We start from the raw sequence: 53,502 nt of genomic DNA, 5'->3' as shown, positions 1-53,502 counted from the left end.
GACGGACACCACCCTTCCTCAATCCAGCCGCGATGCCCATGACATCGCCCATCTCGAACTCGTCCCGCGCAGGCATGTGGGGCGAATGATCTTCGCCGCCATCGTGCTCCTCATGGTGGCGCTGCTGGTCCGCGCCTTCGTCGTCGGGCAGATCGAATGGCCGGTCGTCGGCCAGTTCCTGTTCGCCCCCGTCATCATCCAGGGTATCTGGAACACACTGCTGATGACGGTCGCGGCCATGTCGCTCGGCATCGCGCTCGGTGTGCTCATCGCGATCATGCGCATTTCCGGCAATCCGGTGCTCGAATATATCGCCCTGGTCTATGTCTGGATCTTCCGCGGTGCGCCGGCGCTGCTGCAATTGCTGCTCTGGTTCAACCTTGCCCTGATCTTCCCGACCATGGGCATTCCCGGCCTCTTCGAGTTCAACACCGTTGAGGTGATGACGCCCTTCGTCGCCGCCATGCTCGGCCTCGGCATCCAGCAGGGGGCCTATACGTCGGAAGTCGTGCGAAGCGGCTTGCTGTCGGTCGATGCCGGCCAGTACGAGGCCGCCCGGACGATCGGCATGACAGGCATGCAGACGCTGCGCCGCATCGTGCTGCCGCAGGCCATGCGCGTCATGGTGCCGCCGGTCGGCAACGAGGTGATCAGCATGGTCAAGCTCACCTCGCTCGCCTCGGTGATCCAGTATTCGGAGATCCTGCACAATGCGCAAGTCATCTACTACGCCAACACCCGCGTGCTGGAGCTCCTGATGGTCGCCAGCTTCTGGTACCTCGCCATCGTCACGGTGCTCTCGCTGATCCAGTCCCGGATCGAACGCTATTACGCCCGCGGCACCCGCGGCCGCACGACGATCTGAGGGGAGGCCGTGACATGACAAGCGAGATTCTGGTCAAGGCGGTCGATGTCTGCAAGAGCTTCGGCACCTTCAAGGCGCTGCAGGACGTGAGCCTTGAGGTGCGGAAGGGCGAGGTGAGCTGCATCATCGGCCCCTCCGGCTCGGGCAAGAGCACGTTCCTGCGCTGCATCAACCTCTTGGAACGCATCGATTCCGGCGCGATCTGGGCCAATGGCGAGCTGATCGGCTACCGCCGCGACGGCAACAAGCTCTACGAGATGAGCGACGCGGAGATCGCCCGCCAGCGGCGCGGCATCGGCATGGTCTTCCAGCGCTTCAACCTCTTTCCGCACAAGACCGCGCTGGAAAACGTGGTGGAAGGGCCGGTGCAGGTGCTCGGTGAAAGCCCGAAGGCCGCGCGCGACCATGCGCTGGAACTGCTCAAACGCGTCGGCCTTGCCGACAAGGCCGGCAGCTATCCGGCGGAGCTATCCGGCGGGCAGCAGCAGCGCGTTGCCATTGCCCGCGCGATGGGCATGCGTCCCTCGCTCATCCTGTTCGATGAGCCGACATCCGCACTCGACCCCGAGCTGGTGGCCGAGGTGCTCGACGTGATGAACGACCTCGCCGCCTCCGGCATGACGGAAGATATCGCCCTCGGATGCGCGTCCAACTCTAAATCAATCAGGACGACCTTGTGCGTTCCGTCGAGCGAAGTGCCTCCAAAAGCAGGTCCTGCATCAGGCGCTGGAGCGCATCTGTCGCGTTGCGCACGTCGGTCATCGCCTTCGTCACATCCGCCTCGTTGAGCGGGGACGAACCGGCGACCGACGCCAATTCGCGACGCGCCTCTCTCAGCTTGCCGAGCGCCGCGACAGTCCGCGGTCTGTTCTCGCGGAGCAATCGTCGGAATTCGGAGCGGACCTCGTCAGGGTAAGCTGAGAACGCACTCTCGGCGAGGATAGACATCGCCGGCGCGTCACGCTGGCTTTTCACTACGTACCCGAGCGAGAAGAAGTTTCCGACCAGCGACGCTGCGAAGACGGCGAACAGAAGCGCTCGCAGCCATGAAAATCGTTTCACAGGCGGCCTCCGTTGCTTCTTGTGAACGTAATGGTCTCCGCAAGCTCTGACGGCGGAACACCGACAGCAAACGCCAAGAGAGCATTGTCCGATATCTGCGTTTCCACACCGGCGGCCACGTAGCCACCGACCGCCGATACTGTAAGAACAAGTGCCGCCGGCATCGACCACGATCCGAGACCGATCGGCAGACTGAAGGGTCGGCGCTTCGGCAGCGCGATTTTGGCCAGCACATTGCGCGCAAGCACACGCTCGTCAGTCGGCTCGATCGTTGCTTCAAGCACGAGGCGGTCGAGTTGATCTCCTTCGCTGATCGTATCGCGTCGATCAGTTGCTAGAAACAGCAACGCCTCGCGGCGAAACGGTGCCGGCCATGATGCGACATCGGCTCCAAATCGTACTTTCAAACCTTCAAATTCGCCCCTATTCATCTTGTTTTCCTTTCATTTTGTGGTTCAGCCGTCCCGACCTCCGAAAGCTGGGCGCGTAACGTTCGCCTCGCTCGGACAAGCAGTTGCTCTACTGATCCGGCGCTTGCATCCATCACTTCGGCAATCGCGGGAACGTCGAGGTCGGCGACTGCTCGAAGGAGCAGCGCCATTCGCTGTCGTTCCGGCAGTTTTTCGAGGCCGGCGCGAACGATGGCCAACTCCTGCCGAGCGCCCATCCACGAGTCGAGATCGGGGTCTTCCGAAGGAAATCGTTCGTGCGCCTCTTCAAAGCCGATGAATATGCGGAACTTGCGCCAGCGCCTCACGTCGATGCATCGATTTGCAGCGATCCGGTAGATCCACGTCGTCGCGCGTCCTTTCGAACGATCGAAGCGCTTTGCATTCTTCCAGACCGCAATGAAGACGTCCTGCACGACATCCTCGGCTTCATCGGAATTACCAAGATAGCGCCCGGCGAAGAGGCGTAGACCGCGTCCGTGCCTGTCTATCAGCTGCCGAAGGGCAAGCTGCTCGCCCGCAGCCACGCGGGCGAGCAGCACCTCGTCGTCGAGGCGCTCCGGCAGTCTTGCGATTTCCTGGGCACGCGCTTGGCTCACGCGGACTTACCTCCAGTGGCGGCGAAAGCCGATGCCGACATTTCCGCGCGGGCCGGTGTGAACACCGATGGACCGCACGCCATGGGGGCCTCGCGCCGTCACGGTGTTCCCGGAGTAGGTCCGCCCGTTCGGGCCGGTCGCAGAATAGCTGCGCCGGCACCGGTCGACGAACCCGTTGCGGCAGGTCGAATTTGACGTGTAGGTCGCACCATTCGGCCCGACACGTGTCGTCTGGCCGGAATAGATGTTGCCGTCTCTCGTCACGCTACGGGTGATCTGGCCGCCATTCCGCGTATCGCGCGTCCATTCGGCCGACATGGCCGGGGCCGCGCCAAGCAACATGGCAACACCAAGCGCGGCGAAGGTTCTCTTCCAGGAAATAAACATCTTGAACTCCTCAGTACTGATTCAATTCTTGCTCAGAGCTGCGGTCAACCTCAGCGGTCGAACATGATGCCGCGGATGACGAGAAACTCGGCGGCCGACAGCTTCCCGTCGCCATCCCGGTCGGCAAGGTCGAAGAAGAGCGTGCGAGCACGAAATTCGTCCCTCGACACCTTTCCGTCGCCGCTCGTGTCGAGCCGCCGCATCTGATTTCCGAGACGCGCCTGCATGGCCGTCGCGCGATCCATGATCGCATCGCGGAGCATTTCAGTTTCGTCTTGATCGATAACGCCGTCGCTATTCACGTCGAGGCGAGCGAAGAGTTTCGCCCGCGCGGCGACTATCTCGTCGCGCGAGACAGCGCCGTCGTTATTCGCATCGAGCCGCTGAAGAATCGGCGATACCGTTTGCGCGTGAGCCGAGATCCCCGGCAGGGAGAGAGCGGCGACCAGCGCTGAGACCAGCGCGTATGAAGCCTTTTTCATCGAGTGTCTTCCTTCGGTTCTTTGGTTTCGTCTGCCGATGGGCAGCTACGTGAACCAATACGAACTGCTGGCTCATCTCCTACGCGCTCAATCAAGGATTCCTGACGTCTTGGCGGTGGCCGTCGACGGACGCCCGTTGCAAAGAAAAATGCCCGGCGGCGCGTAGGAGCTGCCGTTCCCATGCGTAGAAGCTCGCGTTGATGCCAATCCCACCCGAGGAAGGGGAGAGAATAATGAAGTTGAAATTGCTGGCCTGCGTGATGGTTGTCCTCGCGACTGGCAGCGCTTGCGCGGCGGACGGGCAAAGAGCCCGGCAGGCTTTCCGCCAAATGGACCAAAACGATGATCGAGCGCTTCAGTTTACCGAGATACAGGCGGCGCGTGCGTCCTTGTTCGACCGGCTGGACGCAAATCGAAATGGCGTTCTCGACAATGGAGAGGCGCAGGCCGCCCTTAAGCGCGTGAGCGAGGGCGGTAGGCTCCAGATGGCAACGGCGGAAGGTCTGGAAACGCAGGCTCGCCGGATGGATGCGAACGGCGACGGCCGAATTAAGAGAGCGGAATTCGCTCAATTCATTCCCGATCGGCTTCAGCGCGCCGATGCAAACGGCGACCGTTCGCTTTCGCTCTCCGAACTCAGGTCGCTTCGTCAACGCTAATCGTCACCTCGGCTTTCAAAGAACAGGACACACAACGCGATGAGAAAGACAATTGCCTCCATGGGCGCCGCAGCGCTCCTCCTTTTTTCCTATGCCGCTCCTGCATCGGCGAATCCTCTCGTTCAATCGTCGGTAACGATCGAGAGTGAGGGCCCCGTGCAAGAAGTCGCCCACCGGCACGGCTTCTACGTGGTCCGCGGCGTCCACTACTATAATGGATATCGCGGTGTTGTCGTCGCGCGTCCTGGCTACCGCTTCTATCGAGGATACTGGTTTCCGCCCGCGGCCTTCGCTGCCGGCGTGATCGTCGGCCGAACGCTGGCCCATCCCGTGCCACCGGCGCGCCGTCTGACCGCCGCCCATATCGAGTGGTGCTTCGATCACTATCGGTCATATCGTGCGTACGATAACACCTATCAGCCGTACGACGGTCCGCGCGAACAGTGCTGGTCGCCCTACAACTGACGTAGGAAATGTCGAACGCGTGTGACGAACCGATCGGCAGAGGCACCGCCGGTCGGTTCTTCGTCCATGGGAGAAAGTCGCTGGCGGCAGGTTAGCAGCAAACCTCAAATTGTCGGGCCGAATTCGAAACAGCTCTACGATCTCTTGGCCGAAACTGATGCCGGTTTGTCATTCGACACGACTCCGGGGTCGCTAAACTACCGGCGAAACCGGAGGCATCTATGGATCGAGACCTGAACTTCACCCGCCGCGAAGTCTTTTCTGCGCTAACGTTTGCTACAACCAGTGCACTACTAACCAGCGATTCGGCCGCGCAAACCGCGGCGAAGGATCAATTGCAGCTGGTCGCCCGCGACTCCGAAAAGCCCTTGACCTGTGGGCTTCTGCTCTTCCCGAACATGACCGCCTTGGACCTTGTTGCGCCCCAGCTGGTGATGTCGAAACTTCCGAATTCAGTCGTTCATCTGATCGCCGAGAGCCAAAGCCCGGTGATGTCGGACAGCGACCTGGCAATCGTCCCGACGATGACTTTTGAACAGTGTCCTGACGAACTGGATGTCTTCTTTGTTCCCGGCGGGCCGAAGGGTACATTCACCGCGCTCCAGAATGATCGGCTTCTCGATTTCGTGTCTCATCGGGGATCACGTGCGCGATACATCACCAGCGTTTGCACCGGCTCCGTCCTTCTCGGAGCTGCCGGTCTCCTCAAAGGCTACAAGGCGGCGTCATACTGGGGCACGCTCGACATGCTTCCAGTGTTCGGGGCGACGCCCGTTAGTGATCGCGTCGTCAAGGACCGAAACCGAATTACGGGCGGCGGGATTACCGCAGGACTCGACTTTGGGCTTGAACTCGCAGCAGAGCTACGTGGCGAGCAGCGCGCGCGCCTGCAGCAATTGATCATGGAATACGATCCCAAGCCTCCTTTGACAGCGGCTCGCTAAACACGGCATCCGCCGAAACGGTCGCTCATGCGCGTGAGCTTCTTGGTCCTTCGCTGCTTGCTATTCGCGCGGAGGCGGAGCGGGCGGCGAGACGACGCGGATAAACGCTTGGCCAAAAAGCCACCAACGGCGACGGTCCTCCACCTCGGTCAAGCAGCGAGAGGTAGAGTGATATCTCGATAGGTATAGTGTTTTGCAGTTTAGAGGAGATATCGCGATGCATACGCGGAAGGCAATAACGGAGGCAATTCGAAAACTCGGAGTCCAAACCGGTGACCTGTTGATGGTGCATGCCTCACTTAAAGCGATTGGTCCGGTCGAAGGAGGAGCGGAGACGGTCGTTGCCGCGTTACGCTCCGCGGTTGGGCCGACTGGCACTGTGATGGGATACGCGTCGTGGGACCGATCACCCTACGAGGAGACTCTGAATGGCGCTCGGTTGGATGACAAAGCCCGCCGTACCTGGCCGCCGTTCGATCCCGCAACGGCCGGGACTTACCGTGGGTTCGGCCTGCTGAATCAATTTCTGGTTCAAGCCCCCGGCGCGCGGCGCAGCGCGCACCCCGATGCATCGATGGTCGCGGTTGGTCCGCTAGCTGAAACGCTGACGGAGCCTCACGAACTCGGTCACGCCTTGGGGGAAGGGTCGCCCGTCGAGCGGTTCGTCCGCCTTGGCGGGAAGGCCCTGCTGTTGGGTGCGCCGCTAAACTCCGTTACCGCATTGCACTACGCCGAGGCGGTTGCGGATATCCCCAACAAACGATGGGTGACGTATGAGATGCCGATGCTTGGAAGAAACGGTGAAGTCGCCTGGAAAACGGCATCAGAATACGATTCAAACGGCATTCTCGATTGCTTTGCTATCGAAGGAAAGCCGGATGCGGTCGAAACTATAGCAAATGCTTACGTGAAGCTCGGTCGCCATCGAGAAGGTGTCGTGGGCTTTGCTCAGTGCTACCTGTTCGACGCGCAGGACATCGTGACGTTCGGCGTCACCTATCTTGAGAAGCACTTCGGAGCCACTCCGATCGTGCCAGCACACGAAGCCGCCCAGCGCTCTTGCGAGCCTTCCGGTTAGAGGCCGTCGACAATGATAATCTGGATCAACGGACCTTTCGGCGCCGGAAAGACGACTCTCGCTGAGCGGCTGCGCGATCGGCGTCCGAAATCGCTGATCTTTGACCCTGAGGAAATCGGGTTCGTGGTGAAAGAAACGGTCCCCATACCAGCGAGCGGAGACTATCAGGATCTCCCCTTGTGGAGGGGACTTACGATCGCTGCGGTCAGCGAGATTCGCAGGAATTACTCGCAGGACATCATCATCCCAATGACGCTCGTGCACCCGGACTATCTGACTGAGATACTCGACGGGTTAAGGCAGATCGACGATCAGCTGCTGCACATCTTTCTGATGCTTAACGAGGACCTATTGCGTCACCGGATCTCGAACCAGACCATGCATCCTGACCCGAATCGGAATGCGGAGATTCGAGAGTGGCGATTAGCGAATGTCGCCCGATGCTTGGCCGCAAGGGAACGGCTTCCGTCCACAACCCGTGTTCTCGATAGTGGTGCACACACCAGCGATGAACTTGCAGCGATGGTGCTCGACAGACTCGATCAGCGCACCTGATCGCCTTCGACGCCTGCGCAAAGGGTAGCGCGAGGGTGGTGGTCTCAGTCTGCTTTGCGATTATTCTCCTAAGCCGTACCGCCTGACGGTCGGTTTACGTGACGCGAATGGGCGACTTCCGTTTCGGAAAAGCACCACCGCGGCATAGAGACGCCAGCTGCCGAAGCCTCCGCCTTGAAGGGACACGAACCGTCGACCCGCAAGTTGGTCTACTAAGTGATTGAAATCCAAACGCTCAGGCAAGCGGGGTGTCGGCTGTAGCGTAACGTTAAATTATAGAACCTAAAGCTCCAAATGCTAAATGGTATCAAGGGGCCAAATAGCGGCGGCTACAGTCGCCGCCTTTAACGGATAACAACCCGCAACGACTTTCGAGCCTGATTGGCTTCGCACGGCCTAGACACCAGGGTTGCACATATTTCCAGCATACAATTACACTATAGCTGGATCAAGCCCAAGGTGCACGCCGTACTACGACGCACTTGATCTAAAGTTGGCCCTTATCTCATTGAGACGGATAAAGAAACTCCTCGCAAAGCTCGATTTGTGGCTTCAGCATCGCGGTTCGGCGGTGGACCGCCGTGGTCATCGGCTTCATCGGAGTGCTTCTCGTGGTCAAGCCGGGCTATCTGCCGTTCCAATTGGGTCATTTGGCTGCCATCGGCACCGGGCTGGCCACGGACGCGGCAATCATCATCCTCAGGCGCGTCGGCGGAAAGGTGAAGACCACCAGCATGCTGGGCATCAGTGCCCGGCGCTTGCAGCGCGGCTGAGGCACGACATATGAAGACGTAGCTGGAAACCCCCGTCAGGCCAAAATTGGCGACAGGGTCTAGATCCCTTATTCTAAAGCGCGGACCGACCCATAGTCGCTATTGGAGTGTCTCAAGCCGCAGGTCGTAGAAACGGCCGAGGCTCCTCAAATGATAGACGATGTCAGCAACAGATGGTCACGCTTTCCTTATCGCTGGCAGATTTTATCGACCACCTCACCAACACGGTCGAAGTCTTCTGCCAGCAGATCGCTCTCTGCAAAACATAGCAATCTTGTCCTACTGCGGTGTGTCCGGTTACGGTTCTCCCGCTCAAGAGCCTTTATCTTCTCGGCCGTGTCCGTCGGCAAGCCGGCCCTCCTGCCGGCATCGATCTCGGCCCTCTTTACCCAATCCAGTAGAGTGTGCGCCGAACAGCCGATCTTGGCGGAGATCGACTGGCAGGCAGTCCAGCGGGAGGAATGATCAGCTTCGTGATCCAACACCATCCGCACGGCACGCTCGCGCACCTCAGGGGAAAACTTGTTCGTCGTTTTGCTCGTCATGGCTCCATCCTATTTGGAAGTTGGAGCCTCCGGCAAACCCGGTGCGGTTCACCAGCGTACTTAGTGACGGTCGCATATTGCTCGGCCGCCACCGTCAGGCGCGATGCCTCGTTGACCTCGACCATCGACTCGAGCTTAGGCTTCATCCGCAACAGTCGATGCCAGCCTACTTCCTGATCGAGAACCTCCAATGCATTCCGGCCATACTCGTTCGCCGATTGTAGGGCAGTGATCGTGTCAAGGAACATGCGCAGAGCCTTGGCGGCGTCCGGCCGGGAGTCCATGTGCCGCTGCTTCTTCCGGTTGTTGGCCTGCGAGAACAGCCTACCCATCAGCTTGATGAACATCGTCACCGCATCGTCGGTCAGCTTCTGGCCTAGCTTGATGACTTGAGCCACGATCAAGGCGCGACGGCGGTTGGCGTTGAAGTCATTAGCCAACCACGCCGGCGTTGCGTTGCCTTCACGGATCATCTGGTCCCAACGACCCGAAGAAACGCGCTGCTGAAGTCTGGGATCGATATCTAACGCTCGCAGAAAGGCAATCCTCTCAGTCAGCCCAACCAGGTTCGAAGCACTTGGAGCTTCCGGCGCAGATCGCATCCAGTGAAAGCGCGTCTGGCCGATCGACGGGTCAACCTCCAGCAGCCCATCCAATGCCTCGAGCGTGGCAAGCGGCATTGCTTCGATCAATGCCCTTTCGGCCCGTCGACGAGCTATTGCACGGCCTCCGAGCCCAATCTTCTCGATTGAATGTAGAGACGGGAGAAGCGCGCTCCGATTCCGAAATGTACTGACGATCGTTGCCGCGATGGGCAGCCCTTTATCGCCATTGGCTGCGGCTTCTATTGCGGCTACAAGAGCGGCACGGCGATCTTCTCTGGTAGCAGCGTGAAGGCCGAGATATCGCATCAACGCTCGGCTGTGATCGAACCGTGTTTGTACACGGCTTGCGTAGAGGGTGTGGAGCCGCGCATCGACGCCGAGCTGGTCCGCCAGATAGTTGATCGCCGGCCCGGGCGGCTGCTCATTGTCCCACAAGAGCCGACTCGTTTGGCGCATCGTGCAGAGTTGAACCGCGAAGCCCAACTTGTTCTGTGGCCGACGGCGAAGTTCGCATTCCAGACGATCCGCCGGGTCCAGTGTAAAGTGCCGGAGAAGGCTTTCCTCGTCGGACGCTATTCCGAGCAGTGTCGTTGCTTCGTTATAACTGATAAGCCTTCGTCTCCCCACCTACATTCTCCCTTCGTGATCTCCGAGGGGAAGTTGGTCGGCAACAGCCGAGGCTTTTCAACCGGTCGGTCCAGTTCATCTACAGATCAATCCCGCGCGTTCGTGGTTCGTTCGGCCTTAGCGTGTCTGCGGGAACAGTTCTTGTTCCGACCCCTCTTCCAGAGCCCAACGCACCCGCAGGTCGCGCACAAGGCCGCGCGGCATTTCAGGAACCCAGTCGTAGGTCGTAAGGATTATCTCGCTCATTCGGAGTCTCCAAGAAACACGGGAAGCTTGTCGAGAAGGCCACTCCAGCCCTGCTCGTGACTTGTGCGGGTCTCTTCGTCGGGCAGGTGCTCGTGGGTCAGGGTCAGCACGGTTCCCCCTTCGAACGGCTCAAGCCGGAACGTCACCAGCGATGCCGGTCCCGCATCGGGACCCCACCACTGCATCATCAGCTCCGGCTTCGTAATAGCCGCCCAGACCTTGGCGGGCGCGGCCTTGATCCGGCGCACAATCGTTACACTCGGGAGGTGGCCAGTCATTGCTCTTCATCTTCTTCAACGAGCGCAGCAAGTCGATCTAGGCTTACCGTCCAGAAGCGTTCATACTGATTGAGCCACGCTATTGCGTCTCGCATCGGCGCGACCGAGAGGTTCACCGCCACGGTGCGGCCGGACTTGGTTCGCGTGATCAATCCGGCATCGGACAGAACGTCCAAATGCTTCGTCATACCGGGAAGCTTTAGCGAAAAGGGCCGTGCGAGTTCGCTGACCGAAAGCCCAGGTTCTGCCATTAGACGCTGTAGGACGCCCCGGCGTGTCGAATCTGCCAGCGCCCAAAATGTCCGGTCCATGTTAGATATATGATGCTTCGCCATGTAGCGAAGTATCTAAGCTTACGCGGGATAAGTCAATCCGCTATGCCTTGTCGCTCAAATCCTTGAACCCACATGACGCAGGTTTCGGGATTTGTGCGACAACACGTTTTGAATCCTTCGATCAGCGATGGAGGATCACCGCCGCCGGCTATCGGGAACAATCAAGTCTCAGTTGTCGATACCCACCAGATGTTGCCAGAACTGTCCTGGAGGCCGGCTCGCCTATCACCATCACCGCTGGATGACGGTGCTTGGATAACAGCGGCGCCTGCCGCTTTGGCTTGCTCGAAGGTCGCATCAACGTCTTTCACATAGACATGCAGCCATACGGGAAATCCCGGATACTGTTCATTCGCCTGCGAGATCATGACGACGCTGTCGCCGATCTGGATTTCGCCATGGCTTAGCGTTCCATCGGCGCGTTCTTCGGCGCGCAATACCTGCCCTCCAAGAAAACGCTTGGCAAAATCAATGACGGCCTCTGCTTCGTTTGCCATGAGATAGACGGATACATCCGGATGGCCTTTGGGTTTGTAGTTTTTCATGTCGTTCCCCATGTGTAAGAGAAGGAATTGCAGATGGGTGGCATCTCACCTCCTTCCGGCGATGGCATCTCAGTCGGTTGTTGCGCCAATTTTTATTGGCCTTTCCCTTCGTCTCCTCCTGCCAGCAAGGGCAGACTGCGACTGGTCGTGCCTTGCGCCAGGCGTTCAGAATGAGCGCGATGAGAAGCGTCTTACCAATGCCGCAGGGAGTCGACTCTGGCCGACTGCCTTTCGCGAAATTCCTAAAGCCTGCTCGCATGTTTCGGGAGTTGCGCGACAGCTACGGCATGTGGAGCTTGGTCAGAGTTCGCAGCCTATTCGCACGAGGTTTTCGTCGGGGTCGGATACGGCGAATTCATACATTCCCCATGGTTGTTTTTTGGGTTGATGCGCCAATCGCTCGCCTAGTTTAGAAGCGATGTTGTCTACATCCTGCGTGTAAATGTAGATTCCAAATGGGTTTCTTCCCGGAACGAGCCAATCCTTGGGAGCTATACTGAGATGAATAAATCCGCCCATGCCGTCAGAAAGAATGGCATAGTCATCTGTAGATGATTTCTCGTCTCGATTGAACCCAAGTAGCCCATAGAAATTCAATGATGCTTCAATGTTGTTACAAGGAACAACAGCGACTACCCTGCTAGTAGAAACCACTTTCTGTCCTCCCGTCAATGAAACGGACGCACTTCGACAGGTGCCCGGCAAGCGACGGCGGCCTTGCGCCCCCACGCCAGCGCTTCGTTCAGGTCGGCGGCTTCCAGTACCCAAAAACCGCCGACATGCTCCTTGGTCTGAAGATACAGCCCATCGGATGCGACGACTTGGCCATCGGGCTGCGCGCGCAACGACCTTGCGGTGCTCGGCGGTTGCAGTCCGCCAACGAAAATCCTGACACCAGCAGCCACCATCTCGTCGTTGAGCACGTCGATGTCGTGGGTCATCTCCTTGTCCTCGACGGCCGGATCGTAATCGTCGGGGTGGTGGATAGCAATCAAGTACTGCATCGTTCCTCTTTCTATAGTTGTCACCAAGTGCGATTGGTTTGACGGGTAGCCGGGACACTTTGCTAATCCTGACTAGGAAAGACCCAGAAAACTTGACATAAAGGTTGATGTCAACATACTTTCATACATGAACGGAATTTCCCTGACTTTCGCCACGACGCTTGACGTGCGCGACCGCTGCTTATGCCTGGCAGCGCAACGCGCCGCGCGGGCACTGGCACGTCGCTTCGATGAGGCGCTACGGCCTATGGGTCTGACCAACGGTCAGTTCTCTTTGCTAATGTCGCTCAACCGCCCAACGGCTCCGACGCTCAGCTCGGTTGCAACATTGCTCGCGATGGATCGCACGACGCTGACAGCGAATCTCAAGCCATTGGAACGACGGGGGCTTTTGACCGTATCGCAGGATACAAAGGACCGGCGCAGTCGGCTTTTGCACCTGACCGAAGCTGGCCGTCTACTGCTTGAAACGGCCCTGCCCGTTTGGATCGAAACCCACGATCTGATTGATCGGCAGCTAGCAGCTTACGACGGCGCGGAGCTTCGTGCCGCGCTGAACGCTCTGACTTAGCAAGATGCACATAGATGACGGACAACAGCCCCTCGCCCTGCGCCCCGACTATCATTTTCGATTATCGCACCGCTGCGTTTCCGCTGATACTATCGGCGGCTCGGCAACGCGCGACGGCTGTATCTGCTCTCCGGCCTTTTATCATTGCAGTGGACGGCCATAGCGGTGTCGGCAAATCCACCTTCGCACGACGCTTGGCTCGTGATCTTGATGGTGCCGTTATCGAAGGCGACGACTTCTACGATGGCGGGCTGGATGTAGGGTTGGACCCGCCGGAATCACGGGCGGCGCGTTGCATATCGGACGAGCAGCGCCGGGCGATCGAGCATATCACCGGCCCGGAGCGGATCGCGGCCGTTGTCGGTTATGCCGGCGCGGGCAAATCCACCATGCTCGCGGCGGCGCGCGAGGCGTGGGAGGCGCAGGGTTATCATGTCCACGGTGCGGCCCTGTCGGGCAAGGCGGCGGAGGGCCTGGAGGAATCTTCCGGCATCCAGAGCCGGACCCTCGCGTCATGGTCCCGCAGTTGGGAAAACCCACATAGTGGGGACCGCTATGCACTCGGCCGCGGTGACGTGTTCGTCATCGACGAGGCGGGCATGGTCGGGAGCCGCCAGCTCGCCCACTTTGTTGGCGAGGCCGAGGCGCGTGGGGCGAAGATCGTCCTTGTGGGCGATCACGAGCAGCTACAGGCTATCGGGGCGGGCGCACCGTTCCGGGCGATCACGGAAGAAATCGGCCATGCCGAGCTTTCCGAAATCCGCCGGCAGAGGGTGGACTGGTAGCGGGAGGCTTCCGTTGACTTCGCCACGCATCGCACGGCCGAGCCTGTTTCTCCGGGGCGGCTTTCGAGGGGGAATGATGAAAGACCTGAAACGATCCGGGCTAACCCGTGAACAATGGTCGGCGATGACGCTCTACGAGAAGTTCGAACAGGTCGTCATTTTCGTCCTCAGCGCCATCATTGCGGTTATCGTCGTGGCGTCGGTTTGGGCGCTGATGCGCGAGGTCGTGAACCGGTTGGTCTTGGGAGCGTTCGACACGCTCGATTACGCCACCTTCCAGGTGGTGTTCGGAATGATCTTCACCGTTGTAATTGCGCTCGAGTTCAAGCGCTCCCTTCTTGTGGCGACAGAACGCAGCTTCGGCATTCTCCAGGTCCGCACGATCGTGCTGATCGCGCTCCTCGCGATCGCGCGCAAATTTATCATCCTCGACCTTGGCGAGACGGAGCCAGCCAAGATTGCCGCCCTTGCGGGCGCGGCTCTTGCGCTCGGAGCAGTCCACTGGCTGGTGCGCGATCAGGACCGGCGCGAAGAGCCCGGTGCTAAAAATGCCGAAGGCGATCAATGAGCCGAAGCGTTTTCGTTCGACTTGTTTCATCAACCTCTGCCGCACTCATCATCATAATTGTTTAGCAGAAATTTTTTATCATGCCGAGCCACGCGCCGTCGCTTCCCGCGGAGACTTGGCGGCGTTCGAACAAAGCACCATCACAGTTTTCAACGCCACTCGAGACAGTGCGTCTCCATCGCGACAACCGAGCGTATAGTCGATCCCTAAACCCGGAGTGCCTATGACGGTCCGCGTGGGAACGGCTCGCGGTTCATTTGGGGCGAACTCTAATCAATTTTTCGGCCCACTCATATGCTCTCTAATTGAAACCAACACGCTCTCTGGAGTGAACCCCTCGGGCTGCGACCTTTTTCATGGAACAAGGTTGGACTCCGCTCGTTCATTGCTGGTCACAAACGATCTGGAACCCGCATGGCCGAGCCTGACAAGAAACTATCGCTGATCGAAGAACAGCTTGTCATCGACAAGCGCGCCGTGAGCGACGGCCGCGTTCGCGTGAGCACCAAAACCGAGTTTGTCACAGAAGCAGCGGAAGCACGCCTCGACAGCGAGAATGTCGAGGTGACGCGTGTGGCAATCGGACGTGAAGTGTCAGAAGCGCCGGGTGTTCGCACGGACGGTGACGTGACCATTGTACCCGTGATGGAGGAGGTTCTCGTTGTCGAGAAGCGTCTGATGCTGGTCGAAGAGATCCATATCCGCCGCGTCGCCACCACCGAGGACGTTTCCATTCCGGTCGAACTGCGCAAGCAACGTGCCAGCATCGAGCGCGACGACCCCTGAGCTAATTATCAATCCGAGAAAAGGAGAAACTCATGACCTACAGCGAAACCACATCGTCATACGGCGCCTCGTCATCGAACACGGTGACGGCCTTCTTCGAAAACCGCAGCGATGCGGATGCCGCCGTCGAACGCCTTGTCGAAGCCGGGATTGCCCGCGACGGCATTCGCGTCGTCGCCGGCAAGGAGTCTACAACCTCGACTGAAGTTGCCTCCGAGCACAAGGGCTTCTGGGAGAAGCTGGAAGACTTTTTCTTTCCCGACGAGGACCGCGCCGTCTATTCCGAAGGTCTTCGCCGCGGTGGCTATCTTGTGACGGTCAGCAACGTCACCGCCGCCTCTTATGACAAGGTTATCGATATTCTCGATGACGAGGGCAGCATCGATCTCGATCAGCGCGCCGAGAGCTGGCGCTCGGAAGGCTGGAACCAGCAGGAGACCGTGAGTTCGTATGGCGCCTCCGCCAATCGTGCCAGCGCAACCGGAACGGCAGCTCTGGACGCCGGCCGTGAAGAGGTTATCCCGGTGGTCGAGGAAAAGCTTCGCGTCGGCAAGCGTGACCTCAACCATGGCCGCGTGCGTGTCCGTTCTTACGTGGTCGAAAATCCTGTCAGTGAACAGGTATCGCTGCGCGACGAGAACGTCAGCATCGAGCGCCGCACGGTCGACCGTCCGGTAACCGAAACGGAGAACGCCTTCGTCGACCGTACGATCGAGGCCGAGGAGCATCATGAGGAGGCGATCGTCTCGAAGGATGCGCGCGTTGTCGAAGAGATTGCTCTGCGCAAAACGGCCGAACAGCGCGAGGAGACCATCAGCGACAGCGTCCGCCGCACGGAGGTGGAAGTCGAAGATGAACGATCCGACCGTATTGTCCGCAAGGGCGTTGACTGAGGCCGGACGAAGCGCTTTCAGTTAAACTCAGGCAGTTGCGCCGGTCACGGCCTTCCAGTGCGCCATGGCGCGGATCCGATGAATGTGGGTGGCGAAGCCAGACGGAATGGGCGATGATATGCGGTGGGAAACGGTGGTTCTTGTAGCTGATGGTCGGCGTGCTCATCACGTCCGGATATCCGTCAACCGTTAAGCCACGAACAACGTGACAACGTCTCCGCAAGGACTAATGGAAGGCTCTTCGTTTGATGAAGCTGCAGTTCGAGGCCGGCGATCCCATCGCCGGTCTTTTTTTGTCTCTTGTGACACGGGAACCGATCTTCACTTGCGGCGTTAGTGTGGCACTCACGTTCCCGTGATGAAGAGGATGCACCATGACCGAACCTGTCTCCGTCCACGTGTCGCGCGAAGCGGCTTATGTCGACCCCTCCCTTACAGCCACATTGCACAAGGTGTCTTGGGGCGCGATCTTCGCCGGGGTCGTCCTGGCGCTTGCCGTCCAGTTCCTCCTCAATCTTCTGGGAGTGGGCATCGGCGCCGCCGTGATCGATCCCGCAACCTATGATAACCCGAATGCAAGCACCTTTTCCATAGCCGGTGGCGCGTGGTTCGTTGTGGCCGGCATTATTGCTTCCTTCGTCGGCGGTTATGCCGCCAGCCGCCTGTCCGGCCGTCCGAGCCGCTCGACCGGCGGCTATCAAGGTGTAACCACCTGGGCTGTCACCACTCTTGTCATCCTCTACCTGCTGACCACGTCGGTCGGTGCTCTCATGGGCGGAGCGTTCAGTGGTCTGTCCAGCATTGTCGGTGGCGTTGGCCAGACGGCCGCGACCGCTGCCACGGCGGCAGCCCCTGCCCTCGCCAACTCGGCCAACCCGATGGCGGGGATCGAGCAACAGATCCGCAATGCGTCCGGCGGCAACGATCCGGCAGCCCTGCGTGACGCTGCGGTGTCGGCGGTCCAGGCTGCCGTGACCGGTGACCAGGCAAAGGCCGCAGATGCCCGCAATCGTGCCGCTGATGCGATCGCCAAGGCACAGAACATCCCGATCGATCAGGCCCGCACCCAGGTCGAGCAGTACGAGAAGACCTATCGCGACAATGTTGCTGCGGCCAAGCAGCAGGCGCTCGAGGCGGCGCAGACGGCCACCAAGGCAGTGTCGGCCGGCGCGATCCTGGGCTTCTTCGCCCTCCTGCTCGGGGCTGTGGCGGCCTGGTTCGGCGGTTCCTACGGCACGAAGAAGGCGTTGCTTCTGGCGGAAACCACCACTCGCCGCACGATTTGACAAGATGAAGGCCGCCGGAAACGGCGGCCTTCTTCCTTGCTTGACCTTTCTCCAATGAAGCCTCTCCATCCACCGGGTGGAGAGTCTCTCCCTAATTTATCGGTAGCCTCCATGCAGAATGCCTTTCGGTACTTTTCACTGACCGCCGCTCTAACGCTCTGTTCCCCAGCCTTTGCAGCGCCGATCGACGCACAAGCCGTTAATACCGCGGCGATCGCGTCCCTTCCGATCGAGGCGCCGGCGGAAAAACAGACCGAGCCCAATCCCGCCATCGTGCATCTGCAGGTCCTGCTCGACCGGGCTGGTTCATCGCCGGGCGTCATCGACGGTTATTTAGGCGACAACCTGACGAAAGCGATTGCCGGTTTCGAGGCGCTTCAGGGTCTGCCAGTGGATGGGAAGCTCGATCCCGACGTACTGGGCCGTTTGACCGATGATGCCCCGGCCATCCAGGCCTATGCCATCACGCAAGAAGACGGAGAGGATATCGTCGAGAGCATTCCAAAAGACTATGCCGAGCAGGCGAGGATGGAGCATCTCGGCTATACCAGCATTGCCGAGAAGCTGGCCGAACGTTTCCACATGCATATCGCGCTGATCAAGGCCCTCAATCCGACGGCGGCCTTCAAGCCGGGCGAAACGATCGCTGTCGCCATTCCCGGCGCTGCCAGGACCGGATCGGTCAAGCGGATCGAGGTTCATCGCAAACTGGCGCAGGTTTTTGCTTTTGCCGAAGGCAGCTCGCTGCTCGCGGTCTATCCAGCGACAATTGGCAGTGAGGACAGTCCCTCACCGACCGGTACTCACAAGGTTAAGGGCGTGTCGCGAATGCCGACGTACACCTACAATCCGAAGATCAATTTCCAGCAGGGCAACAACAAGAAGATCCTTGAACTGCCGAGCGGGCCGAACGGTCCTGTCGGGACAGTCTGGATCGACCTCACCGAACCGACCTACGGCATACACGGCACGCCTGAACCGGAACTGATAGGCAAGGTCGGATCGCATGGATGTGTTCGGCTGGCCAACTGGGACGTCGAGGAACTGGCCGGCATGGTCAAGCCGGGCGTCATGGTCGAATTTGTCGAGTAGGGCCGGCTTACCACTATGCCGAACCCACAGAGGGATCGTCCCATGAAACGAACGCCTAAGCCGATAATGGCGTGGACCGATCTCGGTTTGAAGCTGGTTGAGCGTTTTCTCGGTCCCGTGGTCATGGCGCAGACCGCACGCATGATGCTGGTCGATCCGCCGGGGCGCGAGCAACGCTATTATAGCGGTTTCGCCCCAAGGCTGACTCATGGGGACGCTGCCCTCGTCAAGGCACAGCATTTTCTTCAGGCAAGTGAAGGTAAGGAGGCACGGCTTGCGGTCTTGGCCGAACAGGCAGGGTTGGAGGAACGCACCTTCCTGCGCCACTTCCAGAAAGCCACGGGAATGACGGCAACCGACTACGCCCAACGCCTGAGGATCGCCAAGGCACAAGAGCTGTTGCAGTTCGGACAGTTGCCGGTGGAGCGTAAGCATCCGAGCAGCCACGCGGCATGAGCACGCGCGAGTTAGGCAAATCGGGCTATAGTGATGAGGTTGCTGCGGTTAGGCTTTCCGGCGTGATCGACGCGCCCATTTCGCAGCCAGGTTTTCCACGGCTCTGTTGAGATCAGCGAAGGCTGCATTGTTTGGGTCGAAGTCTTTGGCGCCCGACCATTCGACAAGTTCGGCGTGCCGTTCATGAGCGGGGTCGGCGAGCGCCTCGCGGAACTCCTGGTATCCCCACGGACCGCCAACGTCTTCAGGCGGGCAGCGCCCCGTTGCCTCGATCAGCATTGGATCTGCAAGCGCGACGACAGGGAACGTGCGCTCGATCTTGATGCTGTGCGTCCAGCCGTCGCCGAAGTCATAGTGGTATTTGAAGGATTTCGCACCGGTGTCCTGGATTGCCGACAGGAGCGAGATCTTGCGGGCATCGAGTGGACCATCCCCCCATTCCTGGTCGGGCAAACCAAAGCCAACGTCACGGATCTGGAATTCGTAGAGGTGGGTGTTGGTCCACCCCATCGCAGCCTGCAATACCTCATGCAGCCGGCTGAGCCGGATGCGCCACGGCACGACAATGCGCCGCATCACGGTCGGTTCGACATGATCAAGGGTGACCTTCAGACGGACGAGAGAAGAGGCCATCGTCAAGCTGCCAGCATGAGGGCGGAGTTTTTGCCCTGGCGTATCCGCTTCCACTCCCAGGGAAGCAGTTCCGGCAAACGCGAGGCCGGCAGGTCGGCGATGCGAGCAAGGACATCGGCGAGCCAAGCCTTCGGGTCTACGTCGTTCAGCCGTGCGGTCATGATCAGGGTGAGCATGATGGCAGCGCGATCTGCGCCGCGGTCGGAACCGGCGAAGAGCCAAGCCTTTCTTCCGCAAGCCACGCCGCGCAACGCTCTTTCCGCGCAATTGTTCGTCATGCAGATCCTGCCGTCGTCGGCATAGCGGGCAAAGTCAGCCCAGCGCGACAGCATATAGTCGATCGGTCCGGCCGCCGGCGATGAGCGTGATAGGCTGGCCCGCTCGGTGCGTAACCATTCCTCCATATCGCCAAGTAGCGGCTTGCTCTTCTCCTGCCGGACCGCAAGCCGCTCGGCCGCGCTCAGACCGTTGATGTCGCGCTCGATGGCAAACAGAGCATCGATGCGCTTCACCGCCTCGAGGGCTACCGGCGAGATCGGCTTGGTACCTTTGCCGCGCCGAGCATTGCGAGCGACATCGGCCAGTTCGAAGAACTTCCGCCGCGCATGGGCGAAGCAGAACGCGGGCGTTGCCGGCATCTGCCTCTTCGTCAGATCGAACAGCGGATTGAAGCCGTTGTAGCAATCCGCCTGAAGAATGCCGCTGAAGTCGGCCAGATGCCTTTGCGGGTGCTCGCCGCGCCGATTGCAGGAGGCGTAGAAGACCGCCGCCGGCGGCGCAGGGCCGGCGAATGGCTGATCGTCGCGCACGTAAACCCATATTCGCCCGGTCGTGCATTGGCCCTTGGCCAGGATTGGGATCGTCGTGTCGTCACCGTGAAGCCGCTCGGCCTGGAACACATGTGCCTCGATCAGATCAAATATCGGCTTGAGGGCGAAGGTAGCGTGACCGACCTGATCGGCCAGGGTCTGGGTCGACAGATCGATACCCTCACATTTGAACCGCGTGCTCTGGCGGTTCAGCGGGATGTGCTGCCCGAACTTGTCGAAGACGATCGTCGCCAGCAACTGAGGACCGATAAAGCCGCGCGGAGTGGCATGGAACGGTGCGGGAGCCTGACTGATCGCCTCGCAATCGCGGCAGGTAAACTTCTCGCGCACCGTCTCGATAACCTTGAAGCGGCGTGGGATCTCCTCCAACGTTTCAGTCACATCCTCGCCCAGCTTCGACAGCCGCGAGCCGCCACAGCAGGCGCATGCCGTCGGCGCTTCGACAACGATGCGTTCGCGCTCGACGTCTTCAGGCCACGGCTTGCGCACCGGACGCTTGCGGGCAAAGGCGCGTACGGACTGCGTTTTGGCCGCGGCCTCTTGGGCGCCCAGTTCATCCTCGGCGGCCGACGCCACGAGCTCTTCGAGCTGCAATTCCAACTGATCGATCAGCCGCTGCGTGCGCTCACGGCGCGGGCCGTGCTTCTCGCGCTCAAGTTTGCCAAGCAGCAATTGCAGATGTGCGTTTAGCGCCTCGATGCTCGATAGCCGGGCCTTTGCGTTGGCCGCTTCCGCCTCAGCTTGCAGTCGCGCAGCACGTTCGGCCAGCAGCGCCGCATGAGCACTTGCAAGGTCCGATGGCAGGGTAAGCGGCGGCAATGTCATAGCGACATTGAATCAGATTTCTCAACATTTTCAATGCAAGAATGCAGTCAGACCCGGCTGGGGCGCCAGGTCTCCTGCGGCGCGCGCCAGTCAATTCCTGACAGCAGATAGGAAAGCTGCGCCGTCGAGATCGGCACCGCGCCACCGTCGGCAGAAGGCCAGATGAACTTGCCTCGTTCCAATTTTTTCGTGAACAGGCAGGCCCCCTGGCCATCGTGCCAAACGACCTTGATCAGGTCACCGCGTTTACCCCTGAAGCAGAACAGATGACCGCCCAGCGGGTCGTGCTTCAGCACTTCCTGCACCCGTAACGCTAGCGACGGGAACCCACATCGCATATCCGTATAGCCCGTCGCCAGCCAAACCCGGACGCCTGTCGGGATCGGAATCATCGCAACGTCTCCAGCGCGCGCAGGATGCGCAGCAGCGCATCGACGTCGACCTCTCGATCGACAATGACACGTCGACCGTTCGTGCTCAGCACCTCCATGCGACCGCTACCCACTACCGAAGCCGATGCGGCCGAAACGGGAGCTGGCACGTCCGGTGTGATCACTGCGGGCACGAAGCCTTCGATCCGATTGCGGCAAAGGCTGCCGGACTGCGCCAACTGACGCCAACGGTACAATTGTGAGCGCGAAACCCCGTGCTTCTCTGCCGTCGCGGAGACCTGGCGACCATCGCCAGAAAAGCCTTCCTCGAGAATTTTGAACTTGGCCTCGGCGGTAAAGCGCCGCCGACGCCTTGTGTCGATGATTTCAAGCCGGCTCACCGGTGTCCGAAAACTGTCCTTATGCCTGTCCATAGCGACAAAACGACAGATTCATCTCAACCGCTCAAGGCGGCGCTCCTCGGATGCTTACGGTGGAGCGCATCGCTTGGGAGGTCGGCTATTCCGATCCGGGCGCATTTCGCAAAGTCTTCTTACGGATCGTTGGCCTGTCGCCCGGAGAATACCGCCAGCGATTCCGGGCGTGATCGTGGTCTTCAATCGTCGGGTTGTCGCATAACTCCTAAGTTTTGCGACAAAATCACCGGCGCTGAATTTTCAGGGAAATATCTGTCGCAAAAGTCGCGTGCGAAAGTCAGACCTGCGCGACTGACTTTTGCGACACGTCGCGGCCCGGATTCCGGGCCGCTGCGGACGTGGTGCAGGTTTCAGGAGTTGCGCGACTACAGCCTACGCTGTCTGTCGAGTATCGGCGGCAAGATAGCCGGCCAAGCCGTCCAGCAACGCGCCCCATCCGTGCTCGCGGCCTTCAACGCCGTCGCTGGGTGGAATTACGCACATCTGTTCGGTGTATTTAAGTCGCGTGCCGCCTTGTTCAGCCTCTAAAGTGATTGTTGCCAGCGAAACTGTATGGACGCGCCCGTTCACCGCCATCGAATAGGCTAGCACGATGCGTTCGCCTTCCTTGATCTCAAAATAGCGGCCTTCGCTGGTGTGCTCGCCCATTGAATTGCGAAATCCGCTCCGCTCGATGCCCCCGGGAAAGAAATCCATCTCCAGCTCCTTGCTACCGAGCCAAGCTGCTTTCTTTTCCCGAATACTCCAGGCAGCCCAGACGTGCTCCTTGCAATTCGGGTAGAGGCGTTCGAGCGTAAATTCGCGATGGTGTTGAGATTGCTCGCCCATCAATTATCTCCCTGTGACAGAAAAATTTCCAGATTATCGAGGCGATGCTCCCATTGCCTGCGATGCTGGCTGACCCATTCGTCCACCCATTGCAGCGCATCTGGCGTCAGTGTGACCAACCGCACGCGGCCCCTTTTTTCTGACCGTACTAACCCGGCGCTCTCCAACACCTTCACATGCTTGAGAAAGGATGGACCTGCCATTTCGAACGGCTTGGCGAGTTCAGAGATAGACGCTGGGCCCATTGCTAGGCGCTCGACGACCTTGAGCCGGGTCGTGTCCGAAAGCGCGGCGAAAATCGTGGGTAGTTGAGGATGAAAGGTAGCCATTAGGCTATGTAATACAGATCAACTGCTCCGTCAAGTAAGATAGTTGTGTGGCTACCTGTTGGCGAAGAGTCGCGAAAATCCCGAAACTCGCGACAATCGCAGAATTGGGATTTTCGCGACGGGTTCCACCCGCTAGGGTCAGGACTCATTGCTCATAGCCAGAAGATAACGGTCGCAGCGAGAGCGATGGCGGAGAGAAAGGCCATTGGGCACCGGTCGTAACGCGTAGCGACACGCCGCCAGTCTTTGAGACGCCCGAACATGATCTCGATCCGGTTGCGCCGTTTGTAGCGGCGTTTGTCGTATTTGATGGTCTTCTTGCGGGATTTTCGACCTGGAATGCAGGGAGTGATCCCCTTCGCCTGTAAAGCGTCACGATACCAGTCGGCATCATAGCCACGGTCGGCCAGCAACCATTTGGCCTTGGGAAGTTCATCAAGCAAGGCGGCAGCACCGGTGTAATCGCTGACCTGGCCTGCCGTTATGAAGAAGCTGATCGGGCGACCACTCGCATCCGTTACGGCATGAAGCTTGGTGTTCATGCCGCCTTTCGTGCGTCCAATCAGGCGGCCCGCGCCCCCTTTTTTACCCGCAAGCTGGAAGCCGTGCGGTGGGCCTTGAGATAGGTCGCATCGATCATGATGGTCTTGTGCTCTGCGGCTTCAGGCACGGCCAGACCTTCCATCATCTGGATAAATACGCCCTTGTCGCCCCAGCGTTTCCAGCGGTTATAAAGCGTCTTCGCCGGGCCATATTCCTTCGGCGCATCACGCGAACGCAGCCCGTTGCGGTTGACGAAGATGATGCCGCTCAGAACGCGTCGATCATCAACGCGCTGGCGGCCATGGCTCTTGGGGAAATAGGGCTGAAGACGAGCCATTTGCTCGTCCGTCAGCCAAAACGAATTACTCATCAGTCGGGCTCCTATACGCCCATCTGAATCACAGCCGTCAGTTCAAATCAATGGGTCCTGACCCTAGGAGCCAGCACTTGGTTCATCGCGTCGGAGAATTGGAGATCGGCCTCCTGCATGCACTGGATGCCCTGCTGCAAGAAGAAAATGTGACACGAGCTGCAGCACGTTTGAACATCACGCAGTCTGTTCTGTCTGGTCGTCTCAACAAGCTCAGGCATATACTGAACGACCCGCTGTTCACACCAGCTTCGGCTGGGCGGGGCGTCACGGCAACGCCTCATGGCCATGGCCCTCACTCGCGCAGAAGTCGGCTGGATCCGCCAACGTCGAGATGTTGTACAACCCGAAACGCAAACACGTCAGGAACGGGATGCTGTTGCCCGTCGAGTTCGAGAAGCAGCAGAAAATCTAACCCGAGGGCGTCTACGAAACTCGGGGCTATTCATTAAAATGCCTCAGCTTATGTAGGCCCGGCCGCCCTGTCGGGCGACCGGTGGGCTGGCGTTCACTCGATCAAATCGTAGCTGATAAGATCGAATTGCGGCGTATCGCCCTTGAGGAAGCTTTCGCGCACCACGAAAGAATATGTCTTGCCGACCTCGAGCGACACCGGCATCAGCGCCGCCGCCGTCGGGTTGACATAGACCAGCACGTCGCGCCCCTCGGCAGAGCGCACATGCATGGCCGGGCCGACATTCTTCTCGTGGATATCGTTGACATCCAGAACCTTGTCGCCGCGGCTCGGCGCCATGGTGACGATCTTTGCGCGCAGGCGGGCGAGCCTGTTTGCGGTCGGGTCCTTGGCCGGATCGTAGGAGGCACCGGTTTCCTTGAGGACGGCATCGGCCTTCTCGGCGGTCGCGATCATCTCCTCCAGGCTCCGGAACCGCACATGCCATTCCATATAGCCGGTGTCGCGCATGATGCGGTCGGCGGTATCGGCGAGCAGTTCGCCCGCTCCGGCCGGGTTCATGCCGTTCTCCAGAAGGCCGAGGATGCGGCCGAGGGATTCGCGAAGGCGGCTCGTGTCCTTGTACTCGACGATGAGCCCCGCACCGAGCGCGATGCCCGCCGCATTGGAGCCCGGCGCAAGCACCAGCACCGCTCCGTTGCCGACCTCCAGCTTGCCGACACGCAGCTGGCGCATCGCATCCAACGCATACTGGTCGGCGCTGCGGCCCTGCAGGTCCTTGGCGATGATGGTGACGATCTCGATATTGTTCGTCTCCGCGAAATCGAAGGCGGCCTTGGCCAGCTTTTCGCGCAACGCCGGCTCGAACAGGCCGAATTCGTCATAGACGAAGCGGTCGAACTTCGAGGGCGTGCTTGCGGCATCGAGCTTCGGCACATGGTCCATGACGGCACCCGCCAGCCGCTCCAGCGGCTTCTTCTTTTCAACGGGCGCGCTCTTGGCCGTCGCCATCGCCGTGTTGATGGCATCGACCGTTTTGCTCACCGCATCGATATCGGCGCCCGGCTTGGTCAGTTCCCCCATCGCCTCAATCAGCCGTGCCTCCAGCTCCTCGCGGGTGAGGCCCGCCAGATCCTGCGATGGCTCGCTACCGCCCGAGGGGGCTAGCGCGGCATTGCCGTCCTGCGTACCCGCGGCAAGTCCGGTCGTCGCCGCGCCGGTTTCCACCTTGGTCCCGGTGCCCGCATCCGGCTGCGGATCGGCGGCGGCGACTTCCGCGCCCCCGCATTGCGGGCCAGCCTGCTGTTCGCAGGATTCCGTCCAGCCGGCCTCGATGGCGACGAGGCGCTTCTTACGGCCGGGATGGGTAGGGCCGTCCTCCTCCGGGATCAGCGTGCTGATCGCCTTGGTCGCATCGTTCAGCGCCGCGCCCATCTTGTAGAGCACGAAGCCGGAGAACTTGTCAGCCTCCAGCTCGATCGGCGGCTGGCTGCCGCCGGGCAGCAGCGTGTGCCCGGATAGGTGATGGCCGATCTCGTGCGCCATGATGGAAATGCTGGCCCAGTCGTTGTTGATCGTCGCCTCGCGCACCTGTTTCATGAAGGTGGCGTTATAGGCGATGACGCGCTCGGGCACGCCCTCGCTGCCCATGACGATGAGCGCCGCCGCATTGGGCACCTCGCCCTCCACCACCTTGAAGTTCTGCGGCAGGCCGGTGAAGCGCATGATGTTGCGCACCGCTTCCCTGCCGTCCGTGCCGTCGGAGCCGGCCAGCGCGCGCGGATCGACCTTGAAGGCTTGGCCGTCATAGGAACAGGCCTGCAGGAGATCGCTGAGCTCGGCGGCGAGCTCCTCCTCGCTCGGCTTCTTCGTTTCCGCCTCCGCGACCAGCACGGCGCGGTCCTGTTCTTCGAGACGGCTGAACATGTCGTCGCAGATCGCCGCATCGTTGGGGATCGGCGTCAGGAGACCGCCCCTTGCTCCAAGAATGGGCGACGTGCCGGCCTCGACGGCAGTCGTCAGGGCAAGCGTTGCGGCGGAAAGGCCGAGCATGAATTTCCAGGTTCGCAGGTTCATCACCATTGATTTCCTCCTCGTTGTAAACAGCGGTTTCGCCGCATCCGCCTCAGGTGAGCTGGGCCATGACGATCCGGATCACCGCGCGCCCGTAGAGATAGAGCGCGCCTTTCTTGACGGCGTAGAACACGATGGTGCCGATGAGCGGCCACCACCATTGCCGGCGAAGATCGATTGCAAAGAACTGCGTGAAGGCGGCGAAGACGATGCCGGCCTCGATCCAGCTCATGTAGTAGCCGGAGATGGCGCGGTGCGCCTTCACCGCGTCGATGCCGGTCCACCAGTAGAGCGGCAGGAGATTGACGATGTTGGCCATCAGGATGACGAAATGCGTATAGGTCGCCAGCACCAGATGCTCGACCACGTTGAAACCGTCGCGGCGCCGGAAAACGATGAGCGAGGCCGTGAGGATCGCCAGGATGCCGATGGAGAAGGACCATTTGGAATAGTCCTGAACCAGCGCGATCGCCTTGCTGAGGCCGGGACTGGCCGAGCCGAAGAAATCCGTCTGGTGGATGACGACGAGCAGCAGCACGATCGCCGTCAGCAGCAGTTTCAGGGGGTGGACATGTTTCTTGCGCTCGCCCAGTACATAGGCGCGCGCCACCCGACCGGGCCGCAACGTCACGTTCAGCGCCGCCTTGACCATGTCGGCCTCGAACCAGCGCAGCTTGTCCCAGGCCTCGTCGCGCACCTCGCCCCAGCCGAAACGCCGCGCTTTCTTCTGCCCGCAGGCCGGGCAGAAGGGAGACTGCAGCTCACCGCCGCAATTGCGGCAGACGGGCGCCTCGAAATGCCCGGCAAGCGGGCGCTGCGGATCGATCATGGGGTATCGCCGTTGATTGTCGGCATGGAAGGCTCACAGGCTGGAGGTTCGCGTCCACCCTCATAAATTGCGCGCGCCTGCCGGGCAAACGGCCCTTCCCGGCATCTTTGCGTTTTGCCCCCTTTTTCCATAAGCACTACAGTCCTGACGGCGCGGCGCCGCGCGCCGCTGGCAGGCAAAGGGATATGGGCATCCATGAAGACACAAGCGTGCATGAAAACGCTGTCACCCGCCGGAAGTTGCTCTCTCGCAGGTTCTACGTGCTGCAGGCGCTGTTTATTCTGCTCGCCATGAGCATTTCTCTCGCAAGCCTTGTCTGGTTCGCCCGTTTCGGCGGCTCGCTCTGGTGGCTGGTGGCCGCCGATCTACTCCTCCTTGCCGCCTGCTACCAGGCGCTGGCAAGCCTCCTAGAAACGGTAGCGCCGCTCATCGCGGCGTTGGATATGCCTGACGCCACTACCGAAAGAGCTTTCCCCTTTCATGAAGTCTTTGGACGCGAACTTCGGACTGTCCGTCAAAAAGATAAAAACCAGCCGTGCAGACTGAGTGCGCCACGCTGTGCCGCAAACGCACTCAAAGTTGACGCTTAACAATGACAGCGGCGATCAAGGTCTCTTAACGCCGCGTGCACCTCGTCGATCGAAACCGGACTGGGCGTTCCCGGCAGGTGCCGCAGGGACGGTTGCGAATCCACCGCTCGGCATGACTGACGATGCGTCCTCCCGATACAAACGCCACCGCTTTCCAGCCGAGATCATCGCGCATGCGGTATGGCTCTATTACCGGTTCCCGCTGAGCCTGCGCGATATCGAAGACCTGCTTGCCGAGCGCGGCATTGCCGTCTCGTTTCAGACCGTCTCAGAATGGACGACTAAGTTTGGCCTGAAATTCGCCCACCAACTCGAGCGGCGGTCGATCGGCAACTTCGCAGACAAATGGCATCTCGATGAGATGGTCGTATCGATCAAGGGCAAGAAATACTGGCCGTGGCGCGCCGTCGATGCCAACGGCTACGTTCTCGATGCTCTGCTGCAAAGCCGCAGAAACAAGGGAGCCGCTCTTCGGCTGATGCGCAAATTGTTGAAGAGCCAAGGTGTTGCGCCGCGCGTGATGGTGACAGACAAGCTGCGTTCTTATTCCGCCGCAAAGCGAGAGATCATGCTGGGGATCGAACACCGTTCGCACAAAGGGCTCAACAACCTCGCAGAAAATTCTCACCTTCCCGTTCGACGACGAGAGCGACGCATGATGCGGTTCAAGTCGGCAGGTCAATGCCAACGTTTCGTCTCAACCCACGGCCAAATTGCCAATCTTTTCCAACTTCATCGAAAACACCTGAATGCCGCTGATCATCGCCAACTCCGCGCCCTCCCCAGCGCAACCTGGCGTGAGATCGCGTTGCCGATCCAAGCCTGAAATTCAGGACAAAGAAATGATTGCGTCCTACGTCAGGTTAAGGCGACGCCACCCCACTTGGAGCCCAAAGTACTAGTTACTGCACTATGCGCGAATGTCGGCCATCAATGATACTACGCCTACACACGCGCAATCTCACGGATCAGATCATTTGTCTCTGGCCTCGTCGTTTGGTGCCGATAACGAAGAGCAGAAACAGTTCGCGAAATTTCAAGGCCGTCGATGAGTATCGAAACGAGGCCCCTATCTGCTGGAATTGCCGTGGTTGGCAAAATCACCGCGCCTAATCCCTGCCGCGCGAGTTCGACTAACCAATCCACGCGATTTGACCGATAGGCCGCGTAGAGTTCGTGACCTTGGTCTGCACATGCCCCATGCAACGCATCCCGCATTTCGCAATTGGGTCGATCGAGCATGTCAGTTTCAGCGAGTGTCGAAAGAGAAATAGCGTCTCGTTCAGACAACGGGTGCGACTTGGACACCACAACCTTGTAGGACTCGTCATAGAGCTGGTCTATTCGATAGAGGTCTTCACTGACCGTCGCCGCTGTGACAACGACGTCAAATTCACCCTCTCGCAATCCGGCCAGAAGCTTGGAGGCAGACGCCACGATCAACTCTATTTCGGCTTGCGGCAATCGTGTACGGAAGCGTTGCACGGCGGCTGAAATCCGGTTGTGACCAATCGTTTCGCCAACACCGACAGAAATAGGAACCCGCTCTAGTCGCGTGTGGCGGACGGCTTCTGCCTTAGCTGCCTGCGTTTCGTCATGCGCTTTCTGTAGCCTTGGCTGCATGAGTTTTCCGAGTGCCGTCAACCTGCATCCCGCGCGGTCCCTGACAAACAGATCACCCCCGAGCTCGTGTTCAAGTTTCTTGATCGCGGTCGTCAAGGACGGTTGCGAAACATTTGAGGCGCTAGCGGCATGGGTGAAGTTGCGATGCTGGCAGACAGCCAAAAAATACCTGATCTGGTTCATCTCCACTGCCACAGTCTCCGTCACTTTCCGCCATGAGGTTCACCATAGCACATGTCTATCAAAGAATAGAAGTTCGGGATTGGTGCCTGAGGCATTCGGCATGGGAAAAGGGTGCATCGAAACCAAACACAACGACCTCTCAATCAGGAGGCGACCATGAAAGCCCAAATTCTCAAGACACTCGCCGCTTTGGCCTTGATCACGACATCTGCACCCGCACAGGAAACCCCAATGGAAAATCACACTGCCAGCTACATCGCCATGCCCGCCGCTGAAGGCCAGACCGAAGCATTCGCCGAATTTCTGGCCGGAGCTGCCCCGATTGTCGCGGACACCGAACCAGGCACCGTGCTTTGGTTTGCCTTACAAGCCGACGATACGCTCGCGATCTTTGATATCTTCGTGGATGAAGAAGCGCGCAATGCGCATTTCTCCGGCGCTGTGGCCGCGGCTTTGAACCAAAATGCCGACGCGCTGGTCGCCGGGGGCTGGGACGATGGTGTTGTCGCGAATATCAACAATTCCGATGTCCTGTCGGTGAGGGAACCGGTTGATCTCTACTCGGCCACGACAGCCACGTACATCACGCTCGAAGCAGCACCCGGCCGAGGGCCGGAATTGGCAGCCTTGCTGACCGCAGCTGGTCCCATCGTCGGAGAAACCGAACCCGGCACACTGTTCTGGGCGGCGCTGCAGATTGACGAAACATCCTTCGCAATCTTCGACACCTTCACCAACAATGCTGGCCGTGAAGCACACTTTGCCGGTCAAGTCGCCGGGCTGCTGAACGAACGGGCAGCGGAGTTGGTCGCTGGCGGGTGGGACGACGGTGTGGTCGCTAACGTCCACAACTTCGACATCCTCGCCATCAAGTAACGCGATGTGACAGGAACAAGAGGCGCCTGGTGCAACGCATCAGGCGCTTTGCCGAACGAATTTAGAGGCATCGTAAAGTTAACGGAACTTGGGGCTTGATAGGCGATGAAGAGGCATGACAGACCGTGATCCGCTCTACCGTCGTCACCGCTTTCCCGCTGAAATCATTGCCCACGCGGTGTGGCTCTATTTCCGTTTTCCCCTGAGCCTGCGGATGGTCGAAGACATGCTGGCCGCTCGCGGCATCATTGTCTCGCATCAAACGATCCGGCTGTGGGCAGAGAAATTCGGACGAACTTTCGCCAACCAAATCCGTCAACGTTCGCGCGGCCGACTCGGCGATAAATGGCATCTCGATGAGGTCGTTATTTCGATCCGGGGCAAGAAGCATTGGCTATGGCGCGCCGTGGATCAGGACGGTTTTGTCCTGGAGGTTCTGGTGCAAAGCCGCCGCGACGCCAAGGCGGCCAAGCGCCTGATGCGCAAGCTTTTGAAAGGCCAGGGACGATCGCCGCGCGTGATGATCACCGACAAGCTTCGCTCGTATGGCGCCGCAAAGCAGGAAATCATGCCCGGTGTCGAGCACCGCTCCCATAAAGGCCTGAACAATCGGGCGGAGAATTCCCACCAGCCGATCCGACGGCGAGAGCGGATCATGAAGCGCTTCAAGTCAAAGCGACATCTGCAACTCTTCGTTTCCATCCATGATCCGATTGCCAACCTCTTCCACATCCCGCGCCACGACATTCCCTCCAGCCATCATCGCGAACTGCGCACAGCGGCGATGAACCTATGGGCGAAGATCGCTCGCGCATGAGCAGTGCACGTGGCGGGCGTCACGCTTTTGCTTCGCTGAAGTTAACTTTACGATGCCCGTCCACATGTTGAGGATGAGATGAAGCCATCCCCGTGCAGGAAGATGTTTGTCAGGAACGGCGTCCAATCGGACGGGGCGATGAGACGGAGCTGACCGAAGACGCGCGACGGCACCAGCGCGAAGTCGAACAGGAACCGGTTGAGCGCACGCGGTGGCAGGCCGCTCTGGTAGAGGAAAGCGAGAAGGCTGATCCCGACGACTGACCAGACGGCCACGGGGGGGTATCTGCGAGCAACGGTATCGGCCCATGGAAACATCTCATTTCCCCGAGCGCATGCAGCTGGCCGTCATCACGTCGTCTTTCTTGCAATTGTCACACCCGTCCACGCCGGAGGATCAGAGGCGGGGAAGGATTCGAGCGAGGCTTCGAGGACCGGATCGAAACTCTCCCTGTCGCTGGTAGACGGGTCGGCCGTGCTCTCATGCTGGACGCCTCTTGAGAGGCGGCGATCGGGGCGGAACGGGACCCGGAAGGCTCCCGGGGCATCGACGCCCCTGTGCAGCCGGTGGCGCGTCTCACCCGCCCAAGGGTTCGCCATCCGGGCTCCCCCAGCGTCCTCGCGCACGACATAATGCCAGTCCTGCCGCTCTGCGAAGTCCACGGCGCTGTCGCGATCCGGAAACTTCAGCCGGATCGGACGATAGGGATCGCCGCTGGACGTGTATCCCATCAGCGGCTCGATCTGCGGCGGCCGGGACGGCTCGAACTCGAGGACCCAGTAGTTGGGCCGAGGCGCCGATGTCATCGCGGAACGGGCAGGACGGTAGATGATTGCCGTCGGCACGTCCCAGGATGGCAGATCGGTTCCCGGAATTTTCGGCGGGAATGGTGGGCGATTATGGCCGCGCATATCAGTTCTCCCGGGTGTCGGTGGATACGAGAAGGTGACGTTCGAGATCGTCGAGTTTTTCCATTCGCCTCGAATTCAGGCGAACGGCGCGTTCGGTGTTCTGCGAAGGAAAGGCAGCAGCGTGCAGGACGTCCGACCGCATGGCTATCGTGAGATCGGCGACGGCATTCATCACGCCCTCTCCGTCCCCGTCCGAGAGCGTGCCGTCAGCAAAACCGGACTGCAAGCTCTCCAGTACCTGCTCGAAGCTGGACACGACCCCTGCACTCGCGACCACAGCCAGCTTGTGGCTGAGAACACGCAGTTCATCGATCAGCTTCGCATCGTGCCTTGCGGTTTCCACGATCTCTGCGACCTTCTCGATACAGGCCATGTAAATGTCGCATTGCTGCTGGAGGATGATGACCCTTCCTTCCTTGCGAAGCTCGAGATCGGTCTGGCGATTGAGAAGCGCCGCGGTCAGAATGATCGTCACGACAGCGCCGAGGAAGATGAGCGTCATCTCCTGCGCGAAAGGCAGTATGTCTTCGGCAAGATACATCGAACGAAAAACGAAAACGATGCCGATGCCCAAGGCAGCGGCCGCAGCAGCAAATGCCAAGTCAGGCAGGCGGTTCGACATCAGCACCTCGCATTTTCGGTGTCAGGTGGCATGCACGGCTTTGCATCGGCGTCCGGCGCCTGTGCGTCCCGGTGCCGCAAGAAGATTGGCGTCGGACCGCTGCCGAACGGATTGAAGCCGGTGCTCAGGCAACGGTCGAAGATCGTTTTGTCCCATCGGGTGAAATCGTGCTCCTCGCCGGCAAGTCGCCCGTCATCCACCACAGGGCACCTCACGCCTTTGCCGATGGGGGAGCGTTATCGAAGGCCGCACCGTCCGAACGATCCGCCTTGCGAAGCCGTAGCCCCAGGAGGATCATCATCCCCCCGAAGACCGCGGCGTAGAAGCCGATCAGCCAGCCGAGCGCGAGGAAGCTTTCGACCGGGCGCGTCAGCAGCATCCAGGTCACGGCAACACCGAGAAAGACCGAGAGAAGGCCGCTCAGGATCAGCCAGATTTCGCCGTTGATTTCCTTTCGCAGGCGGATCGCTGCCGCGATCTCGAGGGCACCCGAGAACACGGACCAGAATGCGATGCTGGCCCAGAGGAATGTCGCAAGCACAAGCGTCGCGACAAAAGGCGAGACAACCACGACGACGCCCGTGGCGATGCCTAGAATGCCGCTGAACATCAGCCAGCCCCAGCCTTCGCCCTTGCGGATGTTACGTATCGCGGCGACGAGGCCGAACACGCCGTCGGCAAAGGCAAACGCGCCGAAGACCAGCGTGAGCGCCAGAAGCGATTCCGCAGGCATGACGAAGGCTAGCACTGCGATGATCAATGCGAGCACGCCGCGTAACACGAATGCCCACCAATTCCGGGACAGGCTGCACAGCATGTCCTGCATCTTGTCGGTCGGGTTTTCAGAGGCTGTGGTCATTGGTCGATCTCCTATTCAGTTCCATGTCAGGTGTCGGAGCCGGCCTCCTCGCCGATTAGGGCGGCGGCCACGCGGCGGCGATCCTCGATCGGCTGAGGCAGACGCTGCGTGTGAGCGATTTCCCGTTCGATGGGCACGCGGCCTGATGGATCTCTGACCAACCCGGCTTCGGCAAGCCTCGCGCGTAGTGTCGCGCCCGCATTTTCTGCGATCTCGGCGACCACTGTCTCGGTCAGGCCGAAAAGGTCTGCCGTCTCCGCGATCGTAGCGTTGTCGAGGTGGAGCCGATAGAGAACGCGGCGTTCGACCGACGGAAGATCGGCGATTGCCCGGTGCAGCACCATGGCGATCTTATGCCGATCCGCTTGGCTCTCGGGGTCTGTGCCGCCGTCGTCGGCGAGGAGGTCCTCCAGCATCAGCACTTCGTCGGGTTGGTAGAACTCGAACATCGCCTGATCCGCCTCGGTCGGATCCTCCGCCGGGGCCTCGGGTTCCGCCTCGATGGAGGCGGCATCCTCAGGCACGGCGCGGCGGGCGGCGCGGGATTCTTCCTCGATGGTCTCAAAAGCCAGCCGTTTCAGCCAGTCGCCGACGGAAAACTCCGAAGGCCGATCCTCGAAGCGGGCCAGCCCCTTGAGGATCGTCGCATCGAAGAGACCGCGAACGCTCAGATATCCCTCCGGTACCGATCCGCTGCATTCGAGATAGGTCAACTCGCGCCTGACGGTGTCATAGATCGTATCGAGATGATCCTCGATCAGGTCAAAGAAGAGCTGGCGCCGGTCCGCTTCCGCCGCATCCCGCGCGGGCGGCAGCGGGGCGCCGATCCGGCGCCGGCGGGCGGGACGCTTGTATTCAGGCTCGTGCTTGAGGCGCGCCACATGCCGATCGACCTGGTGGCGCAGGTCGGCAAAGGCCTTGCGCAGGACAGGCTCGATCTCGAATCCCTCTTCCCTCGCCGCGATCACGCCCGACGGCAGTTGCAGGCGCAGGCTGACTTTGATGCGCTTCTTGCCCCTCGTCTGCGAGGCAACGACTTCGAGCCGGACCAGATCCTCGCGAAAGCGCACAAGGTGCGGTTCAAGTTGCCGCACTTCTTCCTCGATGACCTCAGGCGCGCGCTGTTGGCCGTGCCGGTCGAGATTGCGGAATGATCTAATGACGTTCATGCCGTGGACCTTCCTATAACTCTCCGAAGAGATGGTCCGGCGCGACCGATATCGCGCCGGGCCAGTCTTTTGCGCTGTCACTCGGCGGACTTGTCGTCCTTGGACTGCACCTCATCCCCAACGCTGGGCTTCGGAACGTCCGTCTTGTTTTCGGCAACTTCGCTGGGCTCCTCGATACCGGCCTTGGCTTGATCGTCCGGGCTGTCGTCACCGGTGTCCCTTGCGATCTTTTCGAACACGACCTTCTGTTCGTCCGCTGACCAGGCGACGCGGACCTTGTCGCCATCCTCGATCCGCCCCGAGAGCAGTTCGCGAGCCAACTCGGTCTCCAGCTCCGACCGGATCAGCCGGCGTAGCTCGCGGGCACCGAATTCGGGGCGGAAGCCGACCGCGCCGAAGTGATCCACGACGCTCACGTCGAATTCGAGTTCGACGCCCTGGGTAAGGGCGGTCCGCTTCACCCGGTTGAGCTGCAACTCGACGATCTGGCGGATCTCCGACTGATTCAGCGAATGAAAGACGATGATCTCGTCGATCCGGTTGATGAACTCTGGCCGGAAATGACCGCGCAACACCTCCATCAGTTCGGATTTCTGCTTGGCCTCGTCGAACTCACTGCTGCCGCGTTTCGTGAGGTTGCGCTGGATGATGTCCGAACCGAGGTTCGAGGTGGCGATGATGATGGTGTTAGTGAAGTCCACCACGCGGCCCTTGCCATCTGTCAGGCGGCCATCGTCGAACACCTGAAGCAGGATGTTGTAGACATCGGGATGCGCCTTTTCGATCTCGTCGAGGAGCACGACCGAGTAGGGCCGACGGCGCACCTTCTCCGTCAGCTGCCCGCCTTCGTCGTATCCGACGTAGCCCGGAGGTGCGCCAACCAACCGGGCAACCGAGTGGCGCTCGCCATACTCCGACATGTCGATACGGATCAGCGCATCCTGGTCGCCGAAGATCACCTCCGCGAGCGTCTTGGCCAGTTCCGTCTTGCCAACCCCGGTTGGCCCGAGAAACAGGAAGGTCGCAGTCGGACCGGAACCATCGCGCAGACCCGCACGCGCCAGCCGCACCGCATCGGCCACGGCGCGGATCGCTTCTTCCTGGCCGATGACGCGCTCGTGCAGCTTCTCCTCGAGCTTGAGGAGCTTGTCCTTCTCCTCGGTGGTCAGGTCCGTGACCGGAACGCCGGTGATCTTGGAGACGATCTGCGCGACGTGATCGGCGCGCACCTCGGCGGTCGCCGAAGCCTGATCGCGCTTCCAGATCTCCAGAAGCTCGTCCAGCTCCTTCTGCTTCTGCTCCAGCTCCTTCTTCAGTTCTGCTGCTCGGTCGAATTGCTTGCGGGCTGCGGCATAGTCCTGTTCGCGCTTGATCTGCGCGACCTCGGCTTCGAGTTCCTGCACGTCCACGGGCCGCGCAGTGGCCGAGATCTTCACCCGCGCCGCGGCCTGGTCGATCAGGTCGATCGCCTTGTCGGGCATGAAGCGACCGGTGATATAGCGATCCGAAAGCTCCGCGGCGGCGATGATCGCCTCATCGGTGATCGTCACCTTGTGGTGGCTTTCGAGCGTGTCGCGCAGCCCGCGCAGAATCATGATCGTCTGTGCGACCGTGGGCTCGTCCACATAAACCGGCTGGAACCGTCGCTCGAGCGCCGCGTCCTTCTCGATGTATTTCTGGTACTCGTTGAGCGTCGTCGCGCCGATCAGGTTCAGCTCGCCCCGCGCCAGCGCCGGCTTGAAGGTGTTGGCGATGTCGAGACCACCTTCGCCACCGCCCTGGCCGGCGCCGACGATGGTGTGCATCTCGTCGATGAACAGGATCAGGCTGTCCTTCTCCTCGGTGATCTCCTTGAGGATCTTCTGGACTCGCTCCTCGAACTCGCCGCGATACTTCGACCCGGCCACCATCGAGTTGATGTTGAGCTCGACCAGCCGCTTGTCGCGCAGCGCCTCGGGCACTTCGCCCGCGACGATCCGTTGTGCAAGTCCCTCGACGATGGCGGTCTTGCCCACGCCGGGCTCGCCGATCAGCACCGGGTTGTTCTTTTTCCGGCGGGCCAGCACTTCGATCGTCGTCTCGATCTCGCGGGCGCGGCCGATGACGGGATCGAGCTTGCCATCGCGGGCAAGCTTCGTCAGGTCACGGCTGAACTGGTCGAGATCGGGGGTGTTCGACGGAGTCTCGACGCGGCCTTCCTCGGCTCCCTTGCCGACCACCTTCGTCACCTGCTGACGCAGCGCCTGCGGCGTCAACCCCAGCTTGCGCAGCATCGCCGCGGCCAGGCCTTCACCTTCCTCGGCAAGTCCGATCAGAAGGTGCTCGGGACCGACATAGGAATGGCCGAGTTCGTTCGAGGCGATGAAGGCCCGGTTCAGCGCGTCCTTCAGGCGAGGGCTTACGCCGATTTCGCCTTCCGTCTTGGCGTCTCCACGCTTCGCTTCCTTCTCGATCTGGCGGCGCAGATCGTCCACATCGACCTTGAACTGTTCCAGGATCGTCTTGACGACGTCAGACGAGGTCAATGCCAGAAGCAGATGTTCGGTATCGACCTCGCTGCGCCCGAATTCCCCGGCCTTCTGTGCTGCATCCTGCAGCAGCTTGTTGCCCTGTTCGCTCAGCCGGTCGGCGATGGTGCGTCCGCCGCCGCGCCGCGATCCACGCCGCGGCGCGCCCTCGCCGACAGTGGCGTCGACGACAGCGTCATCGCCATCACCCATAGAGCCGAGCGTGCCGCCTCGCAGCGGACTGTCACCAAAGAGGCTGCCGAAACCGCTCTCGCCGAAGAATTCGTCAAGAAGGGAACGCCGTCCGAACAGGGACTCAAGCGGCGAGGCACTGCGCCCCGACCGGCGCGCCATTTCGCTGTAGTGCTGATCGCACAGCTCCATGTTCTGAACCCTGCCGTTCACCGAGGCGCGCACGCGCGCCGTCGCCGGGCGACCGCAAATATCGCAAGCTCCGTTTGCCATTCGTCTTCTCCGTTTTCATTATCCAGTCAGGGTTGTTCGCCGATCATCTGCGCTAGTGACAGTGTCACGCAGCGACCGCTTCCGTTCTTTTCAACTTGGCCCCAATTGCCACAAGATTGGGCTCGTCCAGTGTCTCTCTTTGCAGGAGATCCTGCGCCGATTGCTCGAGAAGATCCAGATTGGTTTCAAGAAGGGTGAGGGTGCGCTTGAACACGCCATCCACGATGTCGCGCACCTTCGCGTCCATCCGCTCAGCAGTGGCGTCGCTGTAACGGCGGTTCAGCCAGGACGACTGGTCGCCGGTGCCGAGAAAGCCGGGCCGATCGCTGTCGTAGCTGACATGCCCGAGTTCTTCGTCCATCCCGTACCGCGCGACCATGGCGCGGGCGATGTCGGTCGCCTTGACCAGATCGTCCGCCGCCCCGGTCGAGACATGATCGTAGATGATCTTCTCTGCTGCGCGCCCGCCAAGCAGGACTGCGATCTTGTTTTCGAGTTCCTCCCGCGTCATCAGGAAGCGGTCCTCGGTCGGGCGCTGGATGGTGTAGCCGAGCGCGCCAATCCCGCGCGGTATGATCGAGACCTTGTGCACCGGGTCCACCCCCGGCAGAGCCATCGCCACCAGCGCGTGCCCCATCTCGTGGTGCGCCACGATCTCGCGTTCGCGCGGATTGAGCACGCGGTTCTTCTTTTCCAACCCGGCGATGATGCGTTCCAACGCATTGTTGAAGTCGTCCATCGTCACCGCATCAGCCTTGCGGCGCGTGGCGAGCAATGCTGCCTCGTTGACGAGATTGGCAAGATCCGCGCCGGAAAAGCCGGGAGTAAGAGCTGCGACCTTCTCGGCATCGACGTCTGGGGCGAGCGTCACTTTCTTCATGTGCACGTTCAAGATCTGCACACGCCCCGTCTTGTCGGGCCGGTCCACCAGCACCTGACGGTCGAAGCGTCCCGCACGCAGCAGCGCGGGGTCGAGAATCTCGGGTCGGTTGGTGGCGGCCAGGAGCACGATGCCCACTGCAGGGTCGAAGCCGTCGAGCTCGGTCAGAAGCTGGTTCAGCGTCTGCTCACGCTCATCATGGCCACCGGCAATCTGGCCGGAGGAGCGCGCCCTCCCAAGAGCGTCGAGTTCGTCGATGAAGATGATTGCCGGGGCCGATTTCCGGGCCTGCTCGAACAGGTCGCGCACCCGTGCGGCACCGACGCCCACGAACATCTCGACGAACTCTGATCCCGAGATCGAAAAGAAGGTCACGCCGGCCTCGCCTGCCACCGCGCGCGCCAGAAGCGTCTTGCCGGTTCCCGGCGGCCCGACGAGCAATATGCCTTTGGGGATATGTGCGCCCAGCTTTCCGTATTCGGCGGGGTTCCTGAGGAACTCCACGACCTCCTCGAGCTCGGCCTTGGCCTCGTCCACACCGGCCACGTCGGCGAAGCTGACGCCGGTTTCCTTTTCCATGTAAACTTTGGCCTTGCTGCGGCCGACCTGCATGAAGCCGCCAAAACCCTGCTTGTCGGCGAACTTGCGGAACAGCAGCATCCAGATTCCGAAGAAGACAAGCGCTGGCGCCACCCAGGAAATCAGCGTGCCGAGAAAAGTGTTTTGCGGAACGCCAGTGATCTCGATACCTGACCGGTCTATCCGCTCCAGGATTGCGGGATTCACTACGGTCGTCACAAACTGCTTCTTGCCGTCGACCGGTTCGGCGAAGGTGCCTGTGATAGTGTCTGCCCCGACCGCGACAGAGGAAATTTTCCCGTCAGCGAGATATTTCTCGAACTGGCTGTAGCTGATCGGCGCGACGGATTGCCAGCCGGCGATCAGGTTCTGGATGAAAAGCACGGCTATGAAAGCCACCACCCAGTACCAGATGTTGTATTCGGTCTTCCTTTCCATGTCGCTTGTCCCTTTCACCGGCGCCCGAGCCGCGCCCTGATCCGCTCGAGCAGCGCCAGCAGGGCGCGCCTTTCGTCCGCCGACAGATCCTGCAGGATTTCATGTTCGAGCGCCGATTGCCGCGGCGCGAGTTCCTCCAGCATCGCCCGGGCCTTCGACGTTGCGGTGACGATCTGCGACCGCCTGTCGTCGAGCGAGGGCGACCGCTCGACCCAGCCGCCCCGGACCATGCGATCGACGAGCTGGCCCGCAGTGGCCGGGCCGACCTCAAGTCGGTCGGCCAGATCGACGATGGTCAGCCCGGGCGCATCCTCGACATGCGCCGCCGCCATCCAGGACAAGCGGGTCAGGCCGCTGTCGCGGATGTCTTGGTCGATCCGCTGCTGGATGAGCTGCGCGACCCGGTGGATCGTCGTCCCGATCAGCGCGATGTCCGAAGAGATCATGGGTATCCTTCCTCCGGTTGCATGAGACACAGGATAGACCGCACTCCATCCAAAGTGCAATGCACGCATCATACATGCTTGCATAATAAATGGAGCCGCCTATCTTGATGGGCGGTCTCCGAACCCACATCCGGCCGGCACCGTTGCCCGGCCCCTCCATGCCGACGGTTCGGGGGCATCGATCAGCAACAGGAGGCCAGCAATGCTACCCGACATATCTGCGCCGCAGCGATCCCTTTGCGCTGATGCGCTCCATGATGCGCGATCTCGACCGCGGTTTCTGGCCGCCGTCCCGCACGGCGTTCCCGGCGGTGAATGTCTGGCAAGGCCCTGAGGCCGTTGCCATCGCCGCTGAACTTCCCGGCATCGAACCGGGCGACATTGAAATTTCGGTCAAGGACAACGTCCTGACGCTTTCGGGCGAACGCAAGGCGCCCGAGGTTCCCGACGGTGCGCGCTGGCACCGCAACGAACGCGGTTACGGCAGGTTTTCACGCGCGATCCGCCTGCCATTCGCGGCTTCGGATGACAAGGTCGAGGCGAGGATGACGAACGGCGTATTGCGGATCGTCATCTCCCGGCCCGAGGAAGAAAGGCCGAAGAAAATCGAGATCAAGGCAGCCTGAGAGGAGCTGGAACGATGAGCACCGACATCACGCAAGCCGCCGAAAAGACGCCGACCGACGCGCCTGAAACCGCCGCCGGCGGCCGCATCTACCGTCCGCTGACCGATATCGTCGAGACCGATCAGGGTGTCTCCATGATGCTTGAAATGCCTGGGGTCGCCGCCGATGCGGTCGAAATCACGCTCGAAAATCGTGTGTTGACGATCCGCGGCAAGGTTGACCCGGTGCGGCCGGAAAACCTCGAACTTGCCTATGCCGAATATGGCGAGGGCGATTTCGAGCGTGCCTTCACGCTTTCCGAGGACTTCGACCCCGACAGGATCGAAGCCGAGATGCGTGGAGGTGTCCTGACCCTGACGCTCCCCCGAGCCCCTGAAGCGCAGCCGAAAAGGATCGCCGTCAAGGGCGTCTGAAAACCGAAGGAGACCATATCATGCAGATCAAAGACCTCATTCCCTGGGCGCGCAAGGACGGCGCGCCAGATTCCAAGAGCAGCGAAGATAACCCGATCGCGACACTCCAGCGCGAAATGAACCATGTGTTCGAGAACTTTTGGAACCGGGTCGGTCAGTTCGAATGGCCCTGGGGCAGCGGCGAAGCCAAATCCGACATGGTCGAGACCGACAACGCGATCGAAGTGTCGATCGAGCTGCCGGGCATGGAGATGAAGGACATCGAGGTGACGGTCAACGATGACATGTTGACTGTGAAGGGGGAGAAGAAGATCGAGCGCCAGGTGGAGAAGAAGGGGTATTACCTGTCCGAGCGCAGCTACGGCGCGATCTACCGGACAATTCCGCTCCCTCCCGGTGTGGATGGCGAAAAGGCGCAGGCATCCTTCAAGAACGGGGTTCTGACGATCAAGCTGCCCCAGACTCCCGAGGCGCAGGCGAAGGTCAAGCGCATCGAGGTCAAGAACGGCTGATTTGCCACATTGGGTGTCGCCGGTTTGCGGCGTCCCCTCCGCTCCGTGCGATATCGCACCGTCTGGCAAAGCCCCGGGGAGCTTGTCTCTCCAGGGCGGCTTTCGAGAGGCAATCATGAAAGACTTGCAGCGATCTGGGCTGACCCGTGAACAATGGTCGGCGATGACGCTCTACGAGAAGTTCGAGCAAGTTGTCATCCTCGTCCTCAGCTTCATCATTGCGGCGATCGTCGTGGCGTCGGTCTGGGCGCTGATGCGCGAAGTCGTGAACCGCTTGCTTCTGGGGGCATTCGACACTCTCGACTACGCCACCTTCCAGGTGGTGTTCGGCATGATCTTCACCGTGGTGATCGCGCTCGAGTTCAAGCGCTCCCTTCTTGTTGCGACCGAACGCAGCTTCGGGATCCTCCAAGTCCGCACGATCGTGCTGATCGCGCTCCTCGCCATCGCGCGCAAATTCATCATCCTCGACCTCGGCGAGACGGAATCATCCAAGATTGCCGCACTCGCGGGCGCGGCGCTTGCGCTCGGCGCTGTCCACTGGCTGGTGCGCGATCAGGACCGGCGCGAACTCGGAGGCCACGAGACACGATGACCGCGGCCTCCGCCAGCCACCGCCTGCTCAATTTCGTGCAATCGGCGCTGCTGCTCGGGCTCATGGCCGCGATTGCCTGGATCTCGGTGACAGCGGTCGTCGGACCCGAGACCGGTCTCCTCATGGCGCTCGCGATGGTCGGGGGGCTCCTGTTTGCGCCCGCGCTGCCACGCCGGCTGCTCCTCTCGGCCTATCAGGCGCAGTGGCTCACCGGTCGTGATGCCCCCGATCTCGTCGCGGCCCTGGCCGAACTCGCCCGCAGGGCCGGGCTGCAGCGCGCGCCGGCGCTTTATCGCGTGCCGAGCCGGCTGCCGAACGCACGCTGCCTCGGGCGTCTCCTGAGCGAAAGCGGTGGCGATGAAGGCCGAGACGACCCTGCGCCCGCTCTTGCCGGCGTGGGCCAACACGTTCCTCATGAAGTGGACGCGGGGGCTGTTGAAGAACTCATATTCCTATGAAGGCGGTCCTCAGCAAATTGTTGCACTGATAGGCTGACCCAAGAACCTGAGGTCGCTGCCCGGCGATCTACCGGGGCGCTTTTCTTGATAAATGGAGCGCCAGATAAGGCTCCAGAATAATAAAAAGGCGGCGGCAAGCCGCTTCAGGTTGATCGCCATAGCGGTCAGGAAGGACTGGATGCGCATGTTCTCCAGGCCGCGGCGCACAGCCCGTGCGAGACCATGCCAGGATTTCGCCTCGCCATGGAAACCTTCCGAACGCCAGCGATGCCGACGATACAGGCGCTTTTCCTCTTTCCCCCAACGGTCACGTTTCCGCCGTGCTCGAAGAAGTGCGGGATAATCGTTGACATCTCCACGAGCGTGCGCAGGTTCATCATGTCATCGGTCATCGGTGGTCCTTCCGAAATGGGTTGGCGTCAACAACCAAACCCTACCGGAAAGCGCCGATGACCACCCACACGCCGCTCACTCGCTACAGCGCTACCAACGGCGCGCTCGCGAGCGGCTTCATTATCGCCGAGCTACACCAACTGATGGGACACGACCCGTGTTCCTGTCCGTTAGTCGGGCGAAACTCGTAAATCAGATGCGCGGGCGGGCCGGCCGAACAGGAACCCCTGGCCATAGCTACAGCCGAGTTCTCGTAGCGCGTGGAGTTCTGTCACCGTTTCAACGCCCTCGGCGACGACCTGCTTTCCCAGTGCCTTCGCGATATCAATGATCTGTCTTTGGCACCCGCGCAAGACAACCCCTTAAATCTTGCGGTCTGGATGGCGGATAGGGAAGACCCGGGAGCGCCTCGTATCGCTCGACCGGGTTCCTGCGGGATCGATGTGATCTAGCTGTTCAGTCCCGGCATCTGGTGGATCGGGTTCAGGATGAATCGATCTGGCTCTGAGGTCCAGACCTTGCAGATGTATTCATATGGCGTGAGACCGCCGAGGGTCTTGAGCCTTCGTGCGAAGTTGTAGGCCGCCATGAAGTCGGCGAGGTGTGTTCGCAGCTGGTCGTGGCTGTCATAATGGAAGCGCTTGACGGTGGCCTCCTTGATCGTGCGGTTCATCCGTTCGACCTGGCCATTGGTCCATGGATGGTTAGGTTTGGTTAGCCTGTGCTCGATCCCGTTGGCCTCGCAGATCATGTCGAAGCGCATTGGCCGGGAGTAGATGGTATTCCGGTTCCGAGGCTGCTCTGCGAACTGGATGCCGTTATCGGTGAGAATGGTATGGACCTGGTAGGGCACGGCTTCGAGCATATGCTGAAGGAATTCCCAGGCGGTCTTCCTGTCGGCCTTGTCGACGAGTTGGGTCACGGCGAACTTGCTCGTGCGGTCAATACCGACGAACAAATATAGTTTGCCTTCAGTGGTCTGAACCTCGGCGATGTCGATATGGAAGAACCCTATGGGGTAGCGCTTGAACTTCGACCGCTTCGGCTTGTCGCCTTTCCACATCAGGCAGGCGCGATATGCCATGCCGTTGTAGGCACCGGTGCAGTGCGGATCGTGTCAGGTGAGGGATCGAGGGCTGCAGGGCGTAAAGACAATCGTCTAAGGGCAGAAGCGTATGACGCCGGAATGCCACGACCATCGCCTCTTCGGCTTCGGTGAGGACGGTGGACCGCGGCTCTGACGGCCCCGTCTTCATATCCTCGACCGTCGCACGCTTGCGCCACTTCGCAACGGTCTTGGGGTTGATGCCCAACTCCCTGCTCAGTTGCGCGAGCGAAGCTTGCGATCGCTGTATTGCTGCTCGGACAGCGTGCGTGGTCGTGGCGCTTCCGTGACGAATTTGTCCCATAGGGCATCCTTCCATTCCAAGGAAAGGATCGCACCATCAAACCACCGGATCAAACAACTAGATCCTGCCTGCCCCGAGCACCTTTCCGGGATTGAGAAGTGCCGGCGCGTCGAGCGCGCCCTTGATCCGGTGCATCAGGGCGAGTTTTGCCGGGTTGGACAAAGCCGATAGCGGCGCCACCCGCTTCGCGCCGATCCCGTGTTCGGCAGAAAACGACCCGCCCAGCTCTCCGATGCCCCGGTAGATCGCCTCCTCGACGGCACGCGCCTTTTCGGCCGGAATGTCGCCGCCGGTGCTGTTGAGGACGATGTGGAGGTTTCCGTCGGCTAGATGGCCGAAGACATAGGGATCGAGCGCGGCATCGATCGCCTTCAGATCAGTGAGGCACCGTTCGAGATAGGACGCGACCTGCGAGAGGGGAATGGAGACGTCGTAGGATGGCGCGCCCGGATGCTGCCGATAGATGAGGTCCGTGTCCTCGCGAAGCCGCCAGAGATCGGCCTCCTGCGCGCCCGAAAAGGCGATGACGGCCGAGGTGTCGGGATGAACGGCAACCACATCCTCGTAGATGCGCGCGAGTTCCGATTGCAAGGCGGTCTCGTCCGCGCCACCGAGCGTCATCAGGAGGTTGACGGGATGATCGGTGGCGTAGTCGGCCGCCGACCAGTGATGGTGGCTGGAGGTCAGGCGGAAATAGCTGTGCCAGACCGCTTCGGCGGCGCGCAGATGGCCGTATTCGGCATCGAGCCCCCGGCGCACCGTCTCAAGTGCTGCATCCACAGACGCCAGGCCGAACAGGACTGTCGCGGTGGCCAAAGGCTGGGGTTCGAGCTTGACGGCAATCCGCGTTATCACGCCGAGCGTGCCTTCCGCACCGACAAACAGATGTTTCAGATCATAGCCGGCGGCGTTTTTCACAACGCGGGTCAGGTCGGAATAGACCGAGCCATCCGCCAGCACGGCCTCCAGTCCCAGAATGCGATGCCGCATGACCCCCGACCGGAAGGCCGAAATCCCGCCGGCATTCGTCGAGGTCATGCCGCCGATCGTCGCCGAGCCGCGGGATGGCAGATCGATCCCCGGTTCAAGGCGATGCTCCGCGGCAGCCACCTGCAGCGCCTGCAGCGTCACGCCGGCCTCGACCACCACAACGCGCTCGACGGGGCAGAGATGCAGGATGCGATTGAGGCGGGCGGTGGAGAGTACCAGTTCGCCCGATTTAGACATCCCGCCGCCCACGAGCCCGGTTCGCCCGCCATGCGTGACAAGTGGGACGCCGTGGGCGCGGCAGCATTGGACGATGGCGGCAACCTCCCCGGTCGTGCCGGGGAGGACGACGGCGCCGGCGTCGAGATTTTCCGGGGCCACGCCGTAATCGATCATGGCGACCGCCTCTCCCTCCCTGAAATTTCCCGCACCGACGATGGTATGGATTTCGACGGTGAATTCGGGCTTCAGACGGTGCATTGGACAGGTCCTGTCGATGGCATCGGGAAAATGGGAGAGGCTGGCCTTGGGAAGCTCAGGGCATTTAGGCGTGAAGCGTGCCGTTTTTCTTCGCCGTCCAGGTGGCGATGTAGTCCATCAAGGCGGGGTTGAGGCAGTCGTAGGGTGCGAGATCGAGCTCCCGCAGCCGGGTGCGAACGCTGTCCATCTGTGCCGGATCGTAGCCGCTTTCGATGATCGAGGAGACAAAGGCCGCAAATCCGGGCTTGGCCCAGCCGCTCTCTTCAAAACGTTCCGGATGCACGAAGGACAGGCCCTTGAACGGATGATCGCGCTCGACCGGGCCGTACATATGCACGCCGCATGCCTTGCAGGCATGGCGCTGGATGAGAGCGGCCGGATCGACGACCGCGAGCTTGTCGCCGTTTTCGACGACCTTGACATTGTCGGTCGAGGCGACGGCGACGACCGAGAAGACGGCGCCGTCCGGCTTCCAGCACTTGGTGCAGCCGCAGGCGTGGTTATGGGCGATGTCGCCCTTGACGCGGACCTTGACCGGATTGCTCGCGCAGTTGCAGACGAGCGTGCCGCCGGAAAAGGTGGCATCGGTCGCTTTGAACCCGTTGTCGACGGATGGGTGTATCGCGATACTTGGCATGGGTTTCTCCTCCTTCATGGCCGGCGCGGCATGCGCGGCCGATAACAGGCACCGCCAGCGCTGGCGCGGCGGTGCAAATGCATGGATTGCGAGGTGCAGGCGGTCTTGAACCCGCGCTCAGTATACCACCACGCCGCGGATGCTCTCACCCTTGTGCATGAGTTCGAAGCCGTTGTTGATGTCCTCGAGCGGCATCGTGTGCGTGATCATCGGATCGATCTGGATCTTGCCCTCCATGTACCAGTCGACGATCTTCGGCACGTCGGTGCGGCCGCGCGCGCCGCCGAAGGCGGTGCCCATCCAGTTGCGGCCGGTGACGAGCTGGAACGGGCGCGTCGAGATCTCCTGGCCGGCGCCGGCAACGCCGATGATGACCGACTTGCCCCAGCCGCGATGCGAGGCTTCGAGCGCCTGGCGCATTACCTTGGTGTTGCCCGTGCAGTCGAAGGTGTAGTCGGCGCCGCCGATCAGGTCGCCGTTTCGCTTCGTCATGTTGACGAGGTACGGCACGATGTCCTCGCCGACTTCCTTCGGATTGACGAAATGCGTCATGCCGAACTTTTCGCCCCATGCCTTGCGGTCGGGGTTGATGTCGACGCCGATGATCATGTCCGCGCCGGCAAGGCGCAGGCCCTGCAGCACGTTGAGGCCGATGCCGCCGAGGCCGAAGACGATGGCCGTCGAGCCGATCTCGACCTTGGCCGTGTTGATGACCGCGCCGATGCCGGTCGTCACGCCGCAGCCGATGTAGCAGATCTTGTCGAAGGGCGCGTCCGGGTTGACCTTGGCGAGCGCGATCTCCGGCAGGACCGTGAAGTTCGAAAAGGTCGAGCAGCCCATGTAATGGTGGATCTTGTCCTTGCCGATCGAGAAGCGCGAGGTGCCGTCGGGCATCAGGCCCTGGCCCTGGGTGGCGCGGATCGAGGTGCAGAGATTGGTCTTGCGTGACAGGCACGAGTAACATTCGCGGCATTCCGGCGTGTAGAGCGGAATGACGTGGTCACCCTTCTTCACCGAGGTGACGCCCGGGCCGACGTCGACGACGATGCCCGCACCCTCATGGCCGAGGATGGCCGGGAAGAGGCCTTCCGGATCGGCGCCCGACAGGGTGAAATCGTCGGTGTGGCAGATGCCCGTCGCCTTCACCTCGACCAGCACTTCGCCGGCGCGCGGGCCTTCGAGCTGTACGGTCATGATTTCAAGCGGTTTTCCGGCCTGAACGGCAACGGCGGCGCGTACGTCCATGGTCTTTCCTTCCAGAGTGTCCGTCGTTTCGGAGATTTGGTTATCGCGGCAGGTAGCGCGTCAGGCGGGCTTCAAGCAGCCGGACGAGGGTGATCAGCACCAGATTGATCAGGAGGTACAGCACGCCGGCGATGGCGAAGACCTCGAGGATCGCATAGGTCTGGCTCATCAGGCGTTTCGCATGGCCGGTGATTTCCAGCACGGTGATGGTCGAGGCAAGGCTCGTTCCCTTGACGACGAGCACGAGTTCGTTGCCATAGGCCGGCAAGGCCTGCCTTATGGCGAGCGGAAACGTGATCCGGCGAAAACACAGGAGTCGCGACATCCCGCAGGCCTGCGCCGCCTCGACGAGGCCACCAGGTATCGACAGGAGGCCGCCGCGCAGGATCTCCGACGTATAGGCGGCGGTGTTGAGCGCCAGCGCCATCACGGCGCAATGAACACCGTCGCCGACGATCCACCAGAGGACGGGATTGTCGCGCACGAAGGCAATCTGGCCGAGGCCGTAGTAGAAGAGGAAGAGCTGAACGAGCAGCGGCGTTCCCCGGAAGACGGTGCTGTAGCCCTTGGCGAAGCCACTGACAAACCGGTTTTTCGAAAGCCGCATGACGGCGAGCGCGAGGCCGAGATTGAAGCCGACGGCGACGGCTGCCAGTGTCAGGACGGCGGTCAGCCACAATCCCTTGGCAAGGGTCGGAACGGCAAGCTGGATGAGATCGAGATCCATGGCCTATGTCCTCGTGCGGGGGCGCAGAAGGCGCTCGATCCGGTCGAAACCACCCTGGCTGACCAGCGTGATGACGAGATAGACGACAGCCGCGATGAAATAGAAAATGAAGGGATGGCGGGTGGAGCCGGCGCCGACGAAGGCGGCACGCATCAATTCCTGCAGGCCGACGACGGAGACGAGGGCGGTATCCTTGATGGTCGTCTGCCAGACATTGTTCATGCCGGGCACGGCAATCCGCAGCATCTGCGGTGCGATGATCCGGCGGAAGATGCGTCTGCCGGGAATGCCGAGCGCACGCGCCGCCTCGATATGGCCACCAGGAACGGCGGCAAGCGCGCCGCGCACGACTTCGGTGGAATAGGCGCCGGATATGGCCGCGATCGCGATAACGGCGATGATGAAGGCATAGCCGTTGCCGGCCAGTCCTTCATAGCCGAAGGCGGCGGCGACCTGCCCGACGAATTCGACGGAGGAGAAGAAGAGAAGATAGATGATCAGGAGCTCCGGCACGCCGCGCACGATCGACGTGTAGAAATCCACCGCCAGCGTCAGCGGGAAGAGCCGCGCCCATTTGATCAGGCCGCAGGCAATGCCGATGACAATGCCGAAGGCCATGCTCGCGATACCGACGGCGATGGTGATCGCCGCGCCGCGCAGGATTGCGGCGATCCAGCCGCCCTCCCATACCTGCCATAATCCAAATTCCATCGGGCCCGCCCAAACCTGTCTGTTATCCTGTCGGAGGCGGTGTCTCCCGGAGGATATCCGGGAGACACCATGTCGGCGTTACTTGCAGGGGCGGGAAATGTCCGTCTTGAACCAGGTCTGGCTCGCCTTGCCGATAGAGCCGTCGGCGACAAGTTCGCAAAGCGCCTTGTCGATGCGCGCCTTCAGCTCGGTGTTTTCCTGGGCGATGCCGACGCCGATGCCTTCGCCGAGCGTCGGATCGGAAGAGCTGGCGATCTTGACGTCCACCAGCTGGAAATCCTTGCCCTCCGGCTTGGCGAGGAAATCCTCCATCGCGGACGCGTCCGAAAAGGCCGTATCGACGCGGCCGCTGGCGAGGTCGATCTGCATCTGGTCGAGCGTGTCATAGGTCTTCAGGTCGGCGTTCGGCACGTTCTTCTCAAGGTAGTGGGCATGGGTCGTGCCGGCCTGCACGCCGACCTTCTTGCCGTCGAGCGCCTTGATCAGGCTGTCGAAATCCTTGATGCCGGCAAGGTCGGACGTCTTCGGCGCGACGAACATGTTGGCGAGTTCGGCATAGCCGATGGAGAAGTTGATCTCCTTCTTGCGGTCCTCGGTGATCGACATGCCCGAAATGATGGCGTCGAAACGCTTGGCCTTCAGTGCCGGAATGAGGCCGTCGAAGGCCTGCACGACGAACTGGCACTTCATTTCCAGCTTGGCGCAGAGCAGGTTGCCGACATCGGCATCGAAGCCGGTGACGTTGCCGACGGCATCGGCCATGCTCCAAGGCGGATAAGCGCCTTCCGTTCCGATCGACAATTCGCCTTCCGCGGCCTGCGCCGTGGTGAGGCCGGTGGCAAAGAGCGTGGCGAGCAACAGACTTTTCAGCTTCATGTTGTGGTTCCCCATATTGAGCTTCGTTGTCGGGTGGGTGAGGCCGGCGGCTGTCAGAACGTCCGGGCCAGGAACTGGCGCATGCGTTCGGAGCGCGGATTGGTGAAAATCTCCGCCGGGGCACCCTCTTCCTCCACCTTTCCCTGATGGAGGAAGAGGATCTTGTGCGAGACCTCGCGCGCGAACTGCATTTCGTGCGTCACAAGGATCATCGTGTTTCCTTCTTCGGCCAGTTGCCGGATCACCCGCAGCACTTCGCCGACCAGCTCGGGATCGAGTGCTGAGGTCGGTTCGTCGAGCAGGATGAGTTTCGGGCGCATCGCAAGCGTGCGGGCGATGGCGGCGCGCTGCTGCTGGCCGCCCGAGAGCTGGCCGGGATATTGCGCGTGCTTGTCGGAGAGCCCGACCTTCTTCAGCAAAGCGTGAGCGTGATCGACGGCCGCCTGCCGCTCTTCCTTCAGCACATGCAGCGGCGCCTCGACGATGTTTTCGAGCACGGTCATGTGCGGCCAGAGATTGAAGTTCTGGAACACCATGCCGACCCGCGAGCGGATGCGCTCGACCTGCCGCATGTCGGCCGGAACGGCATTGCCGTCCGCCGTTTTCTTCATGCGGATTTCCTCGCCGTCGATGACGATGCGTCCGTCGTTCGGCTGTTCAAGCAGGTTGATGCAGCGCAGGAAGGTGCTTTTCCCCGAGCCGGAAGAGCCGATCATCGACACGACCTCGCCCGGCTGCGCGGAGACGCTGACGCCGTTCAGCACAGGCAGGATGCCGAAACGCTTGTGGATGCCGTGCACCTCGATCGCCGGCCGTTCGGCAAGCCTCGGGCCGTTTACGTCGGGATGGGTGACGACGGTAACAGCCGCTGCTGCCGGAACGGTCTTTTCCGGGCCGGCGCCGCCAACCGCCTTGAGGTCGGCGAAGGCGCGATCGAAATGGCGCAGCGATGCGGCAAGGCATGTGCGCTGCCAGTCCGCATCCTCGGGGATGAAGGCGGCGCGCAGGGTTTCCTTGATCCTGCCGCCGAGCGGCGTGTCGACCTTGCCGAACAGATGAAGCCAGTTGTCTGCTTGCACCGCGTCGGAAACGGTGGCGCCGTCCAGCGTGCCGCATTCGACCACCAGCGGCAGGACGCGGGCCTTCGGCAGCGCGGTCCGCACGGCCGCAGAAACATAACCGGTTGCGGTCGCGGCAATGCCGGTATCTGTTGTCGCGTTCGCACCGGTGACGACGACCGAGAGTGTGGGGCCGAAGATGCTCCGCCCCCAGTCCAGCCCGGCGTGCTCACTTTCAGCGACCGACAGCAGCGCCGGATAACCATAGGGACCGGCGCCCGTATGAAGGTCGAAAACGACGACCTCGGCCGCCTGCTGCGCGAAGGTGGAGAGGATGTCGATGAGCGTGCGGTTGGACCAGACCGGGCCATCGCCACCATAGAACAGCCCATCCGGAAAATCGTATTGGCCAGCTTCGATGATTGGGGCGAGGCCGGCATAGCCGCCGGCTTGCCGCTTGGCCGCCTCATAGGTCTCCGCTGCCGCGTCGTGGTCCGGCCCCTCCAGGGCGGAACAGACGAGCGCGCCGTGCAAGGCGCCGTACGGTTCGTTTTTCGGCGGTGCTTTTTGCCAGTCGATAAAATTGCGGTTGAGGTCGACATTGTCTTCGTTCACCCGGCGCGACCATGCGCTGCCCCAGGGATTGATGAGATGGATCGCGAGCACGGCGGTATCGTCGGGAAGCTGCCAGGGCGTGTTCTGGGAGAGCCAGGCGGTCTGGCAGGCCGAACCGAACGGACCTTCGACCCCATGGGTGCCGGAAATCAGCACCATGAGCTTGCGGGCATCGTTGCGGCCGAGATAGGCGACATCGGTCGCAAGCCGCTCGCCGTCTGGACCATGCAGCGGATGCAGATATTCGACGAGGCTCGCCCCGGCGGTGCGCGCGGCGGCCAGGAACCGGGTGCGGAGAGCCGAGTAGTCGCCGGAAAAGAGACCGGATGGCGTCAATGAGGACATGCGATGTGGCTCCCGGTTCGCTTTGGGCAGACTTGCGTTTGCGCTCATGGTTCGTTCCCTCGGGCCGTAGATTGACCCCCTGTTCTGTCTTGTCGGATTGGAGCGGCGCTGCGGCGCGTCACTCCGTGGCGAGAGCGGTCAGCGCCTCGATGAAGCGGTCGTTTTCGGAGCGGCTGCCGATCGTCACGCGGATGAAGGTTTCGTAGCCGGCTTCCTTCCACGGCTTGATGATGATCCCCTTCGACAGGAAGTGATCCAGCGCCGCCCGGCTGTCCCAGCCGACATCGATGAAGAGGAAGTTCGTCTGCGATCCGGCGACGCGAAAGCCGAGGGCTGCGACGCGCTGGGAGACCCGCTGTCGTTCCTGCTTCAGTGCGGCGACCGATGCGCGCATCCATGCTTCGTCTTCGAGTGCAGCGAGTGCGGCGGTCTGCGCGGCGGCATTGACGTTGAACGGTGTCTTGGCGGCGGTCATGGCGCGCGCCAGGCGCAGGTCCGACGTCACGGCATAGCCGACACGCAGGCCGGCAAGCCCATAGGCCTTGGAGAAGGTCCGCAGCACCACCCAGGAGAGATCGGTCTTTGCGAGGGCGGCCAGCCCGTCGGGCATGTCGTCGTCGGTGAACTCGAAATAGGCCTCGTCCAGCACGAGCAGCGTTTGTGGCGGAACCGCCGAGAGAATACGCTCGAGGCCGTCACGGTTAAGCGCCGGCCCGACGGGATTGGACGGCGACGACAGAAAGAAGATCACCGGTTTGCGCGTAAGCATGGCGACGATCGCGGGAATGTCGAAATCCAGGTCCGGCCGCATGGCAACCTTCTCGACCCGCGCGCCGTTGGCGAGCGCCTCTATCTCGTGCAGGCCGAAGCCGGGACAGAGCGTCGCGACGAAGGCGCCGGGACGAAGAATGGCGCGGCACGCCGCGGCGATCATCTCCTCCGAGCCGTTGCCGACGACGATGCGGTCTGCGGGAACGTCGAGCTTGTGGCTGAGGGCCGTGCGCAGTGTCGTGCAGGCCGGATCGCA

General features: G+C 61.0%; 60 protein-coding genes and 11 pseudogenes (3 of these 71 running past the window's edge). 28 read left to right on the top strand and 43 right to left on the bottom strand.

Going from position 1 to position 53,502, the window contains the following annotated elements:
- On the top strand, positions 1-2 hold a 2-nt sliver of the coding sequence (gene argH, locus AABF56_RS31740; protein WP_272809531.1) for an argininosuccinate lyase. It extends 1,453 nt beyond the left edge of the window; just 2 of its 1,455 coding nucleotides fall inside the window; the start codon falls outside the window, past its left edge; the stop codon is cut by the window's left edge — 2 of its three bases fall inside, at positions 1-2.
- Positions 1-865, top strand: partial view of an amino acid ABC transporter permease gene (locus AABF56_RS31735; protein WP_244770541.1) — the 3' portion only. It extends 2 nt beyond the left edge of the window; 865 of the gene's 867 nt are visible here — the last part of the coding sequence; only part of the start codon is in view: it crosses the left edge, with 1 base visible at position 1; the stop codon is at positions 863-865. The genes argH and AABF56_RS31735 overlap by 4 nt, the downstream gene beginning before the upstream one ends.
- Positions 866-879: 14 nt before the next feature.
- Positions 880-1,653, top strand: coding sequence for an amino acid ABC transporter ATP-binding protein (locus AABF56_RS31730; RefSeq protein ID WP_338341937.1), 774 nt, complete (start codon positions 880-882; stop codon positions 1,651-1,653).
- On the opposite strand, the pseudogene AABF56_RS31725 reads toward AABF56_RS31730, so the two are convergent.
- The 5 genes and pseudogenes from AABF56_RS31725 to AABF56_RS31705 form a co-directional block, all read right to left on the bottom strand.
- Positions 1,616-1,840, bottom strand: a pseudogene (locus AABF56_RS31725) (periplasmic heavy metal sensor); the annotation flags it as partial. The gene AABF56_RS31730 and the pseudogene AABF56_RS31725 sit on opposite strands and share 38 nt — an antisense overlap.
- A gap of 83 nt (positions 1,841-1,923) precedes the next feature.
- Positions 1,924-2,358, bottom strand: a complete 435-nt coding sequence (locus AABF56_RS31720) for a hypothetical protein (RefSeq protein ID WP_272809050.1) — start codon at positions 2,356-2,358, stop codon at positions 1,924-1,926.
- The gene (locus tag AABF56_RS31715; protein ID WP_272809049.1) at positions 2,355-2,975 is read right to left on the bottom strand and encodes an RNA polymerase sigma factor; all 621 of its coding nucleotides are present in this window, start codon (positions 2,973-2,975) and stop codon (positions 2,355-2,357) included. Before AABF56_RS31715 ends, AABF56_RS31720 begins: the two co-directional genes overlap by 4 nt.
- 6 nt (positions 2,976-2,981) lie before the next feature.
- Positions 2,982-3,362 carry a hypothetical protein gene (locus AABF56_RS31710; protein ID WP_272809048.1) on the bottom strand — a complete coding sequence of 127 codons (381 nt, stop codon included), beginning with the start codon at positions 3,360-3,362 and terminating at the stop codon, positions 2,982-2,984.
- Positions 3,363-3,412: 50 nt separating this feature from the next.
- Positions 3,413-3,844: an EF-hand domain-containing protein gene (locus AABF56_RS31705; RefSeq protein ID WP_272809047.1), complete on the bottom strand. Its 432-nt coding sequence runs from the start codon at positions 3,842-3,844 to the stop codon at positions 3,413-3,415.
- 233 nt (positions 3,845-4,077) lie between these two features.
- Here AABF56_RS31705 and AABF56_RS31700 point away from each other — a divergent pair, with 233 nt between their 5' ends.
- The 6 genes from AABF56_RS31700 (at position 4,078) to AABF56_RS31675 (ending at position 8,318) form a co-directional block, all read left to right on the top strand.
- The gene (locus AABF56_RS31700) at positions 4,078-4,503 is read left to right on the top strand and encodes an EF-hand domain-containing protein (protein WP_216562438.1); all 426 of its coding nucleotides are present in this window, start codon (positions 4,078-4,080) and stop codon (positions 4,501-4,503) included.
- A gap of 39 nt (positions 4,504-4,542) precedes the next feature.
- The gene (locus AABF56_RS31695) at positions 4,543-4,968 is read left to right on the top strand and encodes a BA14K family protein (RefSeq protein ID WP_216562441.1); all 426 of its coding nucleotides are present in this window, start codon (positions 4,543-4,545) and stop codon (positions 4,966-4,968) included.
- A gap of 221 nt (positions 4,969-5,189) precedes the next feature.
- Positions 5,190-5,912: a DJ-1/PfpI family protein gene (locus AABF56_RS31690; protein ID WP_272809046.1), complete on the top strand. Its 723-nt coding sequence runs from the start codon at positions 5,190-5,192 to the stop codon at positions 5,910-5,912.
- A 217-nt stretch (positions 5,913-6,129) separates the two neighbouring features.
- The gene (gene aac(3)-IIe / locus AABF56_RS31685; protein ID WP_000557452.1) at positions 6,130-6,990 is read left to right on the top strand and encodes an aminoglycoside N-acetyltransferase AAC(3)-IIe; all 861 of its coding nucleotides are present in this window, start codon (positions 6,130-6,132) and stop codon (positions 6,988-6,990) included.
- Positions 6,991-7,002: 12 nt separating this feature from the next.
- The gene (locus AABF56_RS31680; protein WP_002063889.1) at positions 7,003-7,545 is read left to right on the top strand and encodes an AAA family ATPase; all 543 of its coding nucleotides are present in this window, start codon (positions 7,003-7,005) and stop codon (positions 7,543-7,545) included.
- A 581-nt stretch (positions 7,546-8,126) separates the two neighbouring features.
- Positions 8,127-8,318 (top strand): hypothetical protein, encoded by a 192-nt coding sequence (locus AABF56_RS31675; RefSeq protein WP_040234282.1) that lies wholly within the window; start codon positions 8,127-8,129, stop codon positions 8,316-8,318.
- Positions 8,319-8,617: 299 nt separating this feature from the next.
- Here the strand turns inward: AABF56_RS31675 and AABF56_RS31670 are convergent.
- The 8 genes and pseudogenes from AABF56_RS31670 to AABF56_RS31635 all read right to left on the bottom strand — a co-directional run.
- Positions 8,618-8,863: pseudogene (locus AABF56_RS31670) on the bottom strand (transposase); the annotation flags it as partial.
- Between the two features lie 50 nt (positions 8,864-8,913).
- Positions 8,914-10,095 (bottom strand): annotated as a pseudogene (locus tag AABF56_RS31665) (DUF4158 domain-containing protein); the annotation flags it as partial.
- A 153-nt stretch (positions 10,096-10,248) separates the two neighbouring features.
- Positions 10,249-10,341: pseudogene (locus AABF56_RS31660) on the bottom strand (glutathione S-transferase family protein); the annotation flags it as partial.
- Positions 10,338-10,619, bottom strand: a complete 282-nt coding sequence (locus tag AABF56_RS31655) for an SRPBCC family protein (RefSeq protein WP_272809045.1) — start codon at positions 10,617-10,619, stop codon at positions 10,338-10,340. The gene AABF56_RS31655 and the pseudogene AABF56_RS31660, both read right to left, overlap by 4 nt.
- A complete protein-coding gene (locus AABF56_RS31650; RefSeq protein WP_272809044.1) occupies positions 10,616-10,954 on the bottom strand; it encodes an ArsR/SmtB family transcription factor in 339 nt (112 codons plus the stop codon). Before AABF56_RS31650 ends, AABF56_RS31655 begins: the two co-directional genes overlap by 4 nt.
- Positions 10,955-11,115: 161 nt before the next feature.
- A complete protein-coding gene (locus AABF56_RS31645; protein WP_216333595.1) occupies positions 11,116-11,499 on the bottom strand; it encodes a VOC family protein in 384 nt (127 codons plus the stop codon).
- Between the two features lie 300 nt (positions 11,500-11,799).
- Positions 11,800-12,153, bottom strand: a complete 354-nt coding sequence (locus tag AABF56_RS31640) for a VOC family protein (protein WP_272809043.1) — start codon at positions 12,151-12,153, stop codon at positions 11,800-11,802.
- Positions 12,154-12,167: 14 nt separating this feature from the next.
- On the bottom strand, positions 12,168-12,503 hold the full coding sequence (locus tag AABF56_RS31635) for a YciI family protein (protein WP_272809042.1): 336 nt from the start codon (positions 12,501-12,503) through the stop codon (positions 12,168-12,170).
- Positions 12,504-12,630: 127 nt separating this feature from the next.
- On the opposite strand from AABF56_RS31635, the gene AABF56_RS31630 reads away from it, so the two are divergent.
- The 5 genes and pseudogenes from AABF56_RS31630 to AABF56_RS31610 all read left to right on the top strand — a co-directional run bounded on the left by AABF56_RS31630 (position 12,631) and on the right by AABF56_RS31610 (position 16,106).
- A complete protein-coding gene (locus AABF56_RS31630; protein WP_272809041.1) occupies positions 12,631-13,074 on the top strand; it encodes a MarR family winged helix-turn-helix transcriptional regulator in 444 nt (147 codons plus the stop codon).
- Positions 13,075-13,370: 296 nt separating this feature from the next.
- Positions 13,371-13,952, top strand: a pseudogene (locus AABF56_RS31625) (AAA family ATPase); the annotation flags it as partial.
- Entirely contained in the window at positions 13,936-14,427 is a 492-nt protein-coding gene (locus AABF56_RS31620; protein WP_011982932.1) for a phosphate-starvation-inducible PsiE family protein, read from the top strand. The pseudogene AABF56_RS31625 and the gene AABF56_RS31620, both read left to right, overlap by 17 nt.
- A gap of 414 nt (positions 14,428-14,841) precedes the next feature.
- Positions 14,842-15,213 (top strand): YsnF/AvaK domain-containing protein, encoded by a 372-nt coding sequence (locus tag AABF56_RS31615; RefSeq protein ID WP_272809040.1) that lies wholly within the window; start codon positions 14,842-14,844, stop codon positions 15,211-15,213.
- A 32-nt stretch (positions 15,214-15,245) separates the two neighbouring features.
- Complete coding sequence (locus AABF56_RS31610) at positions 15,246-16,106, top strand: YsnF/AvaK domain-containing protein (protein ID WP_080823486.1); 861 nt, start codon at positions 15,246-15,248, stop codon at positions 16,104-16,106.
- 27 nt (positions 16,107-16,133) lie between these two features.
- Here AABF56_RS31610 and AABF56_RS37840 read toward each other — a convergent pair.
- Positions 16,134-16,208 (bottom strand): annotated as a pseudogene (locus tag AABF56_RS37840) (IS6 family transposase); the annotation flags it as partial.
- Positions 16,209-16,480: 272 nt separating this feature from the next.
- Here AABF56_RS37840 and AABF56_RS31605 point away from each other — a divergent pair.
- From AABF56_RS31605 to AABF56_RS31595, 3 genes and pseudogenes are all read left to right on the top strand, one after another.
- A complete protein-coding gene (locus AABF56_RS31605) occupies positions 16,481-17,392 on the top strand; it encodes a PhnA-like protein (RefSeq protein ID WP_272809039.1) in 912 nt (303 codons plus the stop codon).
- Between the two features lie 111 nt (positions 17,393-17,503).
- Positions 17,504-18,484: a L,D-transpeptidase family protein gene (locus tag AABF56_RS31600; RefSeq protein ID WP_272809038.1), complete on the top strand. Its 981-nt coding sequence runs from the start codon at positions 17,504-17,506 to the stop codon at positions 18,482-18,484.
- Positions 18,485-18,547: 63 nt separating this feature from the next.
- A pseudogene (locus AABF56_RS31595) lies at positions 18,548-18,913 on the top strand (helix-turn-helix domain-containing protein); the annotation flags it as partial.
- 75 nt (positions 18,914-18,988) lie between these two features.
- Here AABF56_RS31595 and AABF56_RS31590 read toward each other — a convergent pair.
- From AABF56_RS31590 to tnpA, 4 genes are read right to left on the bottom strand one after another with little or no spacing between them, the layout of a single operon-like run.
- Entirely contained in the window at positions 18,989-19,573 is a 585-nt protein-coding gene (locus AABF56_RS31590; protein WP_050747119.1) for a plasmid pRiA4b ORF-3 family protein, read from the bottom strand.
- Positions 19,574-19,575: 2 nt separating this feature from the next.
- Positions 19,576-21,228, bottom strand: coding sequence for an IS66 family transposase (gene tnpC, locus AABF56_RS31585; RefSeq protein ID WP_272791937.1), 1,653 nt, complete (start codon positions 21,226-21,228; stop codon positions 19,576-19,578).
- Positions 21,229-21,275: 47 nt separating this feature from the next.
- Positions 21,276-21,620 carry an IS66 family insertion sequence element accessory protein TnpB gene (gene tnpB / locus AABF56_RS31580; RefSeq protein WP_050747117.1) on the bottom strand — a complete coding sequence of 115 codons (345 nt, stop codon included), beginning with the start codon at positions 21,618-21,620 and terminating at the stop codon, positions 21,276-21,278.
- Complete coding sequence (tnpA, locus tag AABF56_RS31575; RefSeq protein ID WP_272791938.1) at positions 21,617-22,033, bottom strand: IS66-like element accessory protein TnpA; 417 nt, start codon at positions 22,031-22,033, stop codon at positions 21,617-21,619. Before tnpA ends, tnpB begins: the two co-directional genes overlap by 4 nt.
- A 53-nt stretch (positions 22,034-22,086) precedes the next feature.
- Here tnpA and AABF56_RS31570 point away from each other — a divergent pair.
- Positions 22,087-22,206 (top strand): annotated as a pseudogene (locus tag AABF56_RS31570) (helix-turn-helix domain-containing protein); the annotation flags it as partial.
- Between the two features lie 202 nt (positions 22,207-22,408).
- Here the strand turns inward: AABF56_RS31570 and AABF56_RS31565 are convergent.
- From AABF56_RS31565 to AABF56_RS31555, 3 genes are all read right to left on the bottom strand, one after another.
- Entirely contained in the window at positions 22,409-22,864 is a 456-nt protein-coding gene (locus tag AABF56_RS31565) for an SRPBCC domain-containing protein (RefSeq protein WP_272809037.1), read from the bottom strand.
- On the bottom strand, positions 22,864-23,193 hold the full coding sequence (locus AABF56_RS31560; RefSeq protein WP_272809036.1) for an ArsR/SmtB family transcription factor: 330 nt from the start codon (positions 23,191-23,193) through the stop codon (positions 22,864-22,866). Before AABF56_RS31560 ends, AABF56_RS31565 begins: the two co-directional genes overlap by 1 nt.
- Positions 23,194-23,345: 152 nt before the next feature.
- Positions 23,346-24,106, bottom strand: a protein-coding gene (locus tag AABF56_RS31555) for an IS5-like element ISKpn12 family transposase (RefSeq protein WP_272809035.1) whose coding sequence is annotated in 2 segments (ribosomal slippage) — positions 23,346-23,782 and positions 23,782-24,106 — 762 coding nt in all. Because the reading frame shifts where the segments join, the coding sequence is not laid out codon by codon here.
- Between the two features lie 50 nt (positions 24,107-24,156).
- On the opposite strand from AABF56_RS31555, the pseudogene AABF56_RS37835 reads away from it, so the two are divergent.
- Positions 24,157-24,336 (top strand): annotated as a pseudogene (locus AABF56_RS37835) (LysR family transcriptional regulator); the annotation flags it as partial.
- Between the two features lie 278 nt (positions 24,337-24,614).
- Here the strand turns inward: AABF56_RS37835 and AABF56_RS31545 are convergent.
- Together AABF56_RS31545 and AABF56_RS31540 are read right to left on the bottom strand one after the other, a co-directional pair.
- Positions 24,615-26,597: a TPM domain-containing protein gene (locus AABF56_RS31545; RefSeq protein ID WP_272809033.1), complete on the bottom strand. Its 1,983-nt coding sequence runs from the start codon at positions 26,595-26,597 to the stop codon at positions 24,615-24,617.
- A 49-nt stretch (positions 26,598-26,646) separates the two neighbouring features.
- Positions 26,647-27,423 carry a DUF3667 domain-containing protein gene (locus AABF56_RS31540; RefSeq protein ID WP_272809032.1) on the bottom strand — a complete coding sequence of 259 codons (777 nt, stop codon included), beginning with the start codon at positions 27,421-27,423 and terminating at the stop codon, positions 26,647-26,649.
- 185 nt (positions 27,424-27,608) lie between these two features.
- Between AABF56_RS31540 and AABF56_RS31535 the strand changes: the two genes are divergently transcribed.
- Both AABF56_RS31535 and AABF56_RS31530 read left to right on the top strand, forming a co-directional pair.
- Positions 27,609-28,013, top strand: coding sequence for a hypothetical protein (locus AABF56_RS31535; RefSeq protein WP_272809031.1), 405 nt, complete (start codon positions 27,609-27,611; stop codon positions 28,011-28,013).
- 112 nt (positions 28,014-28,125) lie between these two features.
- A complete protein-coding gene (locus AABF56_RS31530) occupies positions 28,126-28,839 on the top strand; it encodes an IS6-like element ISRsp9 family transposase (RefSeq protein WP_272809030.1) in 714 nt (237 codons plus the stop codon).
- A gap of 119 nt (positions 28,840-28,958) precedes the next feature.
- On the opposite strand, the gene AABF56_RS31525 is transcribed toward AABF56_RS31530, so the two are convergent.
- Positions 28,959-29,819 carry a LysR family transcriptional regulator gene (locus tag AABF56_RS31525; RefSeq protein ID WP_272809029.1) on the bottom strand — a complete coding sequence of 287 codons (861 nt, stop codon included), beginning with the start codon at positions 29,817-29,819 and terminating at the stop codon, positions 28,959-28,961.
- A 156-nt stretch (positions 29,820-29,975) separates the two neighbouring features.
- On the opposite strand from AABF56_RS31525, the gene AABF56_RS31520 reads away from it, so the two are divergent.
- Both AABF56_RS31520 and AABF56_RS31515 read left to right on the top strand, forming a co-directional pair.
- Positions 29,976-30,695, top strand: coding sequence for a putative quinol monooxygenase (locus tag AABF56_RS31520; RefSeq protein WP_272809028.1), 720 nt, complete (start codon positions 29,976-29,978; stop codon positions 30,693-30,695).
- 115 nt (positions 30,696-30,810) lie between these two features.
- Positions 30,811-31,512, top strand: a complete 702-nt coding sequence (locus AABF56_RS31515; protein ID WP_072492862.1) for an IS6 family transposase — start codon at positions 30,811-30,813, stop codon at positions 31,510-31,512.
- 47 nt (positions 31,513-31,559) lie between these two features.
- Here the strand turns inward: AABF56_RS31515 and AABF56_RS31510 are convergent, their stop codons facing one another.
- From AABF56_RS31510 to AABF56_RS31475, 8 genes are all read right to left on the bottom strand, one after another.
- On the bottom strand, positions 31,560-31,787 hold the full coding sequence (locus tag AABF56_RS31510) for a hypothetical protein (RefSeq protein WP_272809027.1): 228 nt from the start codon (positions 31,785-31,787) through the stop codon (positions 31,560-31,562).
- A gap of 75 nt (positions 31,788-31,862) precedes the next feature.
- Positions 31,863-32,423, bottom strand: coding sequence for an NADH dehydrogenase ubiquinone Fe-S protein 4 (locus AABF56_RS31505; RefSeq protein ID WP_037094077.1), 561 nt, complete (start codon positions 32,421-32,423; stop codon positions 31,863-31,865).
- 1 nt (position 32,424) lies between these two features.
- Positions 32,425-33,045 (bottom strand): hypothetical protein, encoded by a 621-nt coding sequence (locus tag AABF56_RS31500; protein ID WP_037094075.1) that lies wholly within the window; start codon positions 33,043-33,045, stop codon positions 32,425-32,427.
- Positions 33,046-33,256: 211 nt separating this feature from the next.
- Positions 33,257-33,871: an HdeD family acid-resistance protein gene (locus AABF56_RS31495; RefSeq protein ID WP_338341936.1), complete on the bottom strand. Its 615-nt coding sequence runs from the start codon at positions 33,869-33,871 to the stop codon at positions 33,257-33,259.
- A gap of 59 nt (positions 33,872-33,930) precedes the next feature.
- Positions 33,931-35,073, bottom strand: a complete 1,143-nt coding sequence (locus AABF56_RS31490; RefSeq protein ID WP_272809025.1) for a flagellar biosynthesis protein FliA — start codon at positions 35,071-35,073, stop codon at positions 33,931-33,933.
- A gap of 77 nt (positions 35,074-35,150) precedes the next feature.
- Positions 35,151-38,045 carry an ATP-dependent Clp protease ATP-binding subunit gene (locus AABF56_RS31485; protein ID WP_272809024.1) on the bottom strand — a complete coding sequence of 965 codons (2,895 nt, stop codon included), beginning with the start codon at positions 38,043-38,045 and terminating at the stop codon, positions 35,151-35,153.
- Between the two features lie 64 nt (positions 38,046-38,109).
- The gene (gene ftsH / locus AABF56_RS31480) at positions 38,110-39,942 is read right to left on the bottom strand and encodes an ATP-dependent zinc metalloprotease FtsH (protein WP_092156205.1); all 1,833 of its coding nucleotides are present in this window, start codon (positions 39,940-39,942) and stop codon (positions 38,110-38,112) included.
- A gap of 14 nt (positions 39,943-39,956) precedes the next feature.
- Positions 39,957-40,388 carry a MarR family winged helix-turn-helix transcriptional regulator gene (locus tag AABF56_RS31475; RefSeq protein ID WP_272809023.1) on the bottom strand — a complete coding sequence of 144 codons (432 nt, stop codon included), beginning with the start codon at positions 40,386-40,388 and terminating at the stop codon, positions 39,957-39,959.
- A 254-nt stretch (positions 40,389-40,642) separates the two neighbouring features.
- Between AABF56_RS31475 and AABF56_RS31470 the strand changes: the two genes are divergently transcribed.
- From AABF56_RS31470 to AABF56_RS31450, 5 genes are all read left to right on the top strand, one after another.
- Positions 40,643-41,014 carry an Hsp20/alpha crystallin family protein gene (locus AABF56_RS31470; protein WP_272809022.1) on the top strand — a complete coding sequence of 124 codons (372 nt, stop codon included), beginning with the start codon at positions 40,643-40,645 and terminating at the stop codon, positions 41,012-41,014.
- A gap of 14 nt (positions 41,015-41,028) precedes the next feature.
- Positions 41,029-41,427, top strand: a complete 399-nt coding sequence (locus tag AABF56_RS31465; RefSeq protein WP_272809021.1) for an Hsp20/alpha crystallin family protein — start codon at positions 41,029-41,031, stop codon at positions 41,425-41,427.
- A 20-nt stretch (positions 41,428-41,447) separates the two neighbouring features.
- Complete coding sequence (locus AABF56_RS31460) at positions 41,448-41,939, top strand: Hsp20/alpha crystallin family protein (RefSeq protein ID WP_272809020.1); 492 nt, start codon at positions 41,448-41,450, stop codon at positions 41,937-41,939.
- A 115-nt stretch (positions 41,940-42,054) separates the two neighbouring features.
- Positions 42,055-42,534 carry a phosphate-starvation-inducible PsiE family protein gene (locus tag AABF56_RS31455; RefSeq protein WP_272809019.1) on the top strand — a complete coding sequence of 160 codons (480 nt, stop codon included), beginning with the start codon at positions 42,055-42,057 and terminating at the stop codon, positions 42,532-42,534.
- Positions 42,531-42,992 (top strand): hypothetical protein, encoded by a 462-nt coding sequence (locus tag AABF56_RS31450; protein ID WP_024270363.1) that lies wholly within the window; start codon positions 42,531-42,533, stop codon positions 42,990-42,992. The genes AABF56_RS31455 and AABF56_RS31450 overlap by 4 nt, the downstream gene beginning before the upstream one ends.
- Before the next feature lie 9 nt (positions 42,993-43,001).
- Here AABF56_RS31450 and AABF56_RS31445 read toward each other — a convergent pair.
- The 11 genes and pseudogenes from AABF56_RS31445 to hisC form a co-directional block, all read right to left on the bottom strand.
- A pseudogene (locus AABF56_RS31445) lies at positions 43,002-43,337 on the bottom strand (transposase); the annotation flags it as partial.
- Between the two features lie 218 nt (positions 43,338-43,555).
- Complete coding sequence (locus AABF56_RS31440) at positions 43,556-43,738, bottom strand: EAL domain-containing protein (protein ID WP_081870565.1); 183 nt, start codon at positions 43,736-43,738, stop codon at positions 43,556-43,558.
- 95 nt (positions 43,739-43,833) lie between these two features.
- Positions 43,834-44,794, bottom strand: a pseudogene (locus AABF56_RS31435) (IS481 family transposase).
- A 57-nt stretch (positions 44,795-44,851) separates the two neighbouring features.
- Positions 44,852-46,261, bottom strand: a complete 1,410-nt coding sequence (locus AABF56_RS31430) for an FAD-binding oxidoreductase (protein WP_064334482.1) — start codon at positions 46,259-46,261, stop codon at positions 44,852-44,854.
- 64 nt (positions 46,262-46,325) lie between these two features.
- Positions 46,326-46,898 (bottom strand): S-(hydroxymethyl)glutathione synthase, encoded by a 573-nt coding sequence (gene gfa / locus AABF56_RS31425; RefSeq protein ID WP_023515443.1) that lies wholly within the window; start codon positions 46,896-46,898, stop codon positions 46,326-46,328.
- 117 nt (positions 46,899-47,015) lie between these two features.
- Positions 47,016-48,143 carry an S-(hydroxymethyl)glutathione dehydrogenase/class III alcohol dehydrogenase gene (locus AABF56_RS31420; RefSeq protein ID WP_023515444.1) on the bottom strand — a complete coding sequence of 376 codons (1,128 nt, stop codon included), beginning with the start codon at positions 48,141-48,143 and terminating at the stop codon, positions 47,016-47,018.
- A 40-nt stretch (positions 48,144-48,183) separates the two neighbouring features.
- The gene (locus tag AABF56_RS31415; protein WP_023515445.1) at positions 48,184-48,870 is read right to left on the bottom strand and encodes an ABC transporter permease; all 687 of its coding nucleotides are present in this window, start codon (positions 48,868-48,870) and stop codon (positions 48,184-48,186) included.
- A gap of 3 nt (positions 48,871-48,873) precedes the next feature.
- Positions 48,874-49,581 carry an ABC transporter permease gene (locus tag AABF56_RS31410; protein WP_023515446.1) on the bottom strand — a complete coding sequence of 236 codons (708 nt, stop codon included), beginning with the start codon at positions 49,579-49,581 and terminating at the stop codon, positions 48,874-48,876.
- Between the two features lie 78 nt (positions 49,582-49,659).
- Complete coding sequence (locus AABF56_RS31405) at positions 49,660-50,457, bottom strand: transporter substrate-binding domain-containing protein (RefSeq protein ID WP_023515447.1); 798 nt, start codon at positions 50,455-50,457, stop codon at positions 49,660-49,662.
- Between the two features lie 53 nt (positions 50,458-50,510).
- Positions 50,511-52,475 (bottom strand): DUF2817 domain-containing protein, encoded by a 1,965-nt coding sequence (locus AABF56_RS31400; protein WP_024271187.1) that lies wholly within the window; start codon positions 52,473-52,475, stop codon positions 50,511-50,513.
- 118 nt (positions 52,476-52,593) lie between these two features.
- Positions 52,594-53,502, bottom strand: the 3' portion of a protein-coding gene (gene hisC / locus AABF56_RS31395; RefSeq protein WP_145926141.1) for a histidinol-phosphate transaminase. 129 nt of this gene lie beyond the right edge of the window; only the last 909 of its 1,038 coding nucleotides appear in the window; the start codon falls outside the window, past its right edge — the gene reads right to left on this strand; its stop codon occupies positions 52,594-52,596.

It is taken from the genome of Shinella sp. WSC3-e, assembly GCF_945994535.1.
GTDB lineage: Bacteria > Pseudomonadota > Alphaproteobacteria > Rhizobiales > Rhizobiaceae > Shinella > Shinella yambaruensis.
The sequence above is the reverse complement of the archived record's forward strand: the minus strand, read 5'-3'. Positions and strand labels throughout refer to the sequence as shown.

Excerpts from the sequence above, each read along its gene's own strand:
- AABF56_RS31730 (WP_338341937.1), top strand. The coding sequence starts at position 880 with ATGACAAGCGAGATTCTGGTCAAGGCGGTCGATGTCTGCAAGAGCTTC.
- AABF56_RS31720 (WP_272809050.1), bottom strand. The coding sequence starts at position 2,358 with ATGAATAGGGGCGAATTTGAAGGTTTGAAAGTACGATTTGGAGCCGAT.
- AABF56_RS31710 (WP_272809048.1), bottom strand. The coding sequence starts at position 3,362 with ATGTTTATTTCCTGGAAGAGAACCTTCGCCGCGCTTGGTGTTGCCATG.
- AABF56_RS31705 (WP_272809047.1), bottom strand. The coding sequence starts at position 3,844 with ATGAAAAAGGCTTCATACGCGCTGGTCTCAGCGCTGGTCGCCGCTCTC.
- AABF56_RS31700 (WP_216562438.1), top strand. The coding sequence starts at position 4,078 with ATGAAGTTGAAATTGCTGGCCTGCGTGATGGTTGTCCTCGCGACTGGC.
- AABF56_RS31695 (WP_216562441.1), top strand. The coding sequence starts at position 4,543 with ATGAGAAAGACAATTGCCTCCATGGGCGCCGCAGCGCTCCTCCTTTTT.
- AABF56_RS31690 (WP_272809046.1), top strand. The coding sequence starts at position 5,190 with ATGGATCGAGACCTGAACTTCACCCGCCGCGAAGTCTTTTCTGCGCTA.
- AABF56_RS31680 (WP_002063889.1), top strand. The coding sequence starts at position 7,003 with ATGATAATCTGGATCAACGGACCTTTCGGCGCCGGAAAGACGACTCTC.
- AABF56_RS31655 (WP_272809045.1), bottom strand. The coding sequence starts at position 10,619 with ATGACTGGCCACCTCCCGAGTGTAACGATTGTGCGCCGGATCAAGGCC.
- AABF56_RS31650 (WP_272809044.1), bottom strand. The coding sequence starts at position 10,954 with ATGGCGAAGCATCATATATCTAACATGGACCGGACATTTTGGGCGCTG.
- AABF56_RS31645 (WP_216333595.1), bottom strand. The coding sequence starts at position 11,499 with ATGAAAAACTACAAACCCAAAGGCCATCCGGATGTATCCGTCTATCTC.
- AABF56_RS31635 (WP_272809042.1), bottom strand. The coding sequence starts at position 12,503 with ATGCAGTACTTGATTGCTATCCACCACCCCGACGATTACGATCCGGCC.
- AABF56_RS31630 (WP_272809041.1), top strand. The coding sequence starts at position 12,631 with ATGAACGGAATTTCCCTGACTTTCGCCACGACGCTTGACGTGCGCGAC.
- AABF56_RS31620 (WP_011982932.1), top strand. The coding sequence starts at position 13,936 with ATGAAAGACCTGAAACGATCCGGGCTAACCCGTGAACAATGGTCGGCG.
- AABF56_RS31615 (WP_272809040.1), top strand. The coding sequence starts at position 14,842 with ATGGCCGAGCCTGACAAGAAACTATCGCTGATCGAAGAACAGCTTGTC.
- AABF56_RS31610 (WP_080823486.1), top strand. The coding sequence starts at position 15,246 with ATGACCTACAGCGAAACCACATCGTCATACGGCGCCTCGTCATCGAAC.
- AABF56_RS31605 (WP_272809039.1), top strand. The coding sequence starts at position 16,481 with ATGACCGAACCTGTCTCCGTCCACGTGTCGCGCGAAGCGGCTTATGTC.
- AABF56_RS31600 (WP_272809038.1), top strand. The coding sequence starts at position 17,504 with ATGCAGAATGCCTTTCGGTACTTTTCACTGACCGCCGCTCTAACGCTC.
- AABF56_RS31590 (WP_050747119.1), bottom strand. The coding sequence starts at position 19,573 with ATGGCCTCTTCTCTCGTCCGTCTGAAGGTCACCCTTGATCATGTCGAA.
- tnpC (WP_272791937.1), bottom strand. The coding sequence starts at position 21,228 with ATGACATTGCCGCCGCTTACCCTGCCATCGGACCTTGCAAGTGCTCAT.
- tnpB (WP_050747117.1), bottom strand. The coding sequence starts at position 21,620 with ATGATTCCGATCCCGACAGGCGTCCGGGTTTGGCTGGCGACGGGCTAT.
- tnpA (WP_272791938.1), bottom strand. The coding sequence starts at position 22,033 with ATGGACAGGCATAAGGACAGTTTTCGGACACCGGTGAGCCGGCTTGAA.
- AABF56_RS31565 (WP_272809037.1), bottom strand. The coding sequence starts at position 22,864 with ATGGGCGAGCAATCTCAACACCATCGCGAATTTACGCTCGAACGCCTC.
- AABF56_RS31560 (WP_272809036.1), bottom strand. The coding sequence starts at position 23,193 with ATGGCTACCTTTCATCCTCAACTACCCACGATTTTCGCCGCGCTTTCG.
- AABF56_RS31545 (WP_272809033.1), bottom strand. The coding sequence starts at position 26,597 with ATGAACCTGCGAACCTGGAAATTCATGCTCGGCCTTTCCGCCGCAACG.
- AABF56_RS31540 (WP_272809032.1), bottom strand. The coding sequence starts at position 27,423 with ATGATCGATCCGCAGCGCCCGCTTGCCGGGCATTTCGAGGCGCCCGTC.
- AABF56_RS31535 (WP_272809031.1), top strand. The coding sequence starts at position 27,609 with ATGGGCATCCATGAAGACACAAGCGTGCATGAAAACGCTGTCACCCGC.
- AABF56_RS31530 (WP_272809030.1), top strand. The coding sequence starts at position 28,126 with ATGACTGACGATGCGTCCTCCCGATACAAACGCCACCGCTTTCCAGCC.
- AABF56_RS31525 (WP_272809029.1), bottom strand. The coding sequence starts at position 29,819 with ATGAACCAGATCAGGTATTTTTTGGCTGTCTGCCAGCATCGCAACTTC.
- AABF56_RS31520 (WP_272809028.1), top strand. The coding sequence starts at position 29,976 with ATGAAAGCCCAAATTCTCAAGACACTCGCCGCTTTGGCCTTGATCACG.
- AABF56_RS31515 (WP_072492862.1), top strand. The coding sequence starts at position 30,811 with ATGACAGACCGTGATCCGCTCTACCGTCGTCACCGCTTTCCCGCTGAA.
- AABF56_RS31505 (WP_037094077.1), bottom strand. The coding sequence starts at position 32,423 with ATGCGCGGCCATAATCGCCCACCATTCCCGCCGAAAATTCCGGGAACC.
- AABF56_RS31500 (WP_037094075.1), bottom strand. The coding sequence starts at position 33,045 with ATGTCGAACCGCCTGCCTGACTTGGCATTTGCTGCTGCGGCCGCTGCC.
- AABF56_RS31495 (WP_338341936.1), bottom strand. The coding sequence starts at position 33,871 with ATGCAGGACATGCTGTGCAGCCTGTCCCGGAATTGGTGGGCATTCGTG.
- AABF56_RS31490 (WP_272809025.1), bottom strand. The coding sequence starts at position 35,073 with ATGAACGTCATTAGATCATTCCGCAATCTCGACCGGCACGGCCAACAG.
- AABF56_RS31485 (WP_272809024.1), bottom strand. The coding sequence starts at position 38,045 with ATGGCAAACGGAGCTTGCGATATTTGCGGTCGCCCGGCGACGGCGCGC.
- ftsH (WP_092156205.1), bottom strand. The coding sequence starts at position 39,942 with ATGGAAAGGAAGACCGAATACAACATCTGGTACTGGGTGGTGGCTTTC.
- AABF56_RS31475 (WP_272809023.1), bottom strand. The coding sequence starts at position 40,388 with ATGATCTCTTCGGACATCGCGCTGATCGGGACGACGATCCACCGGGTC.
- AABF56_RS31470 (WP_272809022.1), top strand. The coding sequence starts at position 40,643 with ATGATGCGCGATCTCGACCGCGGTTTCTGGCCGCCGTCCCGCACGGCG.
- AABF56_RS31465 (WP_272809021.1), top strand. The coding sequence starts at position 41,029 with ATGAGCACCGACATCACGCAAGCCGCCGAAAAGACGCCGACCGACGCG.
- AABF56_RS31460 (WP_272809020.1), top strand. The coding sequence starts at position 41,448 with ATGCAGATCAAAGACCTCATTCCCTGGGCGCGCAAGGACGGCGCGCCA.
- AABF56_RS31455 (WP_272809019.1), top strand. The coding sequence starts at position 42,055 with ATGAAAGACTTGCAGCGATCTGGGCTGACCCGTGAACAATGGTCGGCG.
- AABF56_RS31450 (WP_024270363.1), top strand. The coding sequence starts at position 42,531 with ATGACCGCGGCCTCCGCCAGCCACCGCCTGCTCAATTTCGTGCAATCG.
- AABF56_RS31430 (WP_064334482.1), bottom strand. The coding sequence starts at position 46,261 with ATGCACCGTCTGAAGCCCGAATTCACCGTCGAAATCCATACCATCGTC.
- gfa (WP_023515443.1), bottom strand. The coding sequence starts at position 46,898 with ATGCCAAGTATCGCGATACACCCATCCGTCGACAACGGGTTCAAAGCG.
- AABF56_RS31420 (WP_023515444.1), bottom strand. The coding sequence starts at position 48,143 with ATGGACGTACGCGCCGCCGTTGCCGTTCAGGCCGGAAAACCGCTTGAA.
- AABF56_RS31415 (WP_023515445.1), bottom strand. The coding sequence starts at position 48,870 with ATGGATCTCGATCTCATCCAGCTTGCCGTTCCGACCCTTGCCAAGGGA.
- AABF56_RS31410 (WP_023515446.1), bottom strand. The coding sequence starts at position 49,581 with ATGGAATTTGGATTATGGCAGGTATGGGAGGGCGGCTGGATCGCCGCA.
- AABF56_RS31405 (WP_023515447.1), bottom strand. The coding sequence starts at position 50,457 with ATGAAGCTGAAAAGTCTGTTGCTCGCCACGCTCTTTGCCACCGGCCTC.
- AABF56_RS31400 (WP_024271187.1), bottom strand. The coding sequence starts at position 52,475 with ATGTCCTCATTGACGCCATCCGGTCTCTTTTCCGGCGACTACTCGGCT.